At 49.3% G+C, this 57671-nt stretch carries 54 protein-coding genes (2 of these 54 cut by a window edge); 24 read left to right on the top strand and 30 right to left on the bottom strand.

Annotated elements, in window-relative coordinates; genetic code table 11:
• Nucleotides 1–214, top strand: the end of a protein-coding gene (hisC, locus tag O5O45_RS01450) for a histidinol-phosphate transaminase (protein WP_305903530.1). Its footprint begins 878 nt before the window's first position; 214 of the gene's 1092 nt are visible here — the last part of the coding sequence; its start codon lies off the left edge, out of view; it ends in the stop codon at nt 212–214.
• Between the two features lie 7 nt (nt 215–221).
• Here the strand turns inward: hisC and O5O45_RS01455 are convergent, their stop codons facing one another.
• Entirely contained in the window at nt 222–1310 is a 1089-nt protein-coding gene (locus O5O45_RS01455; protein WP_305903531.1) for a S1C family serine protease, read from the bottom strand.
• 66 nt (nt 1311–1376) lie between these two features.
• Here O5O45_RS01455 and O5O45_RS01460 point away from each other — a divergent pair, with 66 nt between their 5' ends.
• Nucleotides 1377–2138: a Nif3-like dinuclear metal center hexameric protein gene (locus O5O45_RS01460; protein ID WP_305903532.1), complete on the top strand. Its 762-nt coding sequence runs from the start codon at nt 1377–1379 to the stop codon at nt 2136–2138.
• Nucleotides 2139–2164: 26 nt separating this feature from the next.
• Here O5O45_RS01460 and O5O45_RS01465 read toward each other — a convergent pair whose 3' ends face one another.
• Complete coding sequence (locus O5O45_RS01465; protein WP_305903533.1) at nt 2165–2650, bottom strand: Z-ring associated ZapG family protein; 486 nt, start codon at nt 2648–2650, stop codon at nt 2165–2167.
• A 265-nt stretch (nt 2651–2915) separates the two neighbouring features.
• On the opposite strand from O5O45_RS01465, the gene zapE reads away from it, so the two are divergent.
• Complete coding sequence (zapE, locus tag O5O45_RS01470) at nt 2916–4028, top strand: cell division protein ZapE (RefSeq protein ID WP_305903534.1); 1113 nt, start codon at nt 2916–2918, stop codon at nt 4026–4028.
• A 64-nt stretch (nt 4029–4092) separates the two neighbouring features.
• Here the strand turns inward: zapE and O5O45_RS01475 are convergent, their stop codons facing one another.
• Nucleotides 4093–5274 carry a thiolase family protein gene (locus O5O45_RS01475; protein WP_305903535.1) on the bottom strand — a complete coding sequence of 394 codons (1182 nt, stop codon included), beginning with the start codon at nt 5272–5274 and terminating at the stop codon, nt 4093–4095.
• Nucleotides 5275–5776: 502 nt separating this feature from the next.
• On the opposite strand from O5O45_RS01475, the gene O5O45_RS01480 reads away from it, so the two are divergent.
• From O5O45_RS01480 to tnpA, 3 genes are all read left to right on the top strand, one after another.
• On the top strand, nt 5777–7579 hold the full coding sequence (locus O5O45_RS01480; protein WP_305903536.1) for a DUF1302 domain-containing protein: 1803 nt from the start codon (nt 5777–5779) through the stop codon (nt 7577–7579).
• A gap of 39 nt (nt 7580–7618) precedes the next feature.
• Nucleotides 7619–8995 (top strand): DUF1329 domain-containing protein, encoded by a 1377-nt coding sequence (locus O5O45_RS01485; protein ID WP_305903537.1) that lies wholly within the window; start codon nt 7619–7621, stop codon nt 8993–8995.
• Between the two features lie 175 nt (nt 8996–9170).
• Nucleotides 9171–9635: an IS200/IS605 family transposase gene (gene tnpA / locus O5O45_RS01490; protein ID WP_305903538.1), complete on the top strand. Its 465-nt coding sequence runs from the start codon at nt 9171–9173 to the stop codon at nt 9633–9635.
• Here tnpA and O5O45_RS01495 read toward each other — a convergent pair.
• From O5O45_RS01495 to O5O45_RS01530, 8 genes are all read right to left on the bottom strand, one after another.
• On the bottom strand, nt 9632–10840 hold the full coding sequence (locus O5O45_RS01495) for an IS256 family transposase (RefSeq protein ID WP_305903539.1): 1209 nt from the start codon (nt 10838–10840) through the stop codon (nt 9632–9634). The two genes, tnpA and O5O45_RS01495, sit on opposite strands and share 4 nt — an antisense overlap.
• 230 nt (nt 10841–11070) lie before the next feature.
• Nucleotides 11071–11973, bottom strand: a complete 903-nt coding sequence (locus O5O45_RS01500) for an acyltransferase (RefSeq protein WP_305903540.1) — start codon at nt 11971–11973, stop codon at nt 11071–11073.
• Nucleotides 11974–12133: 160 nt separating this feature from the next.
• On the bottom strand, nt 12134–12550 hold the full coding sequence (locus tag O5O45_RS01505; protein ID WP_305903541.1) for a YkvA family protein: 417 nt from the start codon (nt 12548–12550) through the stop codon (nt 12134–12136).
• 107 nt (nt 12551–12657) lie between these two features.
• Nucleotides 12658–13482 carry a glucosaminidase domain-containing protein gene (locus O5O45_RS01510; protein WP_305903542.1) on the bottom strand — a complete coding sequence of 275 codons (825 nt, stop codon included), beginning with the start codon at nt 13480–13482 and terminating at the stop codon, nt 12658–12660.
• A gap of 136 nt (nt 13483–13618) precedes the next feature.
• On the bottom strand, nt 13619–15955 hold the full coding sequence (locus O5O45_RS01515) for a hypothetical protein (RefSeq protein WP_305903543.1): 2337 nt from the start codon (nt 15953–15955) through the stop codon (nt 13619–13621).
• A gap of 199 nt (nt 15956–16154) precedes the next feature.
• Nucleotides 16155–16718: a YfaZ family outer membrane protein gene (locus tag O5O45_RS01520; protein WP_305903544.1), complete on the bottom strand. Its 564-nt coding sequence runs from the start codon at nt 16716–16718 to the stop codon at nt 16155–16157.
• Between the two features lie 200 nt (nt 16719–16918).
• Nucleotides 16919–17920 (bottom strand): DUF3187 family protein, encoded by a 1002-nt coding sequence (locus O5O45_RS01525; protein WP_305903545.1) that lies wholly within the window; start codon nt 17918–17920, stop codon nt 16919–16921.
• A gap of 113 nt (nt 17921–18033) precedes the next feature.
• Nucleotides 18034–19821 (bottom strand): cation:proton antiporter, encoded by a 1788-nt coding sequence (locus O5O45_RS01530; RefSeq protein WP_305903546.1) that lies wholly within the window; start codon nt 19819–19821, stop codon nt 18034–18036.
• Between the two features lie 362 nt (nt 19822–20183).
• Here O5O45_RS01530 and O5O45_RS01535 point away from each other — a divergent pair, with 362 nt between their 5' ends.
• On the top strand, nt 20184–22460 hold the full coding sequence (locus O5O45_RS01535; protein WP_305903547.1) for a response regulator: 2277 nt from the start codon (nt 20184–20186) through the stop codon (nt 22458–22460).
• A 496-nt stretch (nt 22461–22956) separates the two neighbouring features.
• Nucleotides 22957–23313, top strand: coding sequence for a PilZ domain-containing protein (locus O5O45_RS01540; protein ID WP_305903548.1), 357 nt, complete (start codon nt 22957–22959; stop codon nt 23311–23313).
• Here the strand turns inward: O5O45_RS01540 and tsaA are convergent.
• The 7 genes from tsaA to pilB all read right to left on the bottom strand — a co-directional run bounded on the left by tsaA (nt 23303) and on the right by pilB (nt 29887).
• Entirely contained in the window at nt 23303–24019 is a 717-nt protein-coding gene (tsaA, locus tag O5O45_RS01545) for a tRNA (N6-threonylcarbamoyladenosine(37)-N6)-methyltransferase TrmO (RefSeq protein ID WP_305903549.1), read from the bottom strand. The genes O5O45_RS01540 and tsaA overlap by 11 nt on opposite strands.
• 9 nt (nt 24020–24028) lie before the next feature.
• Nucleotides 24029–25078 carry a hypothetical protein gene (locus tag O5O45_RS01550; protein WP_305903550.1) on the bottom strand — a complete coding sequence of 350 codons (1050 nt, stop codon included), beginning with the start codon at nt 25076–25078 and terminating at the stop codon, nt 24029–24031.
• 50 nt (nt 25079–25128) lie between these two features.
• On the bottom strand, nt 25129–25365 hold the full coding sequence (gene yacG / locus O5O45_RS01555; protein WP_305903551.1) for a DNA gyrase inhibitor YacG: 237 nt from the start codon (nt 25363–25365) through the stop codon (nt 25129–25131).
• Nucleotides 25355–25981: a dephospho-CoA kinase gene (gene coaE, locus O5O45_RS01560; protein ID WP_305903552.1), complete on the bottom strand. Its 627-nt coding sequence runs from the start codon at nt 25979–25981 to the stop codon at nt 25355–25357. The genes yacG and coaE overlap by 11 nt, the downstream gene beginning before the upstream one ends.
• Before the next feature lie 19 nt (nt 25982–26000).
• Complete coding sequence (locus tag O5O45_RS01565; protein ID WP_305903553.1) at nt 26001–26879, bottom strand: prepilin peptidase; 879 nt, start codon at nt 26877–26879, stop codon at nt 26001–26003.
• A gap of 68 nt (nt 26880–26947) precedes the next feature.
• Nucleotides 26948–28168 carry a type II secretion system F family protein gene (locus O5O45_RS01570; RefSeq protein WP_305903554.1) on the bottom strand — a complete coding sequence of 407 codons (1221 nt, stop codon included), beginning with the start codon at nt 28166–28168 and terminating at the stop codon, nt 26948–26950.
• Nucleotides 28169–28171: 3 nt separating this feature from the next.
• Entirely contained in the window at nt 28172–29887 is a 1716-nt protein-coding gene (gene pilB / locus O5O45_RS01575; protein WP_305903555.1) for a type IV-A pilus assembly ATPase PilB, read from the bottom strand.
• A 318-nt stretch (nt 29888–30205) separates the two neighbouring features.
• On the opposite strand from pilB, the gene O5O45_RS01580 reads away from it, so the two are divergent.
• The 7 genes from O5O45_RS01580 to O5O45_RS01610 all read left to right on the top strand — a co-directional run bounded on the left by O5O45_RS01580 (nt 30206) and on the right by O5O45_RS01610 (nt 38633).
• Nucleotides 30206–30634, top strand: coding sequence for a pilin (locus O5O45_RS01580; protein ID WP_305903556.1), 429 nt, complete (start codon nt 30206–30208; stop codon nt 30632–30634).
• Between the two features lie 672 nt (nt 30635–31306).
• Nucleotides 31307–33265 (top strand): tetratricopeptide repeat protein, encoded by a 1959-nt coding sequence (locus tag O5O45_RS01585; protein WP_305903557.1) that lies wholly within the window; start codon nt 31307–31309, stop codon nt 33263–33265.
• 14 nt (nt 33266–33279) lie between these two features.
• Nucleotides 33280–34227 carry a glycosyltransferase family 2 protein gene (locus O5O45_RS01590; protein ID WP_305903558.1) on the top strand — a complete coding sequence of 316 codons (948 nt, stop codon included), beginning with the start codon at nt 33280–33282 and terminating at the stop codon, nt 34225–34227.
• A 48-nt stretch (nt 34228–34275) separates the two neighbouring features.
• Nucleotides 34276–35106, top strand: coding sequence for a hypothetical protein (locus tag O5O45_RS01595; RefSeq protein ID WP_305903559.1), 831 nt, complete (start codon nt 34276–34278; stop codon nt 35104–35106).
• Complete coding sequence (locus O5O45_RS01600; RefSeq protein ID WP_305903560.1) at nt 35103–36245, top strand: glycosyltransferase; 1143 nt, start codon at nt 35103–35105, stop codon at nt 36243–36245. The genes O5O45_RS01595 and O5O45_RS01600 overlap by 4 nt, the downstream gene beginning before the upstream one ends.
• Nucleotides 36245–38056, top strand: coding sequence for an asparagine synthase (glutamine-hydrolyzing) (asnB, locus tag O5O45_RS01605; protein WP_305903561.1), 1812 nt, complete (start codon nt 36245–36247; stop codon nt 38054–38056). The genes O5O45_RS01600 and asnB overlap by 1 nt, the downstream gene beginning before the upstream one ends.
• A 1-nt stretch (nt 38057) precedes the next feature.
• Complete coding sequence (locus O5O45_RS01610; protein ID WP_305903562.1) at nt 38058–38633, top strand: class I SAM-dependent methyltransferase; 576 nt, start codon at nt 38058–38060, stop codon at nt 38631–38633.
• Here the strand turns inward: O5O45_RS01610 and O5O45_RS01615 are convergent.
• The 4 genes from O5O45_RS01615 to O5O45_RS01630 form a co-directional block, all read right to left on the bottom strand.
• A complete protein-coding gene (locus O5O45_RS01615) occupies nt 38626–39744 on the bottom strand; it encodes a DegT/DnrJ/EryC1/StrS family aminotransferase (protein WP_371747939.1) in 1119 nt (372 codons plus the stop codon). The genes O5O45_RS01610 and O5O45_RS01615 overlap by 8 nt on opposite strands.
• Nucleotides 39745–39749: 5 nt before the next feature.
• Nucleotides 39750–40325, bottom strand: coding sequence for an N-acetyltransferase (locus O5O45_RS01620; RefSeq protein WP_305903563.1), 576 nt, complete (start codon nt 40323–40325; stop codon nt 39750–39752).
• Nucleotides 40322–41290, bottom strand: a complete 969-nt coding sequence (locus tag O5O45_RS01625; protein ID WP_305903564.1) for a Gfo/Idh/MocA family protein — start codon at nt 41288–41290, stop codon at nt 40322–40324. The genes O5O45_RS01620 and O5O45_RS01625 overlap by 4 nt, the downstream gene beginning before the upstream one ends.
• Nucleotides 41291–41397: 107 nt before the next feature.
• A complete protein-coding gene (locus tag O5O45_RS01630; RefSeq protein ID WP_305903565.1) occupies nt 41398–41598 on the bottom strand; it encodes a SlyX family protein in 201 nt (66 codons plus the stop codon).
• A gap of 400 nt (nt 41599–41998) precedes the next feature.
• On the opposite strand from O5O45_RS01630, the gene O5O45_RS01635 reads away from it, so the two are divergent.
• Entirely contained in the window at nt 41999–42475 is a 477-nt protein-coding gene (locus tag O5O45_RS01635; RefSeq protein ID WP_305903566.1) for a cold-shock protein, read from the top strand.
• Nucleotides 42476–42520: 45 nt separating this feature from the next.
• Here the strand turns inward: O5O45_RS01635 and O5O45_RS01640 are convergent, their stop codons facing one another.
• The 8 genes from O5O45_RS01640 to map form a co-directional block, all read right to left on the bottom strand.
• Nucleotides 42521–42916: a hypothetical protein gene (locus O5O45_RS01640; protein ID WP_305903567.1), complete on the bottom strand. Its 396-nt coding sequence runs from the start codon at nt 42914–42916 to the stop codon at nt 42521–42523.
• A gap of 3 nt (nt 42917–42919) precedes the next feature.
• Nucleotides 42920–43222, bottom strand: a complete 303-nt coding sequence (locus O5O45_RS01645; protein ID WP_305903568.1) for a hypothetical protein — start codon at nt 43220–43222, stop codon at nt 42920–42922.
• A gap of 31 nt (nt 43223–43253) precedes the next feature.
• Complete coding sequence (gene dapE, locus O5O45_RS01650; protein WP_305903569.1) at nt 43254–44405, bottom strand: succinyl-diaminopimelate desuccinylase; 1152 nt, start codon at nt 44403–44405, stop codon at nt 43254–43256.
• 116 nt (nt 44406–44521) lie between these two features.
• Entirely contained in the window at nt 44522–45547 is a 1026-nt protein-coding gene (gene dapD, locus O5O45_RS01655; protein ID WP_305903570.1) for a 2,3,4,5-tetrahydropyridine-2,6-dicarboxylate N-succinyltransferase, read from the bottom strand.
• A gap of 74 nt (nt 45548–45621) precedes the next feature.
• Nucleotides 45622–45972: an ArsC family reductase gene (locus tag O5O45_RS01660; RefSeq protein ID WP_305903571.1), complete on the bottom strand. Its 351-nt coding sequence runs from the start codon at nt 45970–45972 to the stop codon at nt 45622–45624.
• 63 nt (nt 45973–46035) lie between these two features.
• Nucleotides 46036–47229 carry a succinyldiaminopimelate transaminase gene (dapC, locus tag O5O45_RS01665; protein ID WP_305903572.1) on the bottom strand — a complete coding sequence of 398 codons (1194 nt, stop codon included), beginning with the start codon at nt 47227–47229 and terminating at the stop codon, nt 46036–46038.
• 45 nt (nt 47230–47274) lie between these two features.
• The gene (locus O5O45_RS01670; RefSeq protein ID WP_305903573.1) at nt 47275–49995 is read right to left on the bottom strand and encodes a [protein-PII] uridylyltransferase; all 2721 of its coding nucleotides are present in this window, start codon (nt 49993–49995) and stop codon (nt 47275–47277) included.
• A gap of 16 nt (nt 49996–50011) precedes the next feature.
• Complete coding sequence (gene map, locus O5O45_RS01675; protein ID WP_305903574.1) at nt 50012–50782, bottom strand: type I methionyl aminopeptidase; 771 nt, start codon at nt 50780–50782, stop codon at nt 50012–50014.
• Between the two features lie 362 nt (nt 50783–51144).
• Here map and rpsB point away from each other — a divergent pair, with 362 nt between their 5' ends.
• The 8 genes from rpsB to rseP form a co-directional block, all read left to right on the top strand.
• A complete protein-coding gene (rpsB, locus tag O5O45_RS01680) occupies nt 51145–51906 on the top strand; it encodes a 30S ribosomal protein S2 (protein WP_305903575.1) in 762 nt (253 codons plus the stop codon).
• Between the two features lie 84 nt (nt 51907–51990).
• Complete coding sequence (tsf, locus tag O5O45_RS01685) at nt 51991–52851, top strand: translation elongation factor Ts (RefSeq protein ID WP_305903576.1); 861 nt, start codon at nt 51991–51993, stop codon at nt 52849–52851.
• A gap of 135 nt (nt 52852–52986) precedes the next feature.
• The gene (gene pyrH / locus O5O45_RS01690) at nt 52987–53721 is read left to right on the top strand and encodes a UMP kinase (RefSeq protein ID WP_011398989.1); all 735 of its coding nucleotides are present in this window, start codon (nt 52987–52989) and stop codon (nt 53719–53721) included.
• Between the two features lie 4 nt (nt 53722–53725).
• On the top strand, nt 53726–54283 hold the full coding sequence (gene frr, locus O5O45_RS01695) for a ribosome recycling factor (RefSeq protein WP_305903577.1): 558 nt from the start codon (nt 53726–53728) through the stop codon (nt 54281–54283).
• A gap of 33 nt (nt 54284–54316) precedes the next feature.
• Nucleotides 54317–55141 carry a polyprenyl diphosphate synthase gene (uppS, locus tag O5O45_RS01700; RefSeq protein WP_305903578.1) on the top strand — a complete coding sequence of 275 codons (825 nt, stop codon included), beginning with the start codon at nt 54317–54319 and terminating at the stop codon, nt 55139–55141.
• 2 nt (nt 55142–55143) lie between these two features.
• On the top strand, nt 55144–55974 hold the full coding sequence (locus tag O5O45_RS01705) for a phosphatidate cytidylyltransferase (protein ID WP_305903579.1): 831 nt from the start codon (nt 55144–55146) through the stop codon (nt 55972–55974).
• Nucleotides 55975–55978: 4 nt separating this feature from the next.
• Complete coding sequence (gene ispC / locus O5O45_RS01710) at nt 55979–57190, top strand: 1-deoxy-D-xylulose-5-phosphate reductoisomerase (RefSeq protein WP_305903580.1); 1212 nt, start codon at nt 55979–55981, stop codon at nt 57188–57190.
• Between the two features lie 42 nt (nt 57191–57232).
• A protein-coding gene (gene rseP / locus O5O45_RS01715) for an RIP metalloprotease RseP (protein WP_305903581.1) crosses the window boundary here: on the top strand, nt 57233–57671 show its 5' end (the start). The gene runs 914 nt beyond the window's last position; the window shows 439 of its 1353 coding nt (coding positions 1–439); its start codon is at nt 57233–57235; its stop codon lies beyond the right edge, outside the window.

The raw sequence follows: 57671 nt of genomic DNA on the forward strand, positions 1-57671 counted from the left end.
CTATCCTAGTGAGGCGAACTTTATTTTGGTGCGTGTCGACCTGTCGGCCAAGTCTGTCTGCAACGAAATGAAAAAACGCGGTGTTTTGATTAAGTTGCTGGATGGCGGCCATCCCAAGCTCGCCGGATGTCTGCGTTTAACGGTTGGGAGCCGTGAAGAAAATGAGGCTATGCTGAAAGTGCTGTTAGAGGCTTTGGAGGCGGTAAGGGGGTAACCTCCGGTTAATCCCCTTCATTGCCTGCGCGCTGTTGTAAGGTGGCGGTTAGATTTACAGACTGGCCACGCCTGAACACAGTAAGCTTAATCTGATCCCCAGGTTTGTTGTGTGAAACAAAGTCTCTAGCCTGTTGTGACGTCCTCATTGGCATGTCGTTGATCATCAAAAGCACATCGCCAGCTTCCAACCCTGCTTTATTGCCTGGGCTGTCTGGTTGGACTCCTGTTATCAGTAATCCATTGGTATCCGTAAGACCAAAAAAATCCGCCTCATGACGAGCCAGCTCATGCATTTCCACCCCTAAATATCCTCGAATCACACGCCCGTACTGGATTAAGTCCTGAGCTATCGCCATGGCTGACTGCGCAGGAATGGCGAAGCTGATACCCTGATAACCACCAGTGGTTGAGAACACTGCGGTGACGATACCAACCAGTTCGCCCTTGGCGTTAATTAGGGCGCCGCCAGAATTCCCCGGGTTGATGGCGACATCTGTCTGAATGTAGTTTTCATAGGTGGCCAGTCCCAGGTTAGATCGTCCTAAGCCGCTTATGATGCCTTGCGTCACGGCTTGGCCGACGCCAAACGGGTTGCCGATCGCCAGTACGATATCTCCCACTCTGGGTTGAGATTGGCTGACCGGAATTGGCTGAAGTCCGTCCTGTTTGGGCTTTAGTACGGCGAGGTCTGCTTCGCTGTCCAAGCCTACGATTTCTGCGGGAGTCTCCCGGCCATCAGACAGCATGATCTTAATCAGTTCCGTGGACTTGACTACATGGTAATTGGTCAGGATGTGGCCTTGTTTATCAATAATGACGCCGGAACCGAGTCTGCTTAGCGTGGGCTCGGGTGGCGTAATATTTTTGGAATAATTGGAAAATAAAGGATTGTTCCAAATAGCATCGGACAGCGCAGGATTGGGTTCTTCGCTGTAGATATTGACGACGGAAGGCAGCGTGTGCTCAACGGCGTCGGCGAATGAAGTCAATGCCGGTTGGGGTTGTAGCGTCGGATGCTTCATAAAAAAGAGATAAGCGCCGGCGGCTAACAAACCAATTGCCACGGCGATTCCATAGGCTGCTAACTGTCTCATTTTTCTCGTTCTTTGGCGGCACTGGCGCGGAATGTTAACATAACTGCAACGATGGAGGAGTAGGCCATGACTGATATCTCAACAATAATGACACTGCTGAACAACTGGTTACAACCGGACCGGGTCAGGGACTACTGTCCTAACGGTTTGCAGGTGGAAGGACGCACGAGCGTTCGCAAGATTCTGTGCGGCGTTACGGCCAGCGAGCAGTTGTTGGACGCCGCGATTGAGCAAGGCGTTGATGCGGTGCTGGTGCACCACGGTTATTTCTGGAAGGGCGAGAGCGCGGCTATTGTTGGTATGAAGCGCAGACGTATCGCCAAACTTTTACAGCACGACATTAACCTGATCGCCTACCATCTTCCGCTGGACATTCACCCAGACTATGGCAATAACGCCGCTTTGGCTACGCACCTGGGCTTTTCTGTTGAAAGCAGGGTCAAAGCAGGGGATGTGGAAGGACTGTTGTGGCAAGGTGCATTGCCTCAGCCGATGTCAGTCAGCGACCTGTCCGAACACCTTGCTAACCGATTGCAGCGCACGCCTATGATTGTTGGCGGCGACCCTGGCCGAGTGGTCAGCACTGTCGCCTGGTGTACTGGCGGAGCGCAAGGTTTTATTGACCAGGCAGTAAGTTTGGGGGTGGACGTTTATTTGAGTGGCGAAATTTCGGAGCAGACTGTGCACAGCGCGCGCGAGCAGGGCATTGTATATGTTGCGGCGGGGCATCATGCTACAGAGCGTTATGGCGTGCAGGCGCTTGGTAAAGCGCTTGCTGACAGTGTCGACGTGGAAGTGAGATTCTTCGATGGCGATAACCCGGCTTAACCGGATTATCGCGCATGGAAGCGGAATTAATATTTCTCGCTTTCAGAAGCGGCTTCTGGTGGGTTATGCGAGCGGCTTTCGAACCCATAATCCTCTGATAGAGTGCCTTTTTCTTTCGGGTCCGCTTTGGGGGCATAATCCCGAGGCGGTTCAAAGACCGACTCTTCCTCAGCTTTGCTCTTACCCTCTTTACGCTTCACGGATAGCGAAGGCGTAGCGGACGACACCAGCGATTTAAACTCGCTGTCGCTGCACAGGCGCTCTGCGCCGACAGCCAGATGATTGAATATATCGCGATAGTTGGCGTTGAGTTTGCCTAGCATCTCCGCCGTACGAGAGAAGTGCTCAGCGACTTCCGCTTGATAGCGGGTGTGTTGATCTTGCAGATGATCGATCTGGCGTTCCAAACGCCGGTTTTTAGCGGTTTCAGAGTGCAACAGCTTGTGCAGCAGAACGCCCAGGCCTAAACCGACCAGAAAAGTTACCGCCGCTATAACAATGGTAGATCCCATAATTCTTTCAACACTTAAATTTGCAAGGAATTGTGAACCGGAGGAGTGAGGTAGTATACCGACAAAAGCGCTTCGATTTCCATTGCTGGCGGGTAGCTTTTGGTCGCACTGGACCCTCACAACGACGCGGTATGTGAAGGGATCGGGAATATCCCTTACCCGTGTAGTCAATATGTTAAGAAAAAGGCAAAATAAGCGCGCAATTTCGGCCAACTATAATTAGTTGGCGACTTGAATATCATTTATCAGTGAGGCGAGTCAGGCAGTGACGACTCCTATTGAAAAGTATCGACAAGATCTCGAACGCCAGGATTTTTCCTATGACCCCGCGCAGGAAATGGCGGTTGAGAAGCTGCAGTTGTTGTTTGAGCGCTTGACGGCGGCGGAAAGCAAACGTCTTCAGGCCAGCCGTATGCAACGTCTGGCGCGGAAAATCGGACTGACGAAAGCAGATATGACACCCGAGAAAGGCTTGTACTTCTGGGGGGGCGTTGGGCGTGGCAAGACCTACCTGATGGACACTTTTTATGAGTGTCTGCCTTTTAAACGCAAAATGCGCGTGCACTTTCATCGCTTTATGCAGAGGGTGCATCAGGAATTGAAGCAGCTTAAAGGGGAGAAGAACCCGCTGGAAATTGTTGCTGATCACTTCAGCCGTGACGCTCGGGTTATTTGCTTTGATGAATTTTTCGTCACTGACATCGGCGACGCCATGATTCTCGCCACCTTACTTGAGGCGTTGTTTGAACGGGGCGTTTCGTTGGTGTGCACTTCCAATATCGTGCCTGACGGTTTGTATAAGGACGGTTTGCAACGACAGCGATTCCTACCTGCGATTGCTTTATTGAATCAGCATACAGAAGTGGTGAATGTCGATGGCGGTACGGACTATCGCCTGCGTACGCTGCAACAAGCGGAGTTATATCATTATCCTTTGGATGACGACGCTCAGTTGAGTCTGACGCACAGTTATGAGCGTTTGGCCGTGGAAGCAGGGGCTCATCAAACCGATATTCTGATTAATGGTCGCAAACTGAACGCGATACGTCGGGCGGATGACGTGATCTGGTTTGATTTTAAAGAATTGTGCGACGGCCCGCGCAGTCAGAACGATTACATAGAACTGGCGCGTGAATTTCATGCCGTACTGGTAAGCAACGTCCCGGTGCTTGAGGCTAACAAAGAAGATCAGGCGCGGAGATTTATTAACTTGGTGGATGAGTTTTATGATCGCCGCGTAAAAGTGATTATTTCCGCCGCCGCTGCTATTAATGAAATATACCAGGGCGAACGTCTCAGGTTCGAATTCGAAAGAACAGAGAGCCGATTGCTGGAAATGCAGTCTCAGGAATACTTGGCGTCGCCGCACCGCCCATGATATTTCTCTACAGCGACAAGGGGCCGAAATAAGCCCCTTGTCATATGAAATGAGCTTTATCTGATCAGATAAGCTCAATGGCGACTGCAGTTGCTTCGCCTCCACCGATACAGAGCGCCGCAACGCCGCGCTTTTTGCCTAGACGCTTCAAAGCATGCATTAGGGTGATAATGATTCGTGAGCCGGTTGAGCCAACAGGGTGACCCTGAGCGCAAGCGCCGCCGAATACATTGACCTTTTCTCCGTCCAAGCCCAGTTCCTGAATCGCCAGCATGGTCACCATGGCGAAGGCTTCGTTGATTTCAAACAGATCTACTTCATCCTTAGACCAGCCCGCTTTCTGCAGAACCTTTTGAATGGCGCCAATAGGAGCGATGGTGAATTCTGAAGGGGCTTGGGAATGAGTGCTGTGGGCGACGATTTTGGCGAAAGGCTTCGCACTACGACGCTCTGCCTCCTCGCGGCTCATTAATACCATGGCGGAAGCGCCGTCGGAGATAGAGCTGGAATTGGCGGCAGTGATGGCGCCGTCTTTCTGGAAAGCGGGTCTTAATGTGGGGATCTTTTCAAGATTGGCTGAGCCTGGCTGCTCGTCATGTTCTACCAGGATATCTCCTTTACGCGTCGATACTGTGACGGGAACAATTTCATCCTTCAGCGCGCCGGTTTCAATCGCCTCTTGGGCCAGCTTCAGCGATCTGATGGCGAAATCGTCCATGCGTTCGCGGGTGATGCTGAATTTGCCTGCGACTTCCTCTGCGAATGAGCCCATCAGGCGCCCGGTTTTGGCGTCCTCCAGTCCATCAAGAAACATGTGGTCTTTTACTTCGCCATGACCCATGCGGTAGCCTGAACGCGCCTTTGGCAACAGGTAAGGCGCATTGCTCATGCTTTCCATGCCGCCGGCGATCATGATTTCATTGGTCCCGGCGACGATCAGATCATGCGCCAGCATGGCGGCTTTCATGCCGGACCCGCACAGCTTGTTTATGGTGGTGGCGCCCGTCGAGTTGAGGATGCCGGCGTCCAGCATGGCCTGTCTTGCAGGGCCCTGTTTCAAGCCTGCGGGAAGAACGCAGCCCATGATGACTTCTTGTATGTCGTCAGGTTGCAGGCTGGCGCGGGATATTGCTTCTTTGATAGACGCTGCGGCTAGTTCCACAGCAGTCAATGAGCTTAGGGAGCCCTGAAACCCGCCCATTGGGGTTCTGGCTCCCGACACGATCACAACCTCTCTCGCATTCATGTTTTTCTCCTATTGTTTTTGGTGTGTTTCTCTTGTTTTTTGCTGACGGCGTAGCCGTCCGACCTTGATTTCATCATGTCTCGCTTACGTTGCAAATGCAACGTGAGGGCGCGGGATAGTTTTTCGTTAGGGCAAAGTACAAATAGGTGGGTTACGAGATAAATTTTGCGACCTGTTTAGCAATTCTTATATGACATGAATACAGTAAAAAATACCCGTGTTAAAGCGGGTCGAATTTGGTACTCGTTTGCTGCCTGAAAATCCTGAATAAAAGCCATAACTTTCTTATTTTTTCATAACTTGCGTTTTTTATTTAGACTATTGGTGAATCCGGGCTATTGCGTCTATAGTGTATGAGACTTTCATCGTAGAAGATCTCGCCGTGTTTTCACGTCTTTTACATCTTCTAGGGGTCGATAATAAAACAAACAAAAATTGGGTTTACACAGAACGTCTTCCTGCATGGCATGAAGATCTAAGAAAAATAACGGAGTAGCGTTCGATGATAAATAAAAATAAACGTTGGCGTCAGTGGACCAAATTGCCGTTGGCCGCCGCAGTGGCGGCGACAATCTCTGCTCCGGCACAGGCGTTTCAATTTTATCTGGGCGACATTGAAGGCTCGCTGGACACCACCCTCACCGCCGGGGCTAGCTGGCGGATATCCGATCGCGATAAGAACCAGTTGAGTCCTGGCAACCAGGGGCGCTGTGAAGGCGCTAGCTGCGCAGGGCCCTACTCAGATGCCGCTTCCTCTCACAATAGCGACAACGGCAACTGGAACTTTAAGAAAGGCGAGACTTACTCAAAAATTATCAAGGGCACCTCTGATTTAATGTTGCGCTATGGCGACTACGGCGGCTTTACGCGTTTGCGCTACTTCTACGACAAAGAGTTAATGGATGAAGGCCGGGCGTATGATGAAGTCGGTCAGACACGGCCATTGAACGATCAGGCGTTGGAGCAGGCGGGCGCAGACGTGCGCTTTCTTGACGCGTATGTTTGGGGTGACTGGTACTTTGGCGATACGCCAGTGAACGCTAGATTGGGACGGCAGGTAGTCAGTTGGGGGGAAAGCACATTTATCCTTGGCGGCGTGAATATTATCAATCCGATAGACGCCTCAGCCGCTCGGGCGCCAGGGGCCGAAGTCAAGGATGTATTGCTCCCAGTCAATATGTTCTATACATCGGTGGGCTTAACTGAAGACCTTACAACAGAGTTCTTTTACCAGATTGAATGGGAGAAAGCCGAAGCGGACCCTTGCGGAACTTTCTTTTCCAATAGCGACTCAGGTCCTGATGGTTGTGGTGGAATTAATACTCTGGCTCAGTTTCCTGAATCACAGGTAATTAATCTTGATGCTGGTACTGGCGCTTTAGTGAATGAAAGGCTTGGAGACCGGGAGGCTGATAATAACGGTCAATACGGTTTGGCGGTGCGGTGGTATGCCGCTGATCTAGGGGATACTGAATTTGGTTTTTATTACATTAATTACCATAGCAGACTGCCATACGCCTCATTCGTTAAAGGAGAGGGCGCAAGCGGCGTCGGCGCCAAATACTTTATAGAGTTCCCTGAAGATATACAGCTTTTTGGCGTCAGCTTTAATACCAGCACGGATAATGGCTGGTCTATTGGGGGGGAGTTAACCTACCGCCCAAATTTGCCAATTCAGAGAAATACTTTTGAACTGACGGCCGCAAGTAAGAATCAGCCTTACAGCGCTTTTTACGATGCTGACGATTCCGCTGGCGATGTTATACAGGGTTATGAAGAGTTCGCGGTAACGCAAGCTCAGGTAACCTTTATCAAGTTTATCGATCAGGTCCTCGGAGCAAGCAGGCTGACATTCGTTTCTGAAATTGGAGCGGTGTTTGTGCATGACTTGCCAAATGATTCCCGCTTAGGTCGGGACAGCACCTATGGTACCGGGCCGGTTGTCAACGATTCAGAAGCAAGCTGCGACGATGTAAATCTCAATCCTTCCTTTTGCGAGAATGAAGGTTTTGTTACTGACTTCTCCGCGGGCTACCGTATGCGTTTCACCTTGGATTATCCCAATGTGTTTGCAGGCATTAACCTAGAGCCGACATTAGCGTGGAGTCACGATGTTAAAGGTTACGCGCCGGAGCCTGGAGCGCCTTTTAAAGAAGGCTCTAAAGCGGTAGGCCTGACTCTGAAGGGCGTCTATCTGAACAAGTACTCCGCCTCCATTGGCTACACCAACTTCTTCGGGGGCGAGCCGTACAATTACCTCAATGACCGGGACAATGTTTCTGCAAGCGTATCGGTATCATTTTAGGGTTTAGACAAGTTATTTAAGGTTTATGAGGTAGCCTCAATGAGATTGAATGCAATAATAAAACTCAGCGCTTTAGCGTTGGCGATATCGTCTTCTTTCGCTTGGGCCAAAGCGCCAGCGGGTGAAGCAGCTAAATTGGGCGATACATTGACGCCCATCGGTGCGGAAAAAGCCGGTAATGCTGATGGAACTATTCCAGCCTGGGATGGCGGGTTAAAAACAATTCCTGCTGGTTACGACGGCGTCGATTACATTAATCCTTTTGCGGCTGAAAAGCCCAAGTTCGTGATAAGCGCGTCCAATGCGGATCAGTATAAAGATAACCTGTCCGCCGGCCAGATGGCGATGCTGAAGAAATACCCGGGCAGCTACAAGATCAAGGTGTATCCCACCCATCGCACCTCCGCCTATGAGCAAAAGATCTATGATGCGGCGAAGCACAACGCGACTTCTGTAGAGTTGGTGGCGGACGGCAACGGCATCACCGACTACCAGATGGCGGTAGCGTTTCCTATCTTGAGCGGTAGCTCGTCCGATCAGGCCAAACAGATTATTTGGAACCACATCACCCGTTGGCGCGGCGGATCTTTGAGTCGGCGCGTGGCGCAGGTAACGCCTCTGGCTAATGGAGACTTCACGCCAGTTATTTTTTCTGAGCAACTAAGTTATGTGAGTTCGTTGTCTGACTATAAGTCCGGCGCTGACCCCAACGTTATTTTCTATTTCAAGCAGGAAATAGAGTCCCCCGCACGACTGGCGGGCAACGTATTGTTGGTGCATGAAACCCTGAATCAGGTGAAGGAGCCTCGTCGCGCCTGGATCTATAACGAAGGCCAGCGTCGCGTGCGTCGCGCCCCTCAGGTCGCCTACGACGGTCCTGGCACCGCTTCAGACGGCCTGCGCACCACGGACAACTTCGATATGTTCAACGGCGCGCCGGACCGTTATGACTGGAAAGTGCTGGGCAAGAAGGAAATTTATCTGCCCTATAACGCATACGACCTGAGCTCGAAAAAAGTGAAGTATTCTGAGCTCGTACAGCCTGGCCATTTGAATCAGGAGATGGCGCGTTACGAATTACACCGCGTATGGGTGGTTGAGGGCACTCTGAAGCCCGGCTCCAGACATATTTATGCGAAACGCGTCTTCTATGTTGACGAGGATACTTGGCAAATCGGCCTGGCGGATCATTACGACGGCCGTGGCGAGCTGTGGCGCGTTGCGGAAGGGCACCATGTTTACTTCTACGATCAGAAGATTTCCTGGTTCTCCGCAGAAGTCTTATATGACCTGCTTTCCGGGCGCTATCTGGCTCTGGGTTTAACCAATGAAGAACCAAAGGGGTATGAGTTCAATTTGGAAGCCAGCTCTCAGGACTTTACTCCCGCAGCGTTGAGACGGTCGGGAAGAAAGTAAGCGCGTCACACGTGGTATGAGGCAGCTTCAGAAAAAGGAGGGGCATCCCTCCTTTTTGGTTGGAAATCTAAAACCACCTCCTATGGAGGTGGTGATCGTCGTGTAGGCTCTGCCTTAAAGTATGGCCCATGCTAGATACTCTCGTTTGTTACCAGCAAACGAAGGAGTAAAAAGCATGAGCCGATATGAATCCGCTTCGCACGTATTCTATCGCTGTCAGTATCACATTGTTTGGACGCCGAAGTATAGGTACAAGATATTGAAGGGAAATGTTGGCAAGGAAGTATATCGAAGCATTTATGTATTCTGCCGAATGAAGAACTGTAAGGTGGTGGAGCTGAATGTTCAGATTGACCATGTTCACTTGGTCGTGAGGACGCCTCCAAGTGTGAGTGTTTCAGAGTTGATGGGAGTACTGAAGGGAAGGACGGCAATTAGATTGTTTAATAAATTTCCCTATCTAAGAAAGAAGAAGCTCTGGGGTAATCATTTTTGGCAGCGGGGTTACTTTGTGGATTCGGTAGGGGCCAATGAGGAAATAATCAGAAGGTACGTCCGATATCAAGACAAGGTTTCGAAAGAAGAAGCGGAACGTCAGCTGGACCCTGTAAATAATTCTGTGTATCTGCCTGGTTATTAAAGATACTCCGTTAAGCGATCTTCGAACTCGATCATAAATCGGTTCAGCGCTGACTTCCAATTCCTGATCGGCATCGTCCATTTCTTCGACGCAGCCATGATCGCCAGATAGACCACCTTCCTCGCGGAATCATCCGTGGGGAACAGCTTCCGTTTCTTGATCACTTTCCTAATGACGCTGTTAAGGGAGTCAATGGCATTGGTCGTGTAGATGGCCCTGCGAATGTCTTCCGGGTAGCGGAACAGAGTGTTGAGGTTCTCCCAGTGAAGCCGCCAGGATCGGCTGATCTGGGGATATTTCTCATCCCATCGTTCGGCAAACCTGTCCAGCTCTGAGAGGGCTTCCTCCTCGGTGGCCGATTGGTAGATCCGCTTCAGATCTGTTGTGACCGGCTTATAGTCTTTCCACGGCACATACTTCACCGCATTGCGCACCATGTGCACGATACAGAGCTGTATCTGGGTTTGGGGATACACGGTATTGATCGCTTCGGGGAAACCCTTCAGGCCGTCCACACAGGCGATCAGAATGTCCTTCACGCCCCGGTTCTGCAACTCGGTCAGCACATTCAGCCAGAACTTCGCCCCTTCGGTTTCCGAGAGCCACATCCCTAGCAATTCTTTGTGGCCTTCCAGGTTGCCCCCCAGGGCCAGATAGATCGCTTTGTTGATCACCTGCTTGTCCTGGCGGATCTTCACCACAATGCAGTCCAGGTACACGATGGGATAAACCGCATCCAGAGGACGAGACTGCCATTCCACCACCTGCTCAATCACGGCATCCGTGACTTTGGAGATTAAGGTGGGAGAGACATCCGCGCCATACATTTCCTTGAAGGTGGCCACGATCTCCCGGGTGCTCATGCCTTTGGCGTAGAGGCTGAGAATCTTGTCATCCATGGTGGTGAAACGGGTCTGCTGCTTCTTGACCAGTTGAGGCTCAAAGCTGCCCTGACGATCTCGGGGAGTGTTAACTTCAAACTGACCGTCCTCGGTACGGAGGGTCTTGCTGGAATAGCCATTTCGGGTATTGTCTGAATTTGAAGATTGATGTTTCTCGTATCCCAGATGCACATCCAGCTCTGCATTGAGCGCGGCTTCCACGGTCGCCTTGGTAAGCATCTGACGGAACTCGTTGAGATCCTTTTCTGTTTTCAGAGATTTGGCTGCCTCACGGGCAAATGCTTCTAATTCTTTCTGGTTCATTGTCTACCTATCCTTAACCCCGCTATAGGGTACTAGTGATAGGCAGATACACAAATTAAATTACAGTCTCGTCAGCTGCTGCTGGATGTAGATTGATACAAAGCCCCCTTATAGGGGGCTATAAGCAAAGCCACCTTCTAAGAAGGTGGATTTTTACTTTTTTGGTATTCGCTTTTAATGTGAATTATTGAGTTCAGCTTTTATAACGCCCATAAAGCGCTATTGGGGCTTCAAGATGCGTACTGCTGATGAAGCTGCTCTAGCTGCTTGTCTTTTCTTCGCCATAACTGTGCGATCCACTCCTGAAACTCTGAGCGAAACTCAGCATCGTTCATATAGTCCCGGTTCAGAAACTGGTCGGGAATGCGGATTTTCTCAATGCGGATTACTACCTTTTTGATTTGCCCTGACGCCAGCCCCCAAAAACCCAGCGCTTTGCCCGGGTAATGAATAGTAATGTTGAGCATTGTGTGCAGGTGTTCTCCCATCGCCCCCAGAACGAATGCAGCGCCACCGGCCTTAGGCTTTAACAGGTGCTTATAAGGCGATTTTTGATGATCGTGCTTGGCTTGGGTAAAGCGCGTCCCCTCCAAAAAATTAAATACGGTCACTGGGGTGTATTTAAACTTCTCACAGGCTTTTTTGGTGGTTTCCAGGTCTTTGCCCTTCAATGCGGGATTGCGTTCAATCTGTTCCCGGGTGTAACGCTTCATGAATGGAAAGTCCAGCGCCCACCAGGCCACGCCTATTAGCGGCACCCAAATCAGCTCCTGTTTGAGGAAAAACTTCAACATTGGAACTTTACCGTTAAGCACTCTTTGTACAATGGGGATATCGGCCCAGGTTTGGTGGTTGCAAGTGACCAGATACCAGTCATTGGGCTTGAGGTCGCTATCGCCTTCCACATCCCATTGAATATCGTGAAGAAGATATAGCAGTCCGTTATTAATGTTGATCCACAGTCCAGCGATGCCGATCAGCGCGATGGTGCAGTATTTCCGCGTGACGCTGATCGGTATGAGTAACTTGACGAAGGCCAGCGCCAGTACGAAAGGAAATAAAATGGTAGTAGAAAGCAGAATTAAGAGGACAGCTAGAACGCCTCTTAGCCAATGTGGAAGAAAGCTCAACATTAGTCGAAATATCTCGTTATTGTGTTTTCAGGAAGTCAGATTTTGGGTTATTCAGGCGATCGCTCAGACCCGCCTGTCGCTCTTTTGGCGCTTATTCTCCGGCTAGGCGAGTCGCCCCGGTTCTTGTGTGGTATGGATCAGTGTGCTTGCGATACCGCCATCAATTGCTCCCTTGCTGAGATGTATTCTTCTTGTCGGTTTTGAACCAAGCCGCCGTTTTTTCCTGCGCCTGACGTCGTATTTCTGGAGTGATATGCGCGGCGATCGTAGCGATGGCGCCCGCCATGACCGTGAGGTCGTCGGTATAGCCCAGGATGGGGGTCAGATCAGGTATACCGTCTATAAGCGATATGAAATACCCCAAAGCGCCGTAGATGACAGTTTTACACCATACCGGCGTGTTGGGCGATGCGGCGGTGTAATAGAGCGTCAATGCATGCTCTACCGTCGTGACGCCAGCGGCGGAGGCGGCCGCGCCCAGCTTTTTCCATAACTGGACGCCAGAAACCGGCGGGTGATTTTCCGATTCTAAACGGGGTGTCTCGGAGAAGCGGTTACGGGCTAGATTGATACTCATAGTTTGTCCCATGGTCGGATGGAATCCATTTCATTTTACGCAACCACGCCAGGAATTTCTGAACTAAATAACCAACGCTTGCGTTTCCATCGGGTGACCCCAAACGTTCAAAGCGTTGCGGCGTCACCGGGGTGATCGTACTTTTCCAAATCATTGGTGCGGATCATACCTTGTATTTCTGCAATATAAGCTTCTCCTCGGGTGGAGTATTTCGCCAGGCCGGGGGTCAGGCTTTGGCCCGTGACGGCGGCGCCTTGGGCTCTAAGCTTTTCTCTGGTCTTGCGGAGATCGATATAGTGCAGATTACGGTTGAGGTTACGCATGTAGCTCATCACTGAGTGATAGACCGTGTCGAAGCGCGCCACCTCATGCTGCAGGTGGGATGCGCGTTGCGCAGGCTCTATGCCGCATCCGGGTTTGAAGCACCATTGTCCAAACAAGTTGTTGCCTTCGCGTGCGAAGCGGGAGCCGCCCCAGCCGGATTCGTTTGCCGCCTGTGCAAGAACCAGAGAGGGGGGAATAGTATCCACTCTGCGTAACATCAGTTTGAAAAAATCGTTGTTGAAGGCGTTATCAAACGGCACTCGATAAGCTTCCGCCAAGCGTTGCAGGCGTGCGGTATCTTCAGTCGAGAACGTGGTTTGCCGTTGCATCTTTTGGATGAACTGGCGCTCTTCCTTGATTTGTCGATTGGCCTGTTGCACCAACGGCAACAAATAAGAGAAAAACGCCTCTTTTTTCTCTCCGACATCTTCATAACGGCTGAAATCAGGAAGGGGAGCCGTCGGTATCAGGTTGACGTTTGAAGTCTTGAGCTCTTTTTTATTTTCCTTAACCGCTAGGGCGTGTAGGTCATACCAGAGAGAAAATGTAAAAAGCCAAGCCAATGCGCCGCCAAAGGCAATAACGGCATAACTGCGGTAATTCTTCATGTACTACCCATCGTTTTTGCTAGCAGATTTTATTTTGCGTATTTAGTTTAGCTGATTCAACACTTTGGGCTGGAAGACGGGCGGTCTAAGGCCTGCTCCCCACAACGACTGCGCGGAGAGCAGGGGAGGAGGGCGTTTAATCTGAGTTTGCGGTCAACGCTTGTTGCTTGAAGCCGTATATCAATCCAATGCGGTCGCCGTAACGCACTAATAAAATCAGCAGATTGCCGCCGCTGGCGGCGAATCCTTCCATTGTCAGCGTTTCTCCGCCTGTCGGTCGTGGGTCAGCGAAATCCAGTTTGAGAAGGTTTCTGGCGGCCCCGGTGTTGGCGGCGGGAGACGCTTGTGGCGTCATAGAATAATCCGCGTCGTGATTTTCAATATCGCTGAGCGTTTGGCTGCCAATGGTCTGCGTTACCCGACGCTCCTTCAAGTGGAGAGTCGCAACAGAGGCGTCGTCGAAGGTCAGGGTGGACAGGTTATGATTCCCGAACAAGGTTGCGCTCCCGCTGATGCCTAAGCTATTGCCGTACAACACATAGCTGGCGCCGGCGTAATTGATGTCCGTATCCGACAGCCTTACAGCATGAGTAATGCCCTGGCCATCCGTGTCGCTATCGACATTGAACGACAATACATTGCCGGAAGGGTCGCTGACGCCGCTCGCGGAACCGGCTTTGATCCGTCCGGTATACTCGGTTTCATAAGCTTTATCATTGTTGTTGTATTTGATGGTAGGCAATCGCTCCAGCGCCAGAGACGTTGGCGTTTCCGTTGACATGCCGACGCCAGAGGCGGAGCCGTCCGCGCTGCGGCTCATCTGATAGGTATGGTAGATGTCGGGATCGCCCGCCACGGGAGCAGGTTGCGTCTGCGCAATATCGCTTGAGGTCGCTTGCCAGTGATGGATCGCGCCAACGACTGTCATGACCGGGTCGGTGGACAGGTTCTGGCGCAGGCTGATCACACCATAGTCGCCGCCATTGATTACGTCTGTACTGAAGTTTGAGGATTGTCGGCTATGGAAAAGCCAGCCGAAAGTGTTCAGTTTTTCCAGCGTCAGCTCGCGGCTATATCCCCCAGTGGACTTGGCGGCCAGCTCAATCGCAAATCCATCGCTCAAATAAGCGGAGGCCATAGAGGGCGAGGATGTGCTGTCATCATTGGTCGACTTCGTTGTATACAGGCGCGTATAGAAGGGATTGGTCAGCCAGCCGGTCGGGCTGACGCTGTCTTCCCGGGTAATGTATTGAGTTTGCAGGCGCGCCATATCGAAAAAGCCGCTTGGAGATAGATAGGTCAGCGTAGAACCGACATGGGCGTTGATATCATCCTCTTCCGCCTGTGCGCCCTGGTTGAAGACGTCGTCGGAGACTTGCGTCAGGCTGTGGCGCTCCCAGGGAACCTGTTCGACGATAATGTTGTTGATGATTCCCAAAACGGTAGCGGTGAAGCTGGCGATGGGGTAGGAGTAGGTCGTGACCTCTGCGGAAGTATTGGTTTTGATTGTGGCGATGCGGTTGGAGAACACCACAGTTTTGGCTCCGTCGGGCAGGCCTTGGTTGAGGCCGGCGGCGAATAATACGGAGTTGTACAGGCCAGCTCTGTTTTCTAGAACAGGCGCAATGCTGGTTGATGTTGTGCCATCGATCTTTGTTTCGCGGATGGTGGCGATGAATTGGTCGACGAAGTCGTCAAATAAGACGTTGTCGCCAAGAAACGCCATTGCCTCTTCCAGGTCTGCGTTTTCCGGTAGGGTGACTTCGAAGTCTTGCACTCCGTTCATTAATGCGGCCCAGTTCAGCATGCGTGCGGCCGCCTGCGAGCCACAGGAATCCGTGTCGTCGTTGCAGGGCATCATTCCATCAAGTTCACCCTGGGAACTCAGGCTGCTAAAGAAATCCCTGACCGCATACTCTGATGCGGCGGTGATCAGTATCCCTTTGTTTGCGTTAGGCAAGCCCGTGCGAATGACCGAACCATTACTGAGCTCCGCTGCAATCACCAGGTCAATTCTTTGAGGAATGGCCCCGTCGAAGGTGATGGTATAGCTGCCGTCGCTGGAGCGATTGACGGAGTAGTCGTTGCCAGAGATCACTCCACCGGAAATAACATTGCCGCGATAGTCCAACTGTTGAATGCTCAGATTGGCCGCCACCTTGTCTCCGGCGGAAATAGCGTGGGCGGAAGCTGGCAGGAAGGCGCTCAATATTTTTTGGGCGAAAGTGGCTTCTTGCATGCCTGGCGTGGCGAGCACCGCGACGTTGACCTGTCTGGCGTCAATGGGGTCGGGGGGCGTTTCTCCGCTGGCGTCGCCAGCTGGGGGGTCAACTTTGTTGTCGTTTTTGGGCGGCGTATAACCGCCGTTGCCATCCAGAGATTCGTCACCGCCGCCACAGGCGGAGAGTATGGACACAAGCAGCAGGAGCCCGGAGACTTTTTTCAGCTCGCGCAATGACATAGGCAATTCCATTGTTGATTCTTATTGAGGCTGTTGGGGGCTAGTCTAAGGGTTTTTACGGAGGGCGGAAAACCCTGGTTTGAGGAATCTGTGAAGCAGTCCCAGCCGGGGATGCATGGAAATGGGGGAGAGGAAATCGCCGCAGACGACGAAGAGGCGCGTTCTGCGGCGAGAGGCGGTCTTGGTAAACGCTATGAGGGGTTTACTGAGACTAGAACTGCAGGGCGAAGCCGACGTTCAGGCCTTCATCCAGGGTGATGTCGTCGTGCCTTTCAATATCCGCCTTAATGACGCGGTATCCCAGGTAAATATCTGCGTTGGGAATCACGCGGTAGGTGGTTTTGACGTCAAAACGGGAAAACTGCTCGGCGTCCTGGAATGAGGTGATGGAAGGCGCGAAATGGCCCGCCACTTTGAGTCCCAGGCCTGGAACACTGGGGATCTTGATGTGGGCGTATCCGCCCAGGGCGATGGCTGAGCCGTCTACGTCGCTTTCAGTGAACACGTCCAATTGCGCGCCAATGCCAACCGTCGTCGGCAGATTGCCGATGGCTGTTTGTCCCCGTGCATGCAGGTCGCCGTTCAACAGGTGACCGCCGCCTTTGTGATACAGGTAACCCAGGCCAGTTTCAAAATCTCTGGATTGCGGCAGCATATTGACCTGCACATTAACGGATTCATCGCCGATGTTGAAGTCTAATTCGGAAGCGGTTGCGATGCTGGCTCCCAATAGTGCGGCGGCGCCGATAGCCGCGTTAAGCCCTAAAAATCTCATGGATATGGTTGCTCCTGGTTTATACGTTCTGAGAAAAAGTTTCCGGCGAACTTCCGTTAGCGGAATGCGTCCATCTACGAAATAACAAGTAGCGGATTGCGGAAATACGCCCTCAGGCGCTAAAGGCGACAAGCCGACATCTTAACCACAGGCGAATGTCGGCTCAAATTAATAACAGGTTATCTGGAGGCCTGATTAAGTCACCAGCCGTAGGTCATGCCCAGCATGGCGACGAAGTCCGGCGTGATGGTGGTGTTGAGGTCCTCTGCGATAGCGATGTTCAATACCAGCGCATCACTAAGGGCAATTTGCCCTCCGGTCGTTAATTGCAGGGAGAAATTGCTTAGCTCGCGTAACTCGCTATGGTAAAGCCCGGAGTGACTGTCTATCTGTGCGGTAAGCGTGAGATAAGGTAGCGCGCGCCAATGGCCGCCAGCCCGGAGGGACAGCGCCCAGTTTTTCTGTAGTGGCGCAAGACTGAGGTCGCTATCGCCAAGGTAGCTGACGGCGGCGCCGGCGAATGGAATAAAGCGTTGGTCGGGGGCAGTTACCGCGCCCTCCCAGCCCACGCCTGCAGAAAGATCCCAGGCTCCGCTGCCGGTGAGTTTGTCTGCATCTCCCGTCGGGGCTTTTACTTCCAGTTGCGCCAGCCAATCCTGTTCCCAGAAATGCAACTGTTGGGAGTAGCCAAAGCGAATGTCGCCAATGCCGGCGGCTTCATCGCGAAAATTCAGGAGCCTTTCACTATTGCGCTGGTATACATAGGCGAACTGATCATTGGTGTCCCGCGTCCTGCCGCCCTGAGGAAGGCCAAACCATTCGTGCCAGTCGTAGATGAAATCGTCCCATAGGCCTTTGCTGTGGTCCACGTAGGGCGCTCTTAAGGTCAGCTCGGCGTCGTTTTTGAAGCGCCAGCGCAGCGATAATGAGGTTACCGCCACCTCGCCGTCAAAATAGGAGATTTCGTTGGTGTTCTCATGTGTGACATATGTGTTTGCGGTGGCGTGTTGCAAGCTTATCTCAAAGCCGGATGGCGCCGTGTTTAAAGCCGTTTGAATGGACGGCAGACCGAATGTCTGGGCAAGGGGGGAAAAGTTCCCCACTTCGAAAGGAGTAGGGGACAGCGCCATCGTGTGGGTGGATATAAGCGCACAGACACAGGGAAAAATTATCCCGTGAGTTATTTTTTTTAACGACGACATCGGTTGGATGATTCCTTTATGTCATGCCAAGTTATTTAAAAAGTCTCTTTGACGCGTCAGCATCTGCTTGATGTTGAGCTAAAAGAGCGCCCCAGAAAGTTTAGCAGCAGGCGCTAGCCAACGAGGCTGATCAACACCTGCCCTGGCTTGGGTTGCAGGTTTTTCTTCACGGTGAAGAAGTTCAGCCCTCCGTTTTCACCCACTAGACACAGCGGCAATGGATCCTGATCCTGGTTCTTTTCTTTAAACTGCTCGTAGGTGAAGTCTTTGGTAAGAGGAGTGCGCTTGATGACGGCCCCGTGATTCAACCGCTTCATGATGTGGTTGTAAGTGGCCTGAGTGGAGAACAGGGCGACCCCGGACAAATCTTCGGGAATCCACTGAGCGGGTTTGTCTTTATCTTCGGGTTCGCCGAGCTGATAGACCTCTTTAACGCCGAATATGTCGGAAAAACGAATACAGGCGAGAGAATTCAACTCCAGGTTGGGCGTCAACGCCAGAAAGCGTCCCATACCCGTGTAATTGACGCGTTCCAGTAGCTGCTCAGACAGTACGTTACCTAACAATGTCGGCGTTCCTTCCATGCGGGCTTCTTTAATATTGCTCCACCGGGCGTCGACGATCAGCACGCTCACATTCTCATTTTTCAACGCTTTGGCGAGCGCATTGGTGAAAGCGTTGGAGCCAAGAATGATGCAGCCTTGCGGGTTGTCATCGGACAGCGCCAGCTTTTTCGCCAACGGTCTGGCGCCCAGTCCATAGATGAGAATCGTGCCCATGATGATCAGAAACATGGTAGGAGGTAATGCTTCTGCCTCTTCATAACCGATGCCTTGTAGACGTACTGCGAAGAGAGACGCCACTGCTGCGGCGACTATGCCTCGGGGAGCCATGGAGGATAGAAACAACTTTTCCTTCCAGCTTAGGTTGCTTTTCACCGTGGACGCCCAAACTGCGATTGGACGCACCAAAAAGACCAGAAGTAAAAGGAAGGCGAAGCTGCCAGCGTGGATATGCTCCAGATCCTGCACATCAAGGCGTGCAGCGAGGACGATGAACATGGAGGATAGTAAGAGCACTCGCAGGTCTTCTTTAAAGCCCACCAGGTTGCGTATCGACACCAGACGTTGGTTGCCCAGATAAATCCCCATAATAGTGACGCTAAACAGGCCGCTTTCGTGTTGTATGAGGTTGGAAGCGGTAAACAGACACATCACCATCGCCAGGGTGAAGGTGTTGCCCAGAAACTCCGGTATCCAATGATGGCGTAGCGCTGTCGCCACTAACATGCCAGCGATCAAGCCCATCAATCCGCCCACGACGACAGTTAACAGAAAGCCAGACAAGAACAAGGTGGTGGCTTTGCCCACACTGGTGGACACTACCGCCTCGTAAACTAATACAGTGAGCAGTGCGCCGATGGGGTCGTTGAGAATGCCTTCCCATTTCAGGATGGAGTTAACCTGTCCTTTCGGGCGAATCAGCATTAATAATGGCAATACAACGGTAGGACCTGTGACAGTGAGAATGGCGCCGATCAGCAGCGCAAGAATCCAGGGAACGTCAAGGGTGATCCAGGCCAACAGAAAAGCGAGAAACCATGTGATCAGTATTCCCACGCTGACGAGACTGCGGACAGCAGTTGAACTGGTTTTGAGCTCCGCCAGCTTAAGGCTGAGACCGCCTTCGAAGAGGATGATGGCTACCGCGAAAGAAATAGCTGGAAACAGAAAGTCGCCGAAAATCTCGTCAGGGTTCAGTACGCCCGTCGTTGGGCCCAGCACAATACCGCTCAGCAATAACAAGAGTATTGAAGGCAGTTTCAGTTTCCAGGCTATATACTGAGATGCGACGCCAAAAAACAGGATGGCGGCGAGGGCTACGACGACATGTTCGTTCAAAAGGGGAGCTCCGAACCGGAAGAGTTGAGGTTTAGCAGTCAGTTTTTCCGCTAAAGATAGCAGTTGATCCCTGGTGTGGCCAGCTTAAAGCCGATGCGTCTGCGGTTTGAACAACGTGTAACATGGTGCTTCTGATTGCTGTTGAATACGTAGGCGGGATGGATTATTGACGGGAACATATATAGAGTTGTCGCTGTCCCAGGGCTGGCGGCGAATAGGCGACTGGACGTCAAAAGTGTCAAAGTAAGGTTTTGCTACAATATCGATAGCGCTCTCAATGGTAGTAGGCAAACAGGGAGTTTAGGGGTTTGTGGGGTAAATTTAGTAAACGGCTGCGAAAGTATCCTTTAGGGTCGAAGGTCGTGGCGAGCGTCTTGCTGTTCAGCACTGCCGTCGCCCTGGTCTCCACCGGCGTACAGTTGTGGCTGGATTACCGTGCCGAAGTGGCGGCGCTCAACACCAGACTGGATGATGTCGCCAGTACTTTCGAACCGGGACTGGCGAATAGCCTGTGGAGCATTAATCACGATAACCTGGATGTGTTATTGCGTGGACTGCTGCGTCTGCCGGAAATTTATAATGTTTCCCTGGTCACCAACTACCAAGATGTGTTTACTGCGGGCACGCCCCCGTCTGGCGAGCCTTCCTTTAGTAAGGTATACCCCATCTATCAGCCAGGAATGGACAATTACTGGCTCGGAGACCTGACGCTCATCGCCACATTGGAGCCGATTCAGCACAAAATCTGGGACCGGCTGCTTATTATTCTGATAACCCAGAGCGTGAAAACCTTTGTCGTCGCTATTTTCTTTCTCCTGATATTCTGGCTATTGGTCAGTCGGCATCTGGAAAAGATGTCGCAGTATTGCCGCAGGCTGGAGATTGATAATCCAACAGCGACTCTGACGCTGGATCGCAAACCCCCATCCGCTTCCGATGAGCTGAGTCAGGTGGTCACCGCCATCAACAATCTGCGTATTCGCATGCTGGAGCAGACGCGCATTCTGCGGCAATCCGAGCAACGCTCCCAAGTCGAGCGCTCCCAGGCGGTAAAAGCGAATCAAAGCAAGAGTGTGTTTATCGCCAATATCAGTCACGAGCTGCGCACGCCGATGAACAATATTCTTGGCTATACCGGCTTGTTGTTGGATACCCCTGTCTCTCAGGAGCAACGTGAATATTTGTTGGCGGTGCAGCAGAGTTCTGAGTCATTACTGACCCTGTTTAACGATATGCTGGACCTCTCCAAACTGGAAGCCGGCACGACGCAAGTGGATTTGGCTCCCACCGAATTGAGGGCTTTGTTGCAGGCGGCGGTGGCGCGAGTTTCAACGGTGTCGGAGGCGAAAGGTCTTAACGTTGAGACCTTTGTGGATGCAGGTCTTCCGACTCGGGTGCTGACAGACCGCAATATTCTGTTGCGCGTGCTGGAAAGCCTGCTGTCCGTTGCAATTACGGTCACAGTCAAAGGACAGGTGGTGTTGCATGTGCATCCGGTAGCGTTTGACGAAGACCGGGTGCGTATACGCTTTACTGTAGAAGACAGCAGTCCGGGAATAAGCCCTAATGAAATTGATACCTTGCTGTCCAACACTTTTGAGGCGCCGGTTTCGCAAGGGCTCAATGAAGTTGGCACAGGGCTGAGGCTGGCGTTGTGCAAACAGTTCGTCGAACTGATGGGCGGTTCTTTCGGCATTGAAAGTGAGGAAGGCAAAGGCTCGACGTATTGGGCGCAACTATCCTGTCAGCGCGTGCAAAGTTACAGTCCTCAAATTCTCAATGAAGAGAATATTTTCAGAGAAAGCCGAATCCTGGTGGCGGACAGCAATGAACTGAGCCTCAAAGCGACACTGGATATTTTTTCCGAAGAATCTCTGCTGCATTGCGATATCGCTAAAACTGCCGAAGAGGTCAGGGCTCTGGTGAATCAGGCGGTGGATTCCAAAGCCCCCTACAACGCGATGATTCTGGACGAGTCGCTGCCAGGGGATGAGTTTATAGACCTGATCAAGTCCATTAAATCCTTGGATTTGCAAAAAAGCGCGCCGATTTTGGCGTTGTCTTCACATCCGCAAAGGGAGCATGTGTCCGAACTTAAGAGTGCAGGAGTCTCCGGTTATCTCAGTAAACTGGACAGGGAGTCACACTTACGCGACGCCTTGTATACAGTCATGGTTGAAGAGCCAAATGAAACCTCGATTATTCTTTCTCCTAGCCTGATGACATTTGAGGATCGCAGAGACTCCAGACGCTCCGGGTTGCGCGTTCTTCTGGTGGAAGACAACACCGTCAACCGAAATCTGGCGCGTAAGATGTTGGAGAAATGCGGTTGCAGAGTGGATTTTGCGGAGAATGGCGAAATCGCCATCCAACAGCTGGGCTCAACTCACTTTGATCTGATATTTATGGACTGCTGGATGCCAGTCATGGATGGCTATGAGACGACCAAGCGTATTCGTGATAGTGAGCAGAGCTTTTCCCATATTCCCATCGTGGCGCTCACAGCAAACGCATTTCCCGGCGAAAAAGAGAAATGCATGCAATGCGGGATGGACGACTTTCTGACTAAACCTATCCGTTTTGAAGAGCTCAGCGCCATCGTTCGTCACTTTGAGGAGAAAGTGCTGGAGCAGGCTTGATAGGGCTCACTTTGTGACAGATTACGGGTGATGCTGTTAAATTTTGAAAAATTAATGAAAAAAGCCCCAGCCAGCCTCTGAGCTTGGTTGAAAAAGCGGACTTTTTCCCCTAAATCTTAGAGTAGGGAATATTGTTGGGCGTCAGAAGCTGTGTTCTATGGGCCTTCAGCTTCAAGCGTCAAGAAGTGGGAGTGGTATGGCAAAGGAGATTGCGCAGAACTCTATATTGAACACAAACGCCAATGGATGAGCTGTAGGAAGGTCGACTTAACGCTGACATTGAATAGGCGATGTGCTTATGAACATGTTTGTGACTGGAGATACAGCGATGCGTCAGTTTATACGTCATCCTACAGATATCCCTATTCTGCTTGAAAAGAAACTTCCATCCAAAGAAGACTCGTTCTCTCAATCCGGTGTCTGTCATGACACATTAATCCATAAGAGCCCCGCCACTATAGGCGTAAGTTGTTGTCCCTCCGCGTCCTCGCACTGTATGCAAAACATAAGCTGTGGCGGAGTTTGCTGCATGTCGCCAACGCCCTACGAGGAGGGGGAGAAGGTAATGGTGGTTATTGCTTTTGTACGCCCGACCTTTAGAACTCCTGCTCAGGTTATCTGGTGCAAAGAGGTGGATAACGGCTTTGAAATAGGGCTGCGTTTCATGAGCGAAAAAGACGCATTCGCTGCTCGAATGGTGGAGCAGGTATGCCACATTGAGCATTACAAGCGGGAAGTGTTGGCGACGGAAGGTCGCCGTATGTCAGGGGAAGAAGCGGCGAGAGAATGGATTGAAAAGCACGCGCCGGATTTCCCCGAGTTTGGCTCTGGCCTTGAAGTGATTACTCATTAACTGTCAGGGGCGCAACCGCGCTGACAAGTGCGCAATTGTCATAAACACGCCAGGAAATATTCAGGTCGTATAAAGCCAGGCCATAGACTTTCGAGTCGGCTTGGCTTTTTTTGTAGCTCGGCCGTGGGTCCAAACCAATGGTCTCAATAATCAGCTCTCGAAGGTTGGGATATTGGAGGCTGTACTGGCGCAAATTTTGTTCGGCTGCCTCTGTAAAGCGAACTTCCAGGCAGAGCTCCGGTTTTTCAACAGCGTAGCCCCCTTCCGCCTCTATGGCGTCGACATAGGGGATATAAGGTTTGATGTCCAATACTGGCGCGCCGTCTACGAAATCGCCCCCCTCCACGCTGAGTACTTGTAAACCCTCTCGTTCCTGAACGGATAGCAGGCGTACGGCGGAGAGTCCAATGGGGTTGGGGCGAAATGGAGAGCGGGAGGCGAATACGCCGACAGTTTTGTTGCCACCGAGTCGTGGAGGACGCACTTTCGGCTTCCAGCCCGCATCGGCGGTTTTATGGAAGTGAAACAGGATCCATATATGACTGAAAGCCAACAGTTCTGAAACCGCCTCCGCTGATGAAAACTCCTGCGTAAGTACGATTTCTGTGATGGCGTGCTTGATGAGTCCTGGTTGGCGCGGCGCTCCGAACTTCTCTGGGAAGCAGGAGCGGATATGGCCGATAGGGCGGTAAATTAGATCTTCCATTGCTGTGGTTTACTCAGAAAAGATCATCTCAATCCCTAATGTCAGCGATGGATTGGGCTTGAAGTTGTCATCTCTGGGAAACAGCAGTTCCGGCGTGCTTTCTAGGAAGAGCCAGTCACTATAAAGTCGTTGGCGGTAGGTGGTATTTATAAAGTAGGCGCTGGTGCGTGGGTTGGGGCGGCTTTCTCCCAGCCATCCCAGCTGATGATTCATTGCTCGATTCTCATCGATCTTTTGAGAAAGAGAGAAGACTTCTGCAAATTCCCAGCCGTCTCGATTATCGACCCATTGAGCTTCCGACTTGGAGCGGAAGAACCAGCGGTCTGAAATGGCGTTCTCAAAGTAGAAAGCGCTGGTGTGACCCCAGCCCTCGGAATGGTAATAATAGATCGACTCGTCTACCCGGAAGGCCCAGGTATCAGAGAGCGCCCACTCCTTTTCGGCTTTTGCTCTGGCGAATGGGTCTAATGGAATTTCCAGCTTTACACCCAAATCGCCTTTGAGTTTCCATTCTTTCAGTGCGGCGATTAAGCGAAAGAAGCCCGTGCTGGTAGTATTGGTGGTTTCGTCTTCTTTTAACACCCGATTACGGTTCTTTTCCGCCAAGGTTTTGGTTTCATCCGGATCGTTTTCAATCACCAGTTTGAATCGATCTTGGGTATAAGGAAGGTCCAAACGAAATTTGAATCTCGGCTCCGGGTCAATCCCTTCTTCTTTTCGCCAAACGCCAAACAAGCCCACCTTTAAAAAGCTACCGTTGGCGCTCAGTTCAGCCTCTTTGCCGCCAAAAAAACCATCTATATTGCGCCCTAGAGAGCCAAGTCTATTCGACCAGGCGTTGCGCTGATCTACGATCCAAATGAAGGAGCGCTCAGTAATTGTTTCTTGCTCTCCGTCTTCTTCGGTTTCGATGGACTGAGTACTCTCCTCAGCAGGAGCTGGCGCCTCATTTTCAAAGGCTTCCTCTGTTGTTTCTTTTGCGTGGGAAAGGGAAGCTGATATGAATTGAAGTGAGGCGGCGGCAAGAGCCGCACAAAAATATCTGTACGCGAACGTCACCGGCTAATACATCCTGATAAGTGAATGGGAAAGGTTGCGGCGATTGAGAATCAATGAGAGTCCTTTGGTCGCTCGTCATCGACTTCAGACCATTTGTCTTTCTCCTCCGCCTCAGGAATGCGATATTCTTCGGAGGCCCAGGCTCCCAGGTCAATCATTTGACAGCGCTTGCTGCAGAATGGGCGAAACTCATTTTCCTGAATCCATGGGACTTTCTTTCCACATGTCGGGCAGTCCACTTCCAGGGCGGTGCGAGTGGCTGAAGAGGTAGAAGTTTTATCGATCATGCTGCGCCAGTTCTAAATAGTATTCATGCAACTTGGCGACTTCCTGGTTCAGGTGGGCCAAGTCCTTGTCGTTCAGGATGATATCATCCGCATGTTGGCGTTTATACTCTCTGCCGCTTTGAGCCGCAATAATCCGGCGGACCAATTCCTCACTATTTTGATCTCTCTCCATCGCTCTGGCGATTTGCACTGACTCGGGAACGTCTATAACCAGTATGCGGTCTACCAGTTCACGTTGTCGGGTCTCCAATAATAAGGGAGACGTCAGGATGCAATAAGGCGTCGTGCAAGCCTTTAACCAATTGCGGATGCGTTGATTGATGAGCGGGTGTAGCAGGCTCTCAAGCCATTTCTTCTGCTCAGGATCATGAAACACCAGCTTGCGCAGCGCTGCGCGATCCAGGGCTCCATTCGAGGTGATCAAGGCTTGGCCGAAATGCTCTGCAATATGCTGTAGTGCAGGCTCGCCGGGCTCGACCACGTCGCGGGCTACTTGATCGGCGTCGATACAGGGAACGCCTAATTCGACAAACTTGGCTGCGGCTGCGGACTTACCGCTGGCGATGCCGCCGGTAAGTCCGATAATTAATGAGTTATGCTGTGTAGTCTGGTTCATGTAGGGAAAGATACAGCGACTAAGGCGCAGGATACATCCCCAAATAGGCGGATACGATGTCATTTCCCCAGATCATGGCGATCCAGCCGGCAATCGCCAGATAGGGGCCAAAGGGGATAGGGATGTTTTTATCTCTGCCCAAGGTAATGATCATCGCCAGGCCAATAACGGCCCCAACCAGTGACGAAAGCAGAATAATGAGCGGGAGCATTTTCCAGCCCAGCCAGGCTCCCAGAGCGGCGAGCAGTTTGAAGTCGCCGTACCCCATACCTTCCTTGCCGGTCAAAAGGCGGAATAAATGGTAAACCGACCACAAAGCCAAATAGCCGATCACTGCGCCAATCACAGCTTCTGATAGGGGGGCGAAGATACCTTGGATATTGATTAACAATCCCGCCCAAAGCAGTGGGAGCGTCAGGTCATCAGGAAGCAGCTGGGTATCGAAGTCTATCAATGACAACGTAAGCAATGTCCAGCTTAAGCCAATGGCCGCCAGTCCCGCCCAACTCATCTTGAAGTAGCAGACGGCAATGACCGCTAATAAAGCAGTAGCGATTTCCACTAGGGGATAGCGAATAGAAATACCCGTTTTGCACGAGGAGCACTTGCCGCCAAGAAACAAATAACTGATTACCGGAATATTCTCCCAGGCTCTGATTTTATGTCCACACTTAGGGCAAGTTGAGTCGGGTTTGGAAAGCGTGATAAGAGGCTCATCTGTCTTAGGGCAGTCGCAGCCTGGAATTTCAGCGCACTGAGCGCGCCACTCCTGCTCCAGCATTTTCGGCTTCCGCAGAATAACGACATTCAGAAAGCTGCCGACAATCAAGCCGAAAACAATGACCGTGGTATAAAGCAGTGCAGGGTTATGATTGAACTGATTAAAGATATCTAACATCGGTTATATATGAGTACAGTTAAAAAAAGACCTCGCGGGCGCGAGGTCTTTTAGAGATAAGTATATGGTTAGACCACGGAGCCCAATTGGAAAATGGGGAGGTACATGGCGATAATGAGTCCACCGACCAATACGCCAAGCACAGCCATGATCAACGGCTCCATCAGTGCTGTAAGGTTGTCGACTGCATCGTCGACCTCTGCTTCATAGTGGTCAGCAACTTTTTCCAGCATGTCATCTAACGCGCCAGATTCTTCCCCTATTGAGGTTAGCTGAACCGCCATGGCAGGGAAGACTCCAGTGCCCTTCATACTGTATTGCAGCTGGGTGCCGGAAGATACCTCGTCACGGATTTTGTTTACTGCCTTTCTGAATACAGAGTTACCGGTTGCGCCTGCAACTGACTCTAAGGCATCAACTAATGGAACGCCGGCTGCAAACGTAGTAGCTAAAACCCTTGCAAATCTGGCGACAGCGGATTTGTGTAAGATATCCCCCATAATAGGAAGCTTTAGAATGTATTTGTCTAGCGCGTCTGCAAATGCGGGAGATCTTCTCTTTGCTTCTGTAAAGGCGACCACAGCAGCTATCATTATGCCAAGGACGATATACCATGAGCTCTGCAGCGCCTCTGACATATTAATAACTAACTGAGTAAAGGCTGGAAGGTCTGCGCCGAAGCCTTGAAAGAGTTCTTGAAACTGAGGGACCACTTTTATTAGAAGAATACCGGTAACGATAACTGCCACGACTAGCACCGCGATCGGATAAGTCATAGCTTTCTTTACTTTTTTCTTCAGGGTTTCTGTTTTCTCCAGGTAAGTTGCAATTCGATCCAGCATTGTTTCTAGAGCGCCAGATTTCTCGCCTGAGTCAACTAGGTTGCAGAATAGATCATCAAAATATTTGGGATGTTTTTTTAAAGCCCCTGCGAAGCTATTGCCAGCTGCCACTTCGTTTTTGATGTCTAGTACTAGCTCTCTTAAAGAAGGGTGCTCTAACCCGTCTGCGACAATATCAAAGGATTGAACCAGTGGAACGCCGGCTTTCATCATTGTGGCCATCTGCCTAGTAAAAATGGCAATGTCGAAGGGCGTGATCTTTTTGGTATGCTTCCCTAATATACTCTCAGCTTTTTTCTTTACTTTTATTGGGTTTATGCCTTGTTTTCGTAGCTGAGCTTTAACTACTGCGACATTGGAACCACTTACTTCCCCTTTTGTTTTATTTCCTTTTCGGTCGGTGCCTTCCCAAACGAAGGTAGAACTTTTACTTGCTGCCTGGGCCATAATTTAATCCTTCGTTACACGGTTTGCTTCTTCTAGGCTAGTTACGCCCTCAATCACTTTTCTTAGCGCTGACTGCCTAAGATTTCTAAAGCCTTCTTTTTGCGCCTGTTTTGCCAAATCTATCGAGCTAGCCTCATTCATAATTAATTCTTGCATTGCAGGAGTTATCCTCACCACTTCATAGATGCCAACACGCCCTTTGTAACCATCCTTGCATTTACCACAGCCCTTGGGGGTGTGCAATGCAAAGCCGGTTTCAATTTGTTGGTCTGTGAAACCCTCCGCCTTTAGCACATCTGTGGGGACAGTAATAACCTGTTTGCATTCAGGACAAAGTCGCCTCGCAAGTCGTTGTGCAATAATTAAACTCACAGACGTGGCAATGTTGAAAGCCGGTACGCCCATATTGCGGAGCCGAGTTAGTGTTTCGGGGGCGCTGTTTGTGTGTAGGGTGGAGAGAACTAAGTGGCCAGTCTGAGCAGCCTTTATGGCAATGGAGGCTGTATCCAAATCACGAATTTCTCCCACCATCACTACATCGGGGTCTTGCCTTAAAAAAGCTCTTAGGGCAGAAGAAAAGTCTAAGCCAACCCGTGTATTGACATTAACTTGGTTTATACCTTCAAGGTTTATCTCGACAGGGTCTTCTGCGGTTGAAATGTTACGTTCAGTAGTGTTTAGGATATTTAAGCCTGTATACAAAGAGACTGTCTTTCCACTTCCTGTTGGCCCTGTAACTAGAATCATTCCTTGTGGTTGGGCAAGCGCATCCAAGTACATCTTTTTCTGGTCTTCTTCGTACCCTAGCGCGTCTATTCCAAGTTTGGCGCTACTAGGATCAAGAATCCGTAAAACAATTTTTTCACCCCATAATGTGGGCAAGGTGTTTACACGGAAGTCAATTGCTTTGGTTTTTGAGAGTTTCATTTTTATGCGTCCGTCTTGCGGAACACGCCGTTCAGATATATCAAGCTGTGACATAACTTTCAGTCGGGCCGATAGTTTGGCTGCTAATTTTATAGAAGGCTTAGAAACTTCGTTCAATATGCCATCTGTCCTAAATCTCACTCGATAGGTCTTCTCGTAAGGCTCAAAATGGATATCAGAGGCCCCGCCCTTAATAGCATCCAACAGCATTTTATTGATGTATTTAACAATAGGTGCGTCATCTTGTTCTGCGCCTCCTCCATCATCATCTGCATCAACATCATCGCCTGCTGATATATCAATATCGTCTAGGTCAGTGTCTCCCAGGTCCCCTAGAGGCTGTTCATGGGATTCCAAATATTTATCAATAAAGGTAGATAGCTTGTCTTCTTCTACAAGTATGGCGTCGGTACCTAGGCCCGTGTGAAACTTGATTTCGTCAAGCGCTTGTAAGTTGGTTGGGTCTGCCACAGCAAGGAATAGTCGATTCCCCCGCTTGAATACGGGCAGTGCGTGATGCTTTCTGATCAGCTTTTCATCAACTATTTTGTCCGGTATCTGTTCAATTGCTATGCTGGAAAGGTCCAGCAGAGGGACGCCAAACTCAGCTGAAGCTGCGTAAGCCAATTGAGTTGAATTAGCAAGCCCTCGTTTTACGATATGGCTTACGAAAGGTTCTTTTGCTTTTTGTGCGCTTTGCTGGGCTTCTCTTGCGACGCTTTCATCTAGCAAGCCATCTTGCACAAAGCGTCGAGCCAATCCTGTAAGGGGAGGAGTGATCTGAGTGTTCATTGCTACTTTTCAAAAACAGTGCCAGTGTAAAAAGAATGTTCTTTCAAAAGTTTAGAAGTAATCCGGCAGCTTGGAAAGGTGTGCTTGAGATTTAGTTTGCGAGGTGACAAAGTTTGTCACCCATGGACCTAATTTGTCATTCTTGGGTGTAGACTTAAAGGGCTAGGTTTTTTTCTTGGGGGGGCTAAGTTACTGACAATTAACAGAGAAGCAAAAATGGACTTAAGTTGGCACAGGTTGTGCTTTATATCAGGCAAGGCGGCGGACGAAGCGCTGAACCGAAAATCATCTGTCGAAAGACGATTAGGAGAATGTTACATGAGAAGCATGCAAAAAGGTTTCACCCTTATTGAATTGATGATCGTTGTTGCGATTATCGGTATTTTGGCGGCAGTGGCGATTCCTGCTTATCAAGATTACACTGTGCGTACTAAAGTTTCTGAAGGTTTGTCACTTGCTGCGGGGGCTAAAACAACAGTGGCCGAGACTAGGTTGGCCTTAGGGCGCTTCCCGGGCGCAGATAACGCCAGCTATGGTCTCTCTCCTGCTACTAGCATCACAGGAAATAATGTAAGGTCTGTGTCAATTGGTGCTAGCGGGGCGGTTGTTATTACATATAACTCTCAAGATAACGCAATTGCTGGCGCTTCTTTGGTTCTTGAGCCTACTGTTACTGGTGGTGGAATTACTTGGGATTGTACTCGTGGAAATGTACAGGATAAATACAGGCCTGCCAACTGCCGATAAGTTAGTAAGCTGAATAAAAAGACCTCCTTCGGGAGGTCTTTTTGTTGGTAATTTAAAATCATCTTTAGTTGATACTATTAATCGGCTGAGAAGCAAATCTTAAATCGTTGTCTCATACTCGTGCGATCGCTGGTAGCGGAAAAAAAGTATAAATACATGAGTTGAGGTCAACGAATAGCTCCCTTGTATTTTTATGCTTTTCGTGTGCATTGTTTGATTTTTATGCGAGGGAAGTCAGCGTGTCTAATATGCTCTCTGCTTGGGCGGGAAGAGTTCTGAGTAATGGGGCTCAGGACGTTTTAAGTTTCAGAGTGTGTGGGAGTGATCTGGGGGGCGTGTCCGGTATGTGCTTCCTGCTAAAGGGGAAGTCGCCAGTTTCAAGTGCGTAGGGGTTAGATATGCATCAACATACGCTTCACTATATTAATGTGTTTGGCTAGGTGCTGCTCCTGTCCATGAAGATCGTTATGTGTGGTGTATACAGCTTAAGTAGGTCAAGTAGAACTGTGGATGATTGAGCTAATCATTACTATGGTCGATTCATTTTGCTGAGTGGTATTTATAGGGTGGTTTGAAGATATACTAAATTGAATTTATGCGATTATAAAATGGACTTTAAACTACTTTTAAATGGCTGTGTTCTGCTTGGTGACTCTTTGTTGGGGGTGTTTGATGCTAAAATATTCGAGGTTTTGTTTTTTATTTTTGTTGGCTTTATGCTTTATATTGGTTGTTGTGTCAGTTGTGTATTGGCGTGGATTAAGTGGTCCCTTTATATTTGATGATTATCCAAACCTTTCGCCGATGAATAATTATGGGGGGATTACAAGCTTCGATAATCTTCTTAGGTTTCTATTTGAAACTCAAGGGTCTTCCGGGCGATTTATAAGCCTTCTTACTTTTGTTGTGAATGACCAGGCGTGGCCTGCCTCTGCCTTTGATATTAAGTTTACAAATTTAGCGTTTCACCTAATAAATTCTCTTCTTCTGATACTTGTAGTCAAACAGTTTATGTTGCTGGTTTACCCTGGCGAAAAAGAGGAGTGGCTCTATGGGGTTGCTGTAATTATAGCTCTGATTTGGGCTCTTCATCCATTAAATGTCTCGACGGTTCTGTACGCCATTCAGAGAATGGCGCAGCTCGCTTCGCTTTTCTCTCTAATAGCTCTATACGCTATTCTAAGGTTTTGCTCTACTCCGGCACGTCACTACAGCCTCAAAGAATGGATAAAAGTCTCTACTTCGTTTGGAATAATTATGGTTGTAGGGATATTTGCCAAGGAAAATACATTTGTTGCCTTTTTCATTGCAGGTTGCTGTATCTCAGCTTTCGTTAGTGATCCTCAGGCAAAAAAGTATAAAGATGCTTGGCTGGCTATATTTGTATTTATACCGTTGATATTTTTTTCTATTTTTTATTTTTATTACTCAAGCGAGGTTATGTCTGCTGCTTGGGTTCGCCGACCATTTACCCTTGATGAAAGACTGCTAACAGAGTGGAGGGTTGTTGTTGATTATATAGGTTTAATTGTAAGTCCTGGCTCTGTTGGTGGTGGCTTGTATCACGATGACTATGAAATATCAAGGTCCATTTTTGATCCGTTTTCGACTCTCATTTGCGGAGGCATTATTGTATTTCTAGTTTCCATCGCCATTGCTATGAGAAAAAAGAACCCCTTGTTCTATATGGGGGTTATGTGGTTCTTTGTTGGTCATGTTCTTGAAAGCACTTTTGTGCCGTTGGAACTATACTTTGAGCATAGAAATTACTTTCCCATGATAGGCGTGTTAATCGCCATGCTAGGACTGGCCTATCCACTTGTTAAGAAGAATAGGCTTGAGTGGATAGTTGCAATATTTTCTATTATTTTGATATTTTTTGAGGCGTTTTTAACTTGCCAGCGTGCTTCTCTTTGGGGAGATGAGGGAAGGTTGTTTTATGTATGGAGTAAAGAAAATCCAACATCTAGCCGAGCACGGGCTCAGTATATTGGTTATCTAGTTAAAAATGGCTATTTGGATGCTGCTAAGAAAGAGGCTAGCGATGTAAAGTCTAGTATCCCCGGTCTATTATCAAGTCATATTATTGATATATACGTAAAATGCTACTCTGGTGAGAAAGTTGAGGCAGTCGAAGTTAATGAAGCAGTGGCGATAGCTGGGCATGCTGGGTATGAAAACGCCAGCTACTCTATGTTAAGAGCTTTGAGTGAATATGATGAAGGAGAAGCTTGCGATGGTTTTACTCGGAAGGAAATACTTATGCTATTTAAAAGCATGGGGCAAAATGAAAAGTTCGTTAGTGGTGGTCTGTATGCTAGCAACTACTATTACTATCTTGGAGAGCTATACTCTAAGATGAGAATTCTAGGGCCTGCGATGGAGAGTTTAGATAGAGCTTATGAGCATAGAGAGAATATTGCGTTTCCATTGACGCAAGCGAAATGGTTAGCTGATGCTGGCTTAATAGAAGATGCATATGAATATCTGGATAAGGCAAAAAATACTCAGCCACAAACAAGATTTATAAAAGTGAGTGATAGTGATCAAGTTCGTAGTGTGGGCGAATATATTAAGACTAAAGAAATGCATTGGAGTAGCCAAGCAGATGCTGATAGTGATAAAGAATGATAAGGGCGCTTACTATGTATGAAAGTCATCGAATCTGTGTAGTGGTTCCATGCTTTAATGAAGAGACACAAATAGCGAAAGTAATAGAAGCAATGCCAAGTTTTGTTGATAGCATTGTGGTTATAGATGATAAAAGTCAGGACTCAACGTGTAAGGTCGTTGAAGCATTAGCCAAAGCAGACTCTAGGGTTGAGCTGATTCGCCATGAAGTAAATCAAGGCGTTGGTGGCGCGATAGCAACGGGATACAAGTACGCAAGAGATAACAAATACTCTGTGGCTGTAGTCATGGCTGGAGACGGACAGATGCATCCGGAAGATCTGCCAAGCATTTTGGATCCTGTCGTGGCGGGAGAAGTGGATTACTCCAAGGGAAATAGGCTTTTTTCCGGGGACGCGTGGGAAATGATTCCTCGTGTCCGATATCTAGGTAACTCCATGTTATCTTTGCTAACGAAGATTGCTTCTGGCTACTGGCATGTCGCTGATTCTCAGTCTGGTTATACGGCCATAAACTTGAAGGCCCTTGAAACGATACACTGGGATGAGATGTATAAGACTTATGGGCAGCCGAACGATTTGTTGGTTCGTTTGAATGTGTATGGGTTTAGGGTGCGTGATGTTCCAATAAAGCCAGTCTATGGCATTGGGGAAAAATCGGGTATTAAGCCACTGAGAATGATACCTAGGCTTTCTTTGTTAATTACTAAGCTATTTTTCTTTAGATTGTTTCAGAAGTACATTATCCGCGACTTTCATCCCCTCGTTTTCTTTTACGCGCTTGGTCTTTTTCTGTTTCCTTTAGGTATGCTTTCTGGGGGGTATTTGTTTTTGTATCGAATATTTCTGGGATCAGTGGAGGCTACGAGTGCTTTATTTAGTGTTTTTTTGGTGATCATGGGACTCCAGTTTTTGCTGTTTGCCATGTGGTTCGATATGGAAGCTAATAAAGACTTGAAATAGATGGTTTCCTCTAGAATAGTGCGAAGGGCGGTTGCTCTTCTGAGAGGAGTGTTTACTCCTCTCGCGCTTATTTTTCTTGCTTTCTATATTGTGAAATATAGAGAGCAGCTTTGGCGGTCTGTTTCCCTTGTCTCTCTTGATGAGTTAGCTATAGCTGTGCTTCTAATTCTGGTTAGTCATTTGGTGGTGCCTATTGTCAGCCAAAGAGTTCTGGCGACAAATGGAGTAAAGGTTAGTTATAAGAAAGTTTTATATATCCACCTCTCTCGTCTCCCTGCAAGATATTTGCCCGGCGGAATCTGGCAAACTGTCACAAAGTTACTGGATTATGATCGACTTGGAGTTGGCAAAACGGGGTTGCTGAATATATTTTTATTTGAAGTGTTAATTTCCGTTATCACTGCTTTAATTGTTGGTGGTGGACTTATACTTCTAAGTGATGGCGAACTTTTTTACTTCTTTTCCTTCATTCTTGTGATAGTTGCTCTGCTTGGGTTTTGTCTTGTATTTGTTCTAAGGGGGAGTATTAAGCTTTCTTGGACTATAGTAAGCCTGTCTTTGTACTCTATTGTTTGGTTGGGGTATGGGTTTTCGTTTGCTATTTATACAAGCGAGGCGTTGGGTTCGGATTTTAGTCTTTTAATATTAGCTGGCTCATATCTCCTCTCCTGGGTTGTTGGTTTTTTGGCCTTTTTTGCTCCTCAGGGTATAGGCGTGACAGAGTACGTCTTGCAGCTACTGATTGCGTTCAAGGGAGAATTGTCCTTGGTCTTGGTGTCCCTATTTGGATTCAGGCTTGTCGTGTTGGTTGGAGATATGCTCGGTTGGATATTTTCCTTCCTTTTGAAATGGACGGGCTTGCGTGAGGAAAAGGTATGAGAGTGACTATAGTGACGACATCTTATCCACTCTCGTCGACCTCAGTTAGCGGTATTTTTCTGAAAAATTTGGTGGACAGATTAGATGAGCTGTTAGATTGTTATGTCGTATGTCCTGCGGATAAGAACGAGTGCGATATAACGAAGGTGGCTCAAGTTCGCTATGCGCCGTCAAAATTTAGATTTTTGTTCCATTCTTCAGGAGGATTACCTTCTGCTATTTCGCGGCATAAGGTATTAGGACCTTTGCTTTTGGTTTCTTTCATAATGGGAACCTTTTTTTCCTGTATGAGAGCAGCCAGGACTACAGATGTATACTTTGCAAATTGGGCGTTGATGGGGGTGGTGACAGGTATGGTAGCTAAGCTGCTTGGAAAACCTTTGGTTACTACTATACGAGGCTCGGATACATCTGGCGGTAGGCTTAATAATTCGATATTGAAATTATGCTTTAAGTGTTCTGATGCGATAGTCTTTGTAAGCCAAGGTTTAAAACTACGCTATGACAAAGAATATCCTGAATATTGTAATAAATTTCACTTTATCCCCAATGGTGTCTCTACTTTTGATGGCATCCCTGAAAAGAAGAAGGAAATGCAAATAATTACGGTTGGGAGTTTAATTCCTAGAAAGGATATTAAAGTGCAGCTGGAGGCAGCGAAGCTTCTGTTAGAAGAAGGGCTAGGCTTTAAGTGGCTTATAGTTGGAGGTGGTGAGCAATTGGAATCGATAAGATCCTTTATTTCTCGTAACTCCATGGAGGATCATGTCGAGTTATTAGGCGAGCTGCCTCATCATGAAGTTCTAAGATTGTATTCTGAGTCGCAGATATTTGTCCTTTCTAGTCTTTTGGAAGGGCGTCCTAATGTAGTTGTTGAGGCGATGGCAGCAGGGTTGTGTGTAATTTCGACCGATATTCTTGCGGTTAAAGATGTAATCACAGATGGAGATAACGGCCTTTTATTTCCCTGTGGTGATGCGGTAATGTTGAAGAAACTGGTTTATAGAGTGGCATTGGATCAAGAGAGGCGGGAGCTTATTGCGGATAAGGCGGAGAAGTGGGTTGTGGAAGAAAATCTCACATGGCGTTCAGCAGCAGAAAAATACAACCTTCTGTTCAGGGCTGTTGGGGCTGACTGATGTGTGGCTTTTCATTTGGTTATAGCCTATCAATGCATGAGGTCGAAATGCGTACTAATATGGCGCATTCCCTTAATTTGTTAAAGGAAAGGGGGCCGGATCAAGCAGGTTGTGTGTTCAGGGATGGGGCTATTTTTGGGCATCGTCGCCTCTCTATAATAGATATACACTCAAGCTTACAGCCGCTGACTGATGAGACGGGTCGCTATACATTGGTATTCAATGGTGAAATATATAACTATAGAGAGCTGCGAGGGGGCCTAAAGGACACTTGGACCTTTAAAACAGATGGAGACACTGAAGTATTATTGGCAGGGCTTGTGCTTGAGGGCCTCTCGTTTCTAAAAAAAATGGAGGGGATGTGGGCCTTCTGTTTGTGGGACTCTAAATTACGCAAGCTGCTCATGTCTCGTGATAGGTTTGGCAAGAAGCCTTTATTCTTTTCAACAAATGGAAAGGAGCTGTGGGCCAGTTCGGAGCTGCCTGCCTTAAAGGCTCTAATTCCTTACAGCCTGTCTGAAAACCCAAAAAGCTTAGTGAGCTACCTTGAGTATGGGTTTTGCCCTGCTGGGAGTACATTTTATAGCGAAATTGGTGAGGTTAAACCTTCTCATTACATGTGGTGGTCAGAGGGGGCGGGCTTTTCTTCAATGGCCTATTGGAACCCTTTTGATCATAAGGTGGAGGGCTCGTCTTATGATCTTAAAGATTTATTGGAGAGCTCAGTTTCTAAACGTTTGGTTGCTGACGTCGAAGTGGGAGCTTTTCTTTCGGGAGGGGTAGACTCTTCGATCATTTCTTCAATTGCGGCTCGACATCAAAAGATTAAGACTTTCTCTATAGGCTTTAGAGATCCATCTTATGATGAATCTAAGTATGCACAAAGCGTGTCAGCCTGGATTGGCTCTGAGCACCACGCTGAGTATTACGAGGAGAGTGCAATAGGGGATGTTGGTGATTTAACGCTGCGTCGCCTGGGGCAGCCATTTGCTGATGTGTCTTTGGTTCCTTCAATGCAGCTGTGCCGTTTAGCAAGTCGTTATGTAAAAGTGGCTTTGTCTGGTGATGGCGCAGATGAGTTATTCTCTGGTTATCAAAGATACCAGGGGGCTGTATTACTTCAGATATACTTTAAGGCTCCTGTGATTGTTAGAAAGGTGATAGAGAAGCTTGTCCGAAGCCTGCCCGAAACCTATGTCCATCATAGTGCAAGCCTCTTGAAGAAAGCTCAGTTGTTTATTGCGCAATCAGAAAACTATGAAAAAGGGGGGTATATTGCACCCCGAAACTGGCGGCGTTCTGAGTTGTATGAACTATTTGGTTTGACCGGTGAGACTCACCTAGAAGGGGCGGAGTTCGAGCTTATAAAGAGTCCTGATGATATATTGGAGATGATGCACAGGGATGCCTTTAATTACATGGTCCAGGATATATTGCGAAAAGTGGATGCAGCATCAATGGATTCATCTCTGGAAGTTCGATGTCCATTTTTAGACTCTAAAGTTGCAGAGGCTGCACTTCAGGCGCCGCTCTCTACGCATAGAAGTCTATTTGCTGGCAAAAAATGGCTTGAAAGCTCATGTTACTCTTTGGTTCCCAAGTTTGTTTGGAGGAGGCGAAAACACGGCTTTTCTGTTCCGGTAGGTGAATGGTTGTTGTCCTCGCAGGCCAGAGAGATACTGTTATATAGCGGACATGATCTTAATCAGAAGTTTATAGATGGGTTGCTCTTAGAGCATTCGAAGGGTAAGGATCATAGTCAGCGTCTGTGGGCTTTGTACATGTATTTGCTGTGGAGGTTGAGGAGGTAACATGATAAGAGAAGAGATAATACTTGAGCGAGTAAGAGGGAAGAAGGTGTTGGATATAGGGAGTGTGGGTCAATCCGATGAGTATTGTTTATGGGAAATGCTGAAAAAAAATACTCGCAGTTTGACTGGCGTTGACCTGCCAAATGCAACGGCCGTGCTTGCTGACAAGTTCAATGTTTCTCCCGAAGGGTATGAACATAGTCAAGATGATAAAATTGTATATGCTAATATGGAGACAGTTGATCTGGGTGATAAATATGAAGTTGCTGTTGCGGGGGATGTGATAGAGCATGTAAGTAACCCAGGGCTCTTTTTGGATAACATTAAAAAGCACTTGGATGAAAGTGGTGAGTTGATTATCACAACACCTAATGCGAAATGGCTGACTGTGTTATTTAAGCCTAATGCAACTCACACTCTTTGGCATGATATATATACACTGAAAACACTTCTGGAAAGGCATGGCTACAAAATCACATATTGGCGGTATTATGTCGGTAATAAGCCTCATTATAGCTTTTTAAAACGGTTACTTGCGTGGCGGCAACAAATATTGGTGGTGGCCAAGCCTATGTAGGTTGGCTTTGAATTTTTTCAGATACAGCAATTAATCTCTTTATAACATTTACTTGATCGTCATCTGTTAGATATGGGCCAAAAGGTAGACTGACTACGGACTGAGACGCAATGTTGCTAATGGGGGAGGGCGCGTTAGTTTTGTGACTACTCGCTAGCTGTTCCGGTATTGTTCGAGGGTAGTGGACAAATAGAGGCGTTTCCTGCTGTTTCATGAGTTTTATTACCAAGTCCCTGTCTCTTTGAATCAGAACTGTATATTGCCCAAATACGTGGCTGTTTTCGTCTTTTGCTGTAGGGAGCGTTAATAACGACGTGTTTTTTAGGTGCTTTTGGTAGTTGGCCGCCTTTGTCTCACGTAAAAAGATCTCATCTTCTAGGATGTCAAGTTTTTCAAGCAAAATTGCTGCTTGGATTGTATCTAAACGACCATTAATACCAAGCCGGGTGTGATTGTAGCGCCCAGATTGTCCATGAACTCGAATTTGTCTTAGTGCCGCAGCTAACTCGTCCTCATCAGTAAAACAGGCCCCGCCATCACCATAACAACCTAAAGGTTTAGTAGGGAAAAAACTTGTGCAGCCAATGGTGGTTAATGAGCAAGATTTTCTGCCGTGATGTGTGGCTCCAAAGCTTTGCGCGCCATCTTCGATTACAGGTAAATTATGTTTTTGAGCGATATTGTTAATACGTTTAAAGTCTGCGCACTGACCATATAGAGATACTGGCATAATAGCTTTAGTGCGCTCAGTTATGGCAGCCTCAATTTGGTGGGTATCAATGTTATATGTTGCAGGATCTATGTCTACGCATACTGGAGTTGCTCCTAGGAGCAGTATGACCTCTGCTGTTGCATAAAAGCTAAAAGCTGGAATAATAACTTCGTCATTGGGTTTTATTCCTAGCGCCATGAGTGACATTAGTAGTGCATCTGTACCGCTTGAACAAGTTATGCAGTGCTTTACACCCACATAATCCGCAAGTTTTTCCTCAAGCTCATATACTTCTGGTCCCATGATGAATTGCCCATGCTCGAGCACTCTTTGTATTCTTTCGTTTACATTTTTCTTTATGTGCTCATATTGCAACTGTAGATCTATGAACTTCATCATAAGAATTACTTCCGTGCAAGGGTGTCAATATTAAGAATATAAGAGACATTTGTTTTGGGACATGTGTATTCGCCGGCCCCTTCTAAAGGTAGTGGGATTCTCTCACCGTCTTCGCTCATCCATCCTATCTGTTTGGCGGGAACTCCAGCCATCAGGGCGTAGTCCTTTACATTCTCCCTGATTACCGCCCCCGCTCCAATAAATGCATACTTCCCGATAGTCACACCGCAGACTATCGTGCAATTAGCTCCTAATGTGGCGCCTTGCTTTACATAGGTGGTCCTATATTCGTCTTTTCTGGAAACGGTGGCGCGAGGGTTGTAGACATTAGTGAACACCATGCTTGGGCCGCAAAATACATCATCATCCAGTTTTACACTGTCGTAGACTGAGACGTTGTTCTGTATTTTTACGTTGTTTCCAATGAGCGACTTGCCACCAATGTATACGTTTTGCCCTAAGGAACAGTTCCGACCTATGTGAGCGCCGCTACATACATGGGTCCAGTGCCAAACTTTTGTACCTTCGCCAATCACCGCGCCAGCATCAACTATAGCGGTGTCGTGTATGGTGACATTCATAACTTATTTTTTGCAAAAGGGTGTGGTGATGTAGGAGAAGGGCGACATTTGCTATTACGGATGTCATGAACAATTTGTATGGCTGTTCGCGCGTCATCAATTCCAAACCCTCCTCCAGAAAGAATATCTTTGTAGCTTTCAGTATGAAGGTCTGTAAAACCGCCAGAAAATTCTACTTCTTCGCCATCAACAGTTATTGAGCGATAGGTTCTCTGGCTACTAGAAACGCATTCTTCTGGCAGGTCACTCTCATCAATGGATAAATACCATCTAACATTGGCATTCTCGTATTCCAAATAGCCAGAAGCTTTCGTTGGAGAATATAAATGAACTTCGTTTCGCTGTACTTTTCCGAAAAGCCAGAACAGCATGTCGAAAAAGTGTACGCCGATATTGGTCGCAATTCCGCCTGACTTTGACTCATCTCCTTTCCATGAAGAGAGATACCAACTTCCACGTGATGTGACATAGGTTAAATCGACCTGATGCTTATGAGGCTTTTTCTCTTCTTGAATGCTTTTTTTTAAGGCAAGTAAAGCTGGGTGCAATCTAAGTTGGAGGATATTATATACTTTCCTGCCAGTTGCTAGCTCAATCTCTTGTAAGCCATCTAAGTTCCACGGATTTAATACAATTGGCTTCTCACAAATGGCGTGAGCCCCAGAGCGAAAAGCGAAACGTACATGGGCATCATGCAGGTAGTTCGGGGAACAAATAGAAACGTAATCAAGAGACTCTTTAGAAAGGGAGAGGCGCCTTAACTTTTCAATGTGCCGATCAAATCTTTCGAATTCTGTGAAGAAACGGGTTTCAGGAAAATAAGAGTCGATAATTCCTACAGAGTCGCTTTTATCCAAGGCGGCAATGAGTTTGTTGTCCGTGTCTTTTATAGCCTTCATATGTCTGGGGGCAATGTACCCAGCAGCGCCAATCAATGCGAAGTTTTTAGGTTGGTTACTGTTCATTTGAGGTGCTTTTAATAACGTCTATTGAATTTAAGGGATAATTTATTCTACATATACCTAATAAAACTTCTGTGCCAAATTGTATATGAAGAAAAGGAAGGTGGTTTCTAGTAGTGCGGAGGAGGCCCTTCTTCCCCATCTTCAGGCAACAGCTCTCTCACGCTATCAAGCTGCTCACGCAGGTTGTCCAGCTGGCTCTCCAGTTTTTCAATCCGCCTGTCTTGCTGGTAGATCGTATCGTTGAGTGATGTGATCAGGTCGTCCAGGAAAGCAAGCTTGGTTTCCAGGTCGGTGACTCTTTGTTCCATTCGTTAGCCCTTAACCTCAGTCGAACGTCTAGTAGGAGCGGGTAGCCAAAAAATATAGGCCATAAGTCATAAAGTTGTACCCGCGTACTACGTAATATATGTCTCGATTTGCTATTATAAGGACTTCTTAGATGATTTCGATTCTAAATCATCGGGAGCAGAGCGTTCGGAGAAGCCTTTTTAATTTTGTCGGTCGCTTTTTAGTCTAGCTGGTTTTCTAAAGATTTCCGCCCGGGTCTATATGCTGACCGAACCGGCGCTCTGATGTTTAGGCTTGGTAGAGGGGGCTTTCGGTATCATCCATGCCGTATTCGGAATGATATGAAACGCACTCGTAAGTCTCTCTATCTCAGCCATTGGGGTGTTTTTGTTCCAAAATAATTATTTGTAGAGTTAATAAATGAAAGATAATAATTCAGTAAAAATGATGATTGCAGTGATTGCCGGTCTTATTCTTCCTATCGTGCTTGGCGTTGCGCTGAGTCTTTTCGGTATGCAGCCCACTTTTTCCTTCATGGCGGACGGCAGTGGATTAACGAGTCTCTTAACTTCTGGTGCAGGCATTGGCGTTTATTTGATCACCGCTGTGCTATTCATCCTGGCTGGCTTTTTGCCCGCGATATTGTCTGGAAGCTCGGAAGAGTCTTATGAGGAAGATAACGCCAATGACGAGCGCGAGTCAGGCATAGTTAAGTGGTTTAATCCGAATAAGGGATTTGGTTTTATTACTCGCGAAGGCGGCGATGACATATTTGTTCACTTCCGCTCTATTCGGGGCAGAGGTCATCGTTCTTTGCGTCAAGGACAGAAAGTGAGATTCCGGACAGTGGAAGGGGATAAAGGTCTTCAGGCGGAGGATGTCTCTCCCGTTCGCTGATAGGCGCTTTACAGGCCGGCTTTAAAAGGGCGGTTTTACCGCCCTTTAATCTTTCCAGTTACACTGTTGCTCGCCGTGCTGATTGATTTTCCACCATAGATCCGGCGCATCTTCTTCCTCTTCTTCAATCCAGCCGCTTGCAGAACAGCGCACCTCTTTATTGAGGGCGGAGAATGCGCTGCGAGCACAGTCCAGATCAGTTTCCCAGGGCGTAGCGGAGGAGTCGAACCAAACGCTTGTGAAGCGCTTGCCGGAAGCCTTTTCAACAATGATGACGGGAATGTCGGCGCCGTTGTAGCTGGTGCGGATCTTGTGTGTGTTTCCCTCCACCAAGGGCGCTCCCTCAATCGTCAGATGTTTTTTCAACCATTCGCATATATCTGGAATATTGGTGTCCAGAATATAGATTTCGATATCGGGATAGCGGGGGGGATTTTGCATATATCAGGACTCTTTCCGGTTGCCACTGTCGTTGGCGAAATTGGATAAACGTATAATAAGTAAGCGGATATAGCCATACGCCGCCATTACTAGGCCGATAATAAGGAGCGCAAGCACGATCAGGTTGAGCAGGTCCTGAGCCAATGTGGCGGAGTGCGTCGCTTCGGAGATCACCAGCGTCGCCATGGCGCATATTGCTGTGACGCCTCCGCACAGAAAACACTGAAAAGCGCGCGCCTGATCGTAATCCCGCTTTCGCAATAGCTGCATCAGTCGCTTCATGATGCTGGGATGGGTTGATGGCATAGGCTCCGCTCCTGCCTGCTAATTATCGAGTCTAGTCAGGCTCGACTACCAGTAATTCTTCCAGAATATGTTCATAAATACTGCTGAGTTGGTCAATCTCGCTGACCAGGACCTGTTCATTAATTCTGTGTATGGTGGCATTGCAAGGCCCTAGTTCCACTACCTGCGCGCCGGTTGGTGCGATAAACCGTCCATCCGATGTTCCGCCGCTGGTGGAAAGTGTCGTATCAGAGCCGCGAACATGTTTGATCGCTTTTTGGGTGGCTTCTATCAGTGGCCCTTTACTGGTCAGGAAGGGCTCGCCATATAAGCGCCATTCTATGTCGTAGTCCAGACCATGCTTTTGAAGAATCGCTTCACTTCTTTGCTTGATAACGTCCGCGTTTAGCTCGGTCGAAAAGCGCAGGTTAAACATGACATTGAGTTCGCCTGGAATCACATTGGTGGCGCCGGTTCCGCCGTTAATGTTGGAAATCTGCAGGCTGGTGGCGGGAAAGAAGTCATTGCCCTCGTCCCACTTTTCATTCGCTAATTCCGCCAATGCTGGCGCAGCTTTATGGATCGGATTGTCGGCCAGGTGAGGGTAAGCGACATGTCCTTGGATGCCTTTGACTATCAGTGTTGCGCCAATGGAGCCGCGACGGCCGTTTTTGATGACGTCGCCAACAGTATGAGTGCTAGAAGGTTCTCCGACGATGCACCAATCGATGACTTCGCCCTTGTCGACCAGGTATTCCACGACTTTAACCGTGCCGTTTACTGCGTGGCCCTCTTCGTCGCTGGTGATCAGCCAGCCAATGGAGCCTCGATGGTTAGGGTGTTTTTCAACGAAACGTTCACAGGCTGTCATGAAGGCCGCCAGGCTTCCCTTCATATCTGCGGCGCCTCTTCCGTGCAGAACGCCATCTTTCACCTCTGCGGCGAAGGGGGGGTATTCCCACTTCTCTTCTGGTCCTGTAGGGACAACATCGGTGTGGCCGGCGAAAACGACCAGTGGGGCTTGGGTGCCGCGCTTAGCCCAAAAGTTTTGAACTTCTCCGAAAGGAAGGTCCGTTATTTCAAATCCGATGGTTTGCAACCTCTGACTTAATAGTTCCTGGCAGCCTGCGTCATGAGGGGTGACGGAAGGGCGCTTGATAAGGTCCACAGCCAGTTCCAGGGTAGGGGAAAGGGAATCGGTCATGATGCGCTCAACGAGTAATGGGTTGCGATTGGAAATAAGGCGGACGACTGGGGGTCTGTCCGCCTTGCTGCATTTTATATCATTCAAGGGACAGGTAGTCCCATACCGCATTGATATCAGTTATTTGCGTGCAATGCTTCGTTCAACTGAATCGCCGTTTTGTTGGTGACGACTTCAATTCTGCCTGTTTCAGAGTTGCGGCGGAACAATAGGTCGTTCTGGCCGGCCAGTTCGCGGGCTTTGACGATTTTTGCAACGTCGCCTTTGTCGTCCATTACCGCCACTTTAGAGCCTGCGGTGATGTACAGGCCGGCCTCCACTTTGCAGCGGTCGCCCAGAGGGATGCCTATTCCAGCATTGGCCCCGATCAGTGAGTTCTTGCCGACGGAGATAATAATGGCTCCGCCGCCGGACAGGGTGCCCATGGTGGAGCAACCACCGCCAAGATCGGAGCCTTCTCCGATCATTACGCCTGCGGAAATGCGGCCTTCGATCATGGATGCGCCTTCGGTGCCTGCGTTAAAGTTGACGAAACCTTCATGCATGATGGTGGTGCCTTCGCCAATATAAGCGCCGAGCCTGACCCGGGCGGTATCTGCGATGCGTACGCCTTTGGGAACTACGTAGTCAGTCATCTGCGGGAACTTGTCCACGGAAAAGACGCGCAGGGTTTCGCCATTAGCGCGAGCGCTCAGTTGACGTGACGAAAGTTCATCGATGTCGATAGCGCCTTGTGATGTCCAGGCGACATTGGGAAGTAGTGCGAAAATGCCTTCCAGATTGATGCCGTGAGGTTTGACAAAGCGATGGGATATCAGCTGTAGCTTTAAATACACTTCGGGTGTGGAAGAGGCTTTACCGTCTGCTTCAATAATGACGGCCACCGTTGGGCGTTTTGAGTCACGTAATGCCTTGGCTGTTTGTGCTTGTACGGACAGGCTCGCTTTGTCGAATGCGATGGCCAGACTCTCCAGCTTTTGAGCGTCAAGCTCCAGTGTCTGATTGCCGCCGGTGTAGCCCAATGAATCCTTCAGCAGTTCTTTCACCTCTGCTGTGGGGTTCCACAAAGGGGCGGCGAAATAGGTTTCAAGCCAGTCTCCTTTGCTGTTCTTGGCGCCTACGCCAATGCCAAATGCCAACATGATAGTACCTTCTTTGCTTAGTGTTTAATGTCTTGGAATGTCTGTTGCTCCGGTGTCGGGAGACCGCGACTCGTTCAGGTGTATTTTTCTAACTGGGACGGCGTAAAGCCTGTAATGATTTCTCCTGATGGCGTCTCAATCACCGGGCGCTTGATAACGGAGCTGTGCTCCGACAGTAATTCTTTCGTCTTGGCTCCTGACTCTATATCGGACTTATCCGAATCCGAGAGTTTGCGCCAAGTAGTTCCCCTTTTGTTGACTAACGTTTCCACGCCCACTGCGTTAAGCCAGGTTTCCAGATTGCTTTGGGGAACGCCAGTTTTTTTAAAGTCGTGAAAAGTATATGCAATATTGTTGGCTTCCAACCATTTTCGGGCTTTTTTTACGGTGTCGCAGTTGCTGATTCCGTAGACTTTCAAACTCATTGGGTCATTTACCTGTTGCTTTACGAAGTTTCGGCTTTGAGTTGTGCGCTCGTAATGGACTGTTCACAGTGACTCTATGAAGGACTTGATGCGGTGGGCGGCCTCGATGCACTCGTCCAATGAGGCGACCAGCGCCATGCGGACGCGTCCCGTCCCGGGATTGACGCCTTGCTGTTCACGTCCCAAGAAACGCCCGGGTAAAACGGTGAGATTTTTCTCCGCATAAAGACGTTGTGCAAAAGCGTCGTCAGGAATCGGCGTATGCGCCCAGAAGTAAAAGGCCGCGTCAGGCGTCTCAAGTGGCCAGCATGGAGCAAGTATCTCCTTAAAGCTTTGAAATTTACTCACATACTGTTTGCGATTTTTTCGTACATGTTCTTCGTCACCCCAAAGTGCGACGGAGGCTAGTTGCGTCGGGATGGGCATTGAGCAGCCATGATAAGTGCGGTAACGAAGAAATTCTCGAAGTATGCTCGCATCGCCCGCAACAAAACCTGACCTTAATCCCGGAACGTTTGAGCGCTTTGACAGACTGTGAAATACAATGCAGCGGCGATAGTCATGTCGGCCCAATTTGGCGCAGGCTTCCAGTAGTCCAACGGGGGCGGCGGACTCATCGAAATAAATTTCCGAGTAGCACTCGTCCGAGGCAATAATGAAATTGTGCTCATCAGCCAGAGAAATCAGTTTTTGTAGTGTCTCAATAGGGGTAACGCGGCCGGTTGGGTTGCCAGGAGAGCAAAGAAACAGGAGTTGGCAGCGTCGCCAAATGGAGTTTGGGACTGAGTCAAAATCAGGAATGAAGCCATTGCTAGCGCCGCAGGGCAGAAAATAGGGCTCTGCCCCCGCCAGATAAGCGGCGCCTTCATATATCTGGTAAAACGGGTTCGGGCTGACGACAAGGGCGTCCTGGGTGGGATTAATAACCGCCTGCGCAAAGGCGAACAGGGCCTCTCGAGTGCCATTAACTGGCAAGACTTGAGATTCCGGATCTATTCCGCCCGCCAGAGTGAAGCGTTTCTCCAGCCATCCGGCAATGGCCTGACGGAGCTCAGACTCTCCTTTGGTCGTGGGGTAGCGTGAAAGGGCGCTCATATTATTCCGCAACACTTCCATAGCGAACTCTGGCGGTGCGTGTTTGGGCTCGCCGATAGAAAGCGCTATATGGGGCAGATGCTCTGGCGGATGGGCGGATTGCTTCAGCTGAGCCAGTTTTTCAAAAGGGTAAGGCTGTAGACGAGATAGGTTAGGGTTCATATCTTTGTCATTACTCCAGAGCCTGTCGTCAATGGGGGCGGACGACTATAGTTCTTTGCTGTTCTGTTGGTCTAATTGCCCGCAAATATCGTCGCGCAATATTCGGCATAGCTCGGGGTCGCTCAAGGGCGCTCCATCAATATCTGTCAGAACGAAAACGTCTTCCACTCGTTCGCCAAGCGTCGCGATGCGAGCTGTGACCAGTTCCACCTCGTGCTCCAGCAGAATGCTGCCGATACGGGCGAGCAGACCCGGACGGTCTGGAGTGATGATCTCCATGACCGTGCGTTGGTTAACCGTGTCATTACTGAAAGTGACTTCGGTCGGAAAGTAAAAGTGCTTCAACTGCCTGGGCGTGCGTCGCTTGATGACATTGGGGTAGTGCTCAGGATTACTTAATTCTCGCTCCAGACGCTGAGAAATCTGCTTCTTACTGACAGACCCGCTTGTGTCTGCGTCGGCGCTGCTGACAACAAATGAGCCAAGACTGAATCTGTCAGTAGCGCAGTTAATGCGGGCTTCGGCAATATTCAGGCGTAGTTGCTCCAGTGTGGCTGTCGTGGCGGCGAATAAGTCGTCGCGTGCGCGCTGATACACCATGATTTGCATGAAGCCTTCTGCTTCGCCGCCCTTGGCGTCACGAATTAATACGAGCGGCTCGGTGGAGTCGCCATGCCGGATAATGGCGGCGGTCTGCCATGCTATCTCACCGGTGGAATCCTGCAAAAAGTACTCTTCTTCCAGGGCGCTCCAGATAGCGTCGATATTGTTGTCGCTAAAATCCTGTGAGTGCAGTATCTCGCGCGCTTCAGCTTGGGTGTCCGCCACCCACTGACTGCGGTCGGGTGGTGTGTCCAGGCCGCGGCGGATTGCCCGTTTGGTTTCGCTGTAGAGTTGTCGCAAAAGAGCTGCGCGCCAAGTGTTCCATAATTTAGGATTGGTGGCGCTGATATCGCATACAGTCAGTGTATAGAGGTAATCCAGGTGTATTTGTGAGTCGATCTTGCTGGCGAACTCATGGATCACTTCAGGGTCGGATGGGTCTTTGCGTTGCGCTGTCATCGACATTAGCAAGTGGTTGCGCACCAGCCAGGCCACCAAACTGGTATCCCGCTGGCTGAGATGGTGCCTTCTGCAAAATGCTTCGACGTCCTCGGCGCCCAATTCCGAGTGATCGCCGCCACGCCCTTTGGCTATATCGTGATAAATGCCGGCAATGTATAAAAGCTCAAGTTTGGGCAGTCGATACACTAGGCGGGTCGCTAATGGGTAATCTTTGACGCTTTCGGGGTTGCGCAGGCGGATCATGTTGCGAATAACGTGAATGGTGTGCGCATCCACGGTGTAGATATGAAATAAGTCGTGCTGCATCTTGCCGACAATGCGGCCAAATTCAGGGAGATACTTGCCTAGCACCCCATAGCGCTTCATGGATGAGAGTGTGCGATGCAGGGCGTGAGGCGTTTTTAGAATCTCCATAAATAGAGATGTGTTGGCCAAATCGCTGCGGAATTTGTCGTCTATCAGATGTCGGTGCGCTCTGATTGCCCGTATGGTGTTGGCGCGAATGCCTCTGACCTGGGGGCTTTGCGCCATCAGCAGAAAAACTTCTACTAAGGCGAAAGGCTGGTAGGCGAACGTCTGGTTGTTAATGGCTTCGATATAGTCATTGCGGATATGGAAGCGCCTGTTGAGCGGTACAATGACTTCCTCGTCGTCTGCGTGTAGGATAATTTCATCGAAGTATTGCAGTACCACGTCGTTTAGCTCGCCTAGCGCCATGGCGTAGCGGTAGTACTCCTGCATCATTTGCTCGACGCCAAGACCATCTTCACGGTCGACATAGCCCAATAGATTGGCCAGCGAGCGTTGATGGTCGAAAAGCAGTCTGTTTTCGTTACGTCCCGCCAACATCTGTAGGCCGTATCTTAAGCGCCACAGATAAGCTTCGCCTTCACGCAAGGTGCTGTACTCATCAGCGGTCAGGAAGTCGTAAGCCGTCTCGCTGTCACTGCTTTCATTGCAGAAATGTCGCTTGGTGATCCAGCCGATGGTCTGAATATCGCGCAGTGTGCCCGGAGAGGTCTTGATGTTGGGCTCAAGGTTGTATTCGGTATCGCCGTACTTCTGATGCCTTTCCAGTTGCTCGTCACGTTTGGCGCTGAAAAAGCGTTGATCGGTCCATGACTCATCTGAGTAGGCGCGACGGCTGAGCTGGTTGCGAAGCTCTGGCGCGCCCGCGAGGGTGCGAGTTTCCAGTAAGTTGGTGGCGATAGTGATATCCGTCGCCGCTTTGGCTATCGACTCTGATACAGTACGGACGCTATGGCCAATATCGAGATTAAGGTCCCACAGCAGGGTAATGAAGCCCTCAATCGCTGGGCCAAATTCGCTAATGTCAGCGTCATCATCAAGCAGAATCAATAAATCAATATCAGAATGGGGAAGGAGTTCATTGCGCCCGTACCCGCCTACCGCAAGAAGGCATATTTTTTCTGGATCAGACCAGTTTGCGCCTAACCACAAGGCTTTGAGCACTTGGTCGATGTAAGCGGCTCGTCCAGCAACCAGCTCTCTAATAGGGGCTCCGGACTTGAACTGCTCGTGCAGTCGCTCGGTGGCGCATTGCAGTGATTGCTTGAGAAAGCCCAGGGCGGGCTTTCCTTCTTTCAGAAGCGCGGCGTAGGCGTTGGCGTCAAATATGAGACGCTGATCAAGCCTGATTGGCGGCGCTTCCGTTAATGCCTGGTCGCTTTGTTCAGTCATAAACCGGATTTATTGACTAGAAAGACTCTTCGCTGCGCTTGGTAAGAACTTCGTATCCATCTGCAGTCACCAGAATGGTGTGCTCCCACTGAGCTGAAAGCTTATGGTCCTTGGTGACGACTGTCCAGCCGTCGGGAAGCAGTTTGCAGTGGCGCTTGCCCTGGTTGATCATCGGCTCAATCGTAAAGGTCATGCCTTCTTTGATCACCATGCCGGTTCCCGGCGCGCCATAGTGCATTACCTGCGGCTCTTCGTGAAACACCGCGCCGATGCCATGGCCGCAATACTCTCTTACGACGGAATAATGCTGGCTTTCTGCATATTGCTGGATGACATGCCCAATGTCGCCAAGGCGAACCCCGGGTTTGACCAACTCAATGCCCTTGTAAAGACACTCCTGAGTGACGCGCACCAGTCTTTCTGCGGCGATGGTGGGCTTGCCGACAAAAAACATTTTGCTGGTGTCGCCATGATAACCATCTTTAATAACGGTGATATCTATATTAACTGTGTCGCCGTTTTTCAGTATCTTTTTGTCGCTGGGGATGCCGTGACAGATAACATGGTTGACTGAGGTGCAGATGGATTTGGGGAACCCCTTGTAGTTCAGCGGAGCAGGTATGGCCTGTTGGACTTCGGTAATATATTTATGGCAAATCTCGTCCAGCTCGCCGGTGGTGACTCCTGGCTTCACATGCTCTTCAATCATTTCAAGCACTTCAGCCGCAAGGCGGCCGGCGACGCGCATTTTTTCGATTTCTTCAGGGGTTTTGATGGTAACTTTCATGCTCGCTTCTGAGGGTTCCAACTGCCTGCAAAGGCAAAGTGTGATTCTGTTGATTGTAAACGCTGCCGTATTGTAACCGGTTCGTAGAGTGAATAAAAATCCGAGTTCTTTGCTAGGCTATCGTTTTTCTGCGTGCTTGAGCCGCTGAGCGCTCTGCGTTGAAGAGATGAAGCGTGATTTTGGTCTTTAAAAAAAGGGGTGTTTGTGGTATAAAGCGCGCCGGATTGAAATGCATCCTGAAAACAGGTGCGTTGAAGCCATAAAAACACACATGCGTCGACACATGTTTCGGGTGCCGCTTAGATGCGGTTGGAGCATGGGGTGCATGGAGGTTAAACCCAAAACTTTAAAGAGTAAAAGATATGTCAGAAGTTTCAATGAGAGACCTGCTGAAGGCGGGCGTTCACTTCGGTCACCAGACTCGTTTCTGGAACCCTAAAATGCGCAAATACATCTTCGGTGCGCGCAACAAGATTCATATCATCAACTTGGAGCACACTGTACCTGCTCTGAATGATGCGCTGCGTTTCGTTTCCAATCTGGCTGAAAAGAAAAATAAAATTCTTTTCGTAGGCACCAAACGTGCAGCCGGTAAGATCATCAAAGAAGAAGCGGATCGCGCCAGCATGCCTTATGTTAACCATCGCTGGTTGGGCGGCATGCTGACTAACTACAAAACCATTCGCCAGTCCATTCGTCGCTACCGCGAACTGGAAACTCAGAGTCAAGACGGCACTTTCGACAAGTTGACCAAAAAAGAAGTGTTGATGCTGCGTCGTGAGATGGACAAGCTGGAAAGAAGCATCGGTGGTATCAAAGATATGGGCGGTTTGCCTGATGCGTTGTTCGTGATCGACGTGGATCATGAGCGTATCGCTATCAAAGAAGCCAACAAACTGGGTATTCCTGTTATCGGCGTAGTTGATACAAACAGCGATCCAGATGGCGTTGACTATGTTATTCCTGGTAACGACGACGCCATTCGCGCAATTCAAGTATACGCCAAGGCTGTTGCTGACTCTTGTCTGGAAGGCTTGTCCTCTGCGGCGGGCAATGGCGATGAGTTCGTAGAAGTCAACGAAGCAGCTGCTTCCGCCGAAGAAGCTGCCGAAAAGTCAGAGTAATCTTAGGCACATAGAATGATCAAAAAGGGGATGATCTCCCCTTTTTTTTCAATTTTTCTGAACCTGACAAGTGAGGATTAAAAGATGGTGGCTATTTCAGCATCCATGGTAAAAGAACTGCGCGAGCGCACCGGTCTGGGCATGATGGAGTGCAAAAAGGCGCTTGTTGAGGCGGAAGGCGATATCGAGAAAGCGATTGAAGACCTTCGTAAAAGCAGCGGCATGAAGGCTGCTAAGAAAGCTGGTCGTGTATCCGCGGATGGTGTGGTTGCAGTTAAAGTCAGCGATGACAACGGCTACGCAGTAGTTGTTGAAGTGAATAGTGAAACTGACTTCGTTGCTCGCGACGAAAATTTCCTGGGCTTTGTTGGCGACGTTGTTGGCGCCGCCTTTGACAAAAAGTCCGCTGACGTGGCGGCGCTGATGGAATCTGGCCTGGAAGAAAAGCGCCAGGCTCTGGTTCAGAAGATTGGTGAAAACATCAATGTTCGTCGCGCTTCTATGCTGTCTTCCGATGTGGTTGGCGCATATGTTCACGGCAACAATCGTATTGCCGTTCTGGTTGCTTTGAATGGCGGCAACGCTGAGCTGGCGAAAGATATCGCAATGCATATTGCGGCGGTTAACCCGCAGTTCGTTTCTCGCGATGACGTTAGCGATGAAGTGATCGCTAAAGAGCGTGAAATTTACAAGGCGCAAGCTGACCAGAGCGGTAAGCCTGCAGAAATCGTCGACAAAATGGTTGACGGCCGCATCAACAAATTCCTAGCGGAAATTAGCTTGCTGGAGCAGGCTTTCGTTAAAGATCCCGACGTAAAAGTTGGTGATCTGGTGAAGAAAGCTGGCGCTCAGGTAGTTGCTATGGTTCGCTACGAAGTTGGTGAAGGTATCGAAAAAGAAGAAGTGGATTTCGCTGCAGAAGTTGCTGCGCAGCTGAAAGGCTAATTTCTTCTTTTTGTATGAATTTGTGGCGAGGGCGGTATACTCTGCTCTCGCCACATTAGTATCCGGAGGTTGCAAACAGCCTCTCTGCGTCTCTTCAACTTGCCAAGCAAGCGTGCAACACAGGTGAAACTACATATGCCCCCGTCTGCTCAAACTCAGCCCAAATATAAGCGTGTACTGCTAAAACTCTCAGGTGAGGCGCTCATGGGAGAAGAGAACTTCGGAATAGATCCGAAAGTGCTCAATCGCATGGCGTTGGAAATCGGTCAGTTGATTGGTATAGGGGTTCAGGTCGGTCTGGTTATTGGCGGAGGGAATCTTTTCCGTGGTAAAGCCTTGCAGGATGCAGGTATGGACAGAGTGACCGGCGACCATATGGGAATGCTTGCGACTGTGATGAACGCGCTGGCTATGCGGGACGCGCTGGAGCGCTCCAATATCGCGACTCGCGTTATGTCCGCCATTCCTATGAGCGGCGTTGTTGAGCATTATGATCGTCGCCGTGCGATTCGTGACTTGAAAGAAGGCGACGTGGTGATCTTTTGCGCTGGCACCGGTAATCCCTTTTTCACAACCGATTCTGCTGCTTGTCTACGTGGCATTGAGATTGATGCAGATGTAGTGTTGAAGGCCACTAAAGTGGATGGCGTATACTCTGACGACCCTATGAAAGTGGCGGATGCGGTAAAATATGATCGACTCACCTATGATGAAGTGCTCGAGCGTAAGCTTGGGGTCATGGATCTAACTGCGATTTGTTTGTGTCGCGACCACGGTATGCCTGTGCGGGTATTTGATATGAATAAGGCCAGCGCACTGATCAATATTGTGGTGGGTATGGAAGAAGGTACATTGATAGAGCGAGGGTAAAGCCGTGATTAATGATATTAAGAAACAATCTGAACAAAAAATGAAAAAGTCCATGGAGGCGCTTGGTCATGCCTTCGCTAAGATTCGGACTGGTCGGGCTAACCCAGCGATTCTAGAATCGGTCATGGTTCCATACTATGGCTCTGACACGCCTTTGACCCAGATCGCCAATGTGGTGGTTGAGGACGCCAGAACTCTGAGCGTAACTCCGTGGGAAAAAAACATGGTGCCACAAATCGAGAAGGCCATCCTGAAGTCTGACTTGGGTCTTAACCCATCTACGGCTGGTACGGTTATTCGGGTGCCTATGCCCGCGTTGACGGAGGAGACTCGTAAGGAACTGGTGAAGACGGCTCGTGGAGAGGCGGAAAACACCAGAGTGGCGATTCGCAATTTGCGTCGCGATGCGAACGCAGACATCAAAACTTTGCTGAAAGATAAAGAAATTTCTGAAGACGAAGAGAAGCGCGGATTGGATGATATCCAGAAACTGACCGACAAGTATATTGCTGAGGTCGATCGCGTTCTCGCTGAAAAAGAAAAAGACCTGATGGCTGTATAGGTCATGACGGGCGGCTGGATGTTGGAGGGTTAAATGTCGACGGCTGATATTCCTTTGGTTGGAACCAGCAAACCTCGCCATGTGGCGATCATCATGGATGGTAATAATCGTTGGGCGAAGCAGCGTCGACTCCCTGGAGTGGCGGGCCACAAAGCTGGCGTTGATTCTGTGCGGGCTGTAGTCGAAACCTGCGCCCGACATGGCGTGGAAGTGCTGACGTTGTTCGCTTTCAGTAGCGAAAACTGGCGTCGTCCCGAGGAAGAAGTAGGCGCGCTGATGCGCTTGTTTCTTGTCGCGCTGCAGCGCGAGGTTCGTAAGCTCAATCGCAACAATATCCGGCTGCGAATCATTGGCGACCGTTCCAAATTTAACTCTACTCTGCAGCAGCATATGCAGGATGCGGAAGGGCTAACCGCCGGCAACACTGGTATGACGCTTGCGATAGCCGCCAATTACGGCGGGCACTGGGATATTACTCAAGCTGCCCGTCGCGTCGCTGAAAAGGTTGAGTGGGGCGAGCTTCGCGCTGCTGATATCGATGATCACTTGATCCAGCAGTATGTTGAGTTGGGCGACCTTCCTCCTCCCGATCTATGTATCCGCACCGCGGGTGAACAGAGAATCAGTAACTTTCTCTTATGGCAGCTTGCCTATACGGAACTGTATTTTGCCGATGTGTTCTGGCCAGACTTCCGTACTGAGCAGATGGAGACGGCGCTGGCGGCGTATAGCCACCGAAAAAGACGGTTTGGGCAAACTGACGATCAGGTGGATCGTCGCTTGGCGGAAGATGGCGGGACTCAGGCGGAGCACCCTTCCTCTTTCGAATTCGCCACTAATCCAGCTGCAAAGCGTTAATTGTGCTAAAACAAAGAATTATCACCGCATTGATTCTCCTGCCTTTATTTCTGGCGGGAGTGGCGCTGACCGATGTATTCGGTTTTTCTCTTTTTATTGGGGCGATTGTTACCCTGGCTGCTTGGGAGTGGGCGCAGATATGCGGTTTGACGTCTCAGACGTCCCGAGCGAGCTATGCCGCCATGACTGCTGTGGTATTGCTTGCCTGTTCTCATTTGCCCGCCATCCTGATTCTCTCCATCGCATTGATTTGGTGGATTGGCGCACTGGCGATAGTGTTAACTTATCCCGCATCTAAAGGTTTCTGGACGCCGCCTATGATCAGGGCTGTCGCTGGGTTATTGATCCTGGCTCCGGCTTGGAAGGCGTTGGTGGCGATTCGTGGCGGTGTGTTTGTGCTTGAGCCAGGCTTCGACACCAAGTGGGTTATCCTCTATATCTTTCTCATCGTTTGGTTTGCCGACATTGGCGCTTACTTTGCTGGTAAGACTTTCGGTAAGAATAAGCTCGCACCGCATGTCAGTCCTGGAAAGTCATGGGAAGGCGCAGTGGGCGGAATGCTGGCTGTTTCGGTATTACCTTTTGCTATGAATTCGTTTTTGACTCTTACCTTGCCCCAGCTCGTTGTGCTGTGGATGATGACCCTGTCGGCTGCGATTTTTTCCGTCGTGGGAGATTTGATAGAGAGTCTAGGTAAGCGCTTTGTCGGCTTGAAAGACAGCAGTCAGATTCTCCCTGGGCATGGCGGTATTTTTGATCGTATTGACAGTGTTACGGCTGCGGCTCCTGTGTTCTTAGTGTTGGCTATATTTTCAGGTTGGATGCAGGGGTAGAAGTATGAAGCGAGTTACGGTTTTAGGGGCGACGGGCTCTATAGGGCGCAGTACCCTGGATGTGATGGCTCGTCATTCAGATCGGTATGAACTTTATGCTGCGACTGCCCACAGTAATCTGGACGAGCTTCTATCTATCTGTATTAAACATCAACCCAAGTTCGCCATATTGGCGACTGATACGGGTGTAGCGGGTTTGAAACAGCGCCTTCGGGAAGCGGGTGTCTCCACTGAAGTTAGAGTGGGTGTGGAGGCTATGTGTGAGGCGTCTTCCACCAGCGATGTTGATGTTGTCGTCGCTGCTATAGTTGGGGCGGCTGGATTGGCTCCTACACTGGCGGCGGTTAACACAGGTAAGCGCATACTGCTCGCCAACAAAGAAGCATTGGTTATGACCGGCGGGCTGTTCATGGACGCTGTGAGGAAACATGGCGCTGAACTCCTTCCTATTGATAGCGAGCATAATGCGATCTATCAATGCCTGCCAGAAACTGCGCAACGCTTAAACGATTCTGCATCGCTTGCTGCATATGGGGTTACTCGCGTCCTTTTGACTGCGTCAGGGGGGCCATTTCGGCATTTTTCTCAGCAGCAATTGCAACAGGTCACGCCGGAGCAGGCGTGTAAGCACCCGAATTGGTCAATGGGGCGTAAAATCTCTGTTGATTCTGCGAGCTTGATGAACAAGGGGTTGGAGTTAATCGAAGCATGTTGGTTATTCGATTTGGCTCCAGGGTCGGTTGAAGTGCATTTGCATCCTGAGTCGATTATTCACTCCATGGTTGAGTATGTGGATGGCTCTATATTGGCGCAGATGGGCAACCCGGATATGCGTACGCCTATCGCCTATGGGCTGGCGTGGCCAGAAAGAGTAGACGCAGGCGTACAGCCATTAGATCTGTTTTCTGTTGGGAGACTGCACTTCGAAAAGCCGGATAAAGAGCGTTTCCCCTGCCTGAGGTTGGCTGAAGAAGCCTTTGCGCTCGGCGGAACAGCGCCAGCGGTAATTAACGCTGCTAATGAAGTGGCGGTAGATGCGTTTCTCCAAGGTAATATCAGGTTTGTCGATATCCCCGTTGTTATTGAAAAGAGTTTGCTGAAAGGTTCTGTTGTACGAGCGGATTCTGTCGAAACTGTAATTGAAGCCGACAGAGTAGCCCGTCAATATGCCTCGGAAGTCATTAATGAGTTGGCTGACGGAGTTGTTGTTCCGTAAGTCGCACTAGAAGGTCGCTCAGATATATTTACAATAGAGAGCATGGAATTTTTTCAAAAAGCCCTGGCGTTTATAGTTACATTGGGGGTGCTGGTCACCATCCATGAATTCGGTCACTTTTGGGTGGCGCGGCGCTGTGGCGTCAAAATTTTGCGGTTTTCCGTTGGCTTTGGATCCCCTCTGTTGTCATGGAAGGATAAGCAGGGTACTGAGTTTGTGATTGCGGCCTTACCATTGGGCGGCTATGTCAAAATGCTGGATGAGAGGGAGGGGAATGTCCCTGCCGAAGAAACACATCTAACCTTTAATCAGCAGACAGTCGGTAAGCGTATCGCCATCGCGGCGGCAGGGCCCATTGCGAACTTTATTTTCGCTGTTTTCGCATACTGGTGTATGTTTGTGCTAGGTATACAAGCACTAGCGCCGGTTGTAGGGAGCGTCTCGGATAATTCGCCGGCGCAGCAGGCTGGGATTGTAGTAG

The sequence above is a fragment of the Hahella sp. HNIBRBA332 genome, assembly GCF_030719035.1.
Lineage (GTDB): Bacteria > Pseudomonadota > Gammaproteobacteria > Pseudomonadales > Oleiphilaceae > Hahella.

Bases quoted from the DNA above. Each gene is read 5' to 3' on its own strand.
- O5O45_RS01455 (WP_305903531.1), bottom strand. From the start codon at position 1,310: ATGAGACAGTTAGCAGCCTATGGAATCGCCGTGGCAATTGGTTTGTTA.
- O5O45_RS01460 (WP_305903532.1), top strand. From the start codon at position 1,377: ATGACTGATATCTCAACAATAATGACACTGCTGAACAACTGGTTACAA.
- O5O45_RS01465 (WP_305903533.1), bottom strand. From the start codon at position 2,650: ATGGGATCTACCATTGTTATAGCGGCGGTAACTTTTCTGGTCGGTTTA.
- O5O45_RS01475 (WP_305903535.1), bottom strand. From the start codon at position 5,274: ATGAATGCGAGAGAGGTTGTGATCGTGTCGGGAGCCAGAACCCCAATG.
- O5O45_RS01480 (WP_305903536.1), top strand. From the start codon at position 5,777: ATGATAAATAAAAATAAACGTTGGCGTCAGTGGACCAAATTGCCGTTG.
- O5O45_RS01485 (WP_305903537.1), top strand. From the start codon at position 7,619: ATGAGATTGAATGCAATAATAAAACTCAGCGCTTTAGCGTTGGCGATA.
- tnpA (WP_305903538.1), top strand. From the start codon at position 9,171: ATGAGCCGATATGAATCCGCTTCGCACGTATTCTATCGCTGTCAGTAT.
- O5O45_RS01495 (WP_305903539.1), bottom strand. From the start codon at position 10,840: ATGAACCAGAAAGAATTAGAAGCATTTGCCCGTGAGGCAGCCAAATCT.
- O5O45_RS01500 (WP_305903540.1), bottom strand. From the start codon at position 11,973: ATGTTGAGCTTTCTTCCACATTGGCTAAGAGGCGTTCTAGCTGTCCTC.
- O5O45_RS01505 (WP_305903541.1), bottom strand. From the start codon at position 12,550: ATGAGTATCAATCTAGCCCGTAACCGCTTCTCCGAGACACCCCGTTTA.
- O5O45_RS01510 (WP_305903542.1), bottom strand. From the start codon at position 13,482: ATGAAGAATTACCGCAGTTATGCCGTTATTGCCTTTGGCGGCGCATTG.
- O5O45_RS01515 (WP_305903543.1), bottom strand. From the start codon at position 15,955: ATGGAATTGCCTATGTCATTGCGCGAGCTGAAAAAAGTCTCCGGGCTC.
- O5O45_RS01520 (WP_305903544.1), bottom strand. From the start codon at position 16,718: ATGAGATTTTTAGGGCTTAACGCGGCTATCGGCGCCGCCGCACTATTG.
- O5O45_RS01525 (WP_305903545.1), bottom strand. From the start codon at position 17,920: ATGTCGTCGTTAAAAAAAATAACTCACGGGATAATTTTTCCCTGTGTC.
- O5O45_RS01540 (WP_305903548.1), top strand. From the start codon at position 22,957: ATGCAAAACATAAGCTGTGGCGGAGTTTGCTGCATGTCGCCAACGCCC.
- tsaA (WP_305903549.1), bottom strand. From the start codon at position 24,019: ATGGAAGATCTAATTTACCGCCCTATCGGCCATATCCGCTCCTGCTTC.
- yacG (WP_305903551.1), bottom strand. From the start codon at position 25,365: ATGATCGATAAAACTTCTACCTCTTCAGCCACTCGCACCGCCCTGGAA.
- coaE (WP_305903552.1), bottom strand. From the start codon at position 25,981: ATGAACCAGACTACACAGCATAACTCATTAATTATCGGACTTACCGGC.
- O5O45_RS01565 (WP_305903553.1), bottom strand. From the start codon at position 26,879: ATGTTAGATATCTTTAATCAGTTCAATCATAACCCTGCACTGCTTTAT.
- O5O45_RS01570 (WP_305903554.1), bottom strand. From the start codon at position 28,168: ATGGCCCAGGCAGCAAGTAAAAGTTCTACCTTCGTTTGGGAAGGCACC.
- pilB (WP_305903555.1), bottom strand. From the start codon at position 29,887: ATGAACACTCAGATCACTCCTCCCCTTACAGGATTGGCTCGACGCTTT.
- O5O45_RS01580 (WP_305903556.1), top strand. From the start codon at position 30,206: ATGAGAAGCATGCAAAAAGGTTTCACCCTTATTGAATTGATGATCGTT.
- O5O45_RS01585 (WP_305903557.1), top strand. From the start codon at position 31,307: ATGCTAAAATATTCGAGGTTTTGTTTTTTATTTTTGTTGGCTTTATGC.
- O5O45_RS01590 (WP_305903558.1), top strand. From the start codon at position 33,280: ATGTATGAAAGTCATCGAATCTGTGTAGTGGTTCCATGCTTTAATGAA.
- O5O45_RS01600 (WP_305903560.1), top strand. From the start codon at position 35,103: ATGAGAGTGACTATAGTGACGACATCTTATCCACTCTCGTCGACCTCA.
- asnB (WP_305903561.1), top strand. From the start codon at position 36,245: ATGTGTGGCTTTTCATTTGGTTATAGCCTATCAATGCATGAGGTCGAA.
- O5O45_RS01610 (WP_305903562.1), top strand. From the start codon at position 38,058: ATGATAAGAGAAGAGATAATACTTGAGCGAGTAAGAGGGAAGAAGGTG.
- O5O45_RS01615 (WP_371747939.1), bottom strand. From the start codon at position 39,744: ATGATGAAGTTCATAGATCTACAGTTGCAATATGAGCACATAAAGAAA.
- O5O45_RS01620 (WP_305903563.1), bottom strand. From the start codon at position 40,325: ATGAATGTCACCATACACGACACCGCTATAGTTGATGCTGGCGCGGTG.
- O5O45_RS01625 (WP_305903564.1), bottom strand. From the start codon at position 41,290: ATGAACAGTAACCAACCTAAAAACTTCGCATTGATTGGCGCTGCTGGG.
- O5O45_RS01630 (WP_305903565.1), bottom strand. From the start codon at position 41,598: ATGGAACAAAGAGTCACCGACCTGGAAACCAAGCTTGCTTTCCTGGAC.
- O5O45_RS01635 (WP_305903566.1), top strand. From the start codon at position 41,999: ATGAAAGATAATAATTCAGTAAAAATGATGATTGCAGTGATTGCCGGT.
- O5O45_RS01640 (WP_305903567.1), bottom strand. From the start codon at position 42,916: ATGCAAAATCCCCCCCGCTATCCCGATATCGAAATCTATATTCTGGAC.
- O5O45_RS01645 (WP_305903568.1), bottom strand. From the start codon at position 43,222: ATGCCATCAACCCATCCCAGCATCATGAAGCGACTGATGCAGCTATTG.
- dapE (WP_305903569.1), bottom strand. From the start codon at position 44,405: ATGACCGATTCCCTTTCCCCTACCCTGGAACTGGCTGTGGACCTTATC.
- dapD (WP_305903570.1), bottom strand. From the start codon at position 45,547: ATGTTGGCATTTGGCATTGGCGTAGGCGCCAAGAACAGCAAAGGAGAC.
- O5O45_RS01660 (WP_305903571.1), bottom strand. From the start codon at position 45,972: ATGAGTTTGAAAGTCTACGGAATCAGCAACTGCGACACCGTAAAAAAA.
- dapC (WP_305903572.1), bottom strand. From the start codon at position 47,229: ATGAACCCTAACCTATCTCGTCTACAGCCTTACCCTTTTGAAAAACTG.
- O5O45_RS01670 (WP_305903573.1), bottom strand. From the start codon at position 49,995: ATGACTGAACAAAGCGACCAGGCATTAACGGAAGCGCCGCCAATCAGG.
- map (WP_305903574.1), bottom strand. From the start codon at position 50,782: ATGAAAGTTACCATCAAAACCCCTGAAGAAATCGAAAAAATGCGCGTC.
- rpsB (WP_305903575.1), top strand. From the start codon at position 51,145: ATGTCAGAAGTTTCAATGAGAGACCTGCTGAAGGCGGGCGTTCACTTC.
- tsf (WP_305903576.1), top strand. From the start codon at position 51,991: ATGGTGGCTATTTCAGCATCCATGGTAAAAGAACTGCGCGAGCGCACC.
- pyrH (WP_011398989.1), top strand. From the start codon at position 52,987: ATGCCCCCGTCTGCTCAAACTCAGCCCAAATATAAGCGTGTACTGCTA.
- uppS (WP_305903578.1), top strand. From the start codon at position 54,317: ATGTCGACGGCTGATATTCCTTTGGTTGGAACCAGCAAACCTCGCCAT.
- ispC (WP_305903580.1), top strand. From the start codon at position 55,979: ATGAAGCGAGTTACGGTTTTAGGGGCGACGGGCTCTATAGGGCGCAGT.